Source organism: Streptomyces lavendofoliae, assembly GCF_014649735.1.
GTDB classification, from domain to species: Bacteria; Actinomycetota; Actinomycetes; order Streptomycetales; family Streptomycetaceae; genus Streptomyces; species Streptomyces lavendofoliae.
Genome location: NZ_BMTP01000003.1, coordinates 114,101 through 171,771, shown reverse-complemented (window position 1 = coordinate 171,771; position 57,671 = coordinate 114,101). Strand labels below are relative to the sequence as shown.

Genomic DNA, 57,671 nt, shown 5'->3' with positions numbered 1-57,671 from the left:
GGCATCGCGCTTGCCCAGGTTGATCAGTTGGACGCCCATGGTGTCACGGCCCGTCTCCCTGACTTCGTTGACTCGCGTACGAATCACGCCACCGGACAACGTGATGGCGAGGATCTCGTCCGTCTCCTCGACCACCAGCGCGCCGACGAGCGAGCCGCGGTCCTCCACGATCTTGGCAGCCTTGATGCCGAGGCCGCCACGACCCTGGACGCGATACTCGTCGACGGCCGTCCGCTTGGCGTATCCGCCGTCCGTCGCGGTGAAGACGAACGTACCGGGTCGGACCACGTTCATCGAGAGCAGCTCGTCCCCCTCGCGGAAGCTCATGCCCTTCACGCCCGAGGTGGCACGGCCCATCGGGCGCAGCGCCTCGTCCGTCGCGGTGAACCGGATCGACTGCGCCTTCCGGCTGATGAGCAGCAGGTCGTCCTCCGCCGACACCAGCTCCGCGCCGATCAGCTCGTCGTCGCTGCCGTCCTCCTTCTCACGGAGGTTGATGGCGATGACGCCGCCGGAGCGGGGCGAGTCGTAGTCCTTCAGGGACGTCTTCTTCACCAGGCCGGCCTTGGTGGCGAGCACCAGGTACGGCGCCGCGTCGTAGTCGCGGATCGCGAGGATCTCGGCGATCTGCTCGTCCGGCTGGAAGGCCAGCAGGTTGGCGACGTGCTGGCCGCGGGCGTCCCGCCCGGCGTCCGGCAGCTCGTACGCCTTGGCGCGGTAGACCCGGCCCTTGTTGGTGAAGAACAGCAGCCAGTGGTGCGTGGTGGAGACGAAGAAGTGGTCGACGATGTCGTCTTCCTTGAGCTTCGTCCCGCGCACGCCCTTGCCGCCGCGCTTCTGCGAGCGGTAGTCGTCCGTCTTCGTGCGCTTCACATAGCCGCCACGCGTGATGGTGACGACGATGTCCTCCTCGGCGATCAGGTCCTCCATGGACATGTCGCCGTCGAAGGGGATCAGCTTGGAGCGGCGGTCGTCGCCGAACTTCTCGACGAGCGCGGCGAGCTCCTCGCTGACGATCTGCCGCTGGCGGGACTCCGAGGCCAGGATCGCGTTGTACTCGCTGATCTTGGCCTGGAGCTCGTCGTGCTCGGCGACGATCTTCTGGCGCTCCAGGGCGGCCAGGCGGCGCAGCTGCATCTCGAGGATGGCGTTGGCCTGGATCTCGTCGATCTCCAGCAGACCCATCAGGCCCTCGCGCGCGACCTCGACGGTGTCGCTGCGCCGGATCAGCGCGATGACCTCGTCGATGGCGTCCAGCGCCTTGAGCAGACCGCGCAGGATGTGCGCCCGCTCCTCGGCCTTGCGCAGGCGGAACTTCGTACGCCGGACGATGACCTCGATCTGGTGCGTCACCCAGTGACGGATGAAGGCGTCCAGCGAGAGGGTGCGCGGCACGCCGTCGACGAGCGCCAGCATGTTGGCGCCGAAGTTCGTCTGGAGGTCGGTGTGCTTGTAGAGGTTGTTGAGGACGACCTTGGCGACCGCGTCCCGCTTGAGGACGATCACCAGGCGCTGGCCGGTGCGCGAGGACGTCTCGTCGCGGACGTCGGCGATGCCGCCGATCTTGCCGTCCTTGACGAGGTCCGCGATCTTCTGGGCCAGGTTGTCCGGGTTGACCTGGTACGGAAGCTCCGTGACCACCAGGCACTGGCGGTTCTGGATCTCCTCGACCTCGACGACCGCGCGCATCGTGATGGAGCCGCGGCCCGTGCGGTACGCCTCCTCGATGCCCTTGCGGCCGACGACGAGGGCGCCGGTCGGGAAGTCGGGGCCCTTGATGCGCTCGATCAGCGCGTCGAGGAGCTCCTCGTGGGTGGCCTCGGGGTGCTCCAGCGCCCACTGGGCGCCGGCCGCGACCTCGCGCAGGTTGTGCGGCGGGATGTTGGTCGCCATGCCGACCGCGATACCGGCCGAGCCGTTGACCAGGAGGTTCGGGAAGCGCGCCGGCAGGACCGTCGGCTCCTGGTTGCGGCCGTCGTAGTTGTCCGTGAAGTCGACGGTCTCCTCGTCGATGTCCCGGAGCATCTCCATGGACAGCGGCGCCATCTTGCACTCGGTGTACCGCATGGCGGCGGCCGGGTCGTTGCCCGGGGAACCGAAGTTGCCGTTGGAGTCCACCAGCGGCATGCGCATCGACCACGGCTGGGCCAGGCGGACCAGGGCGTCGTAGATGGAGGAGTCGCCGTGCGGGTGGTACGTGCCCATGACGTCGCCGACGACGCGGGCGCACTTGTAGAAGCCCTTCTCGGGCCGGTACCCGCCGTCGTACATCGCGTACAGCACCCGGCGGTGGACGGGCTTGAGGCCGTCCCGGACGTCCGGCAGCGCGCGCGACACGATGACGGACATCGCGTAGTCCAGGTAGGAGCGCTGCATCTCGGTCTCGAGCCCGACGGGCTCGACGCGGAGGCCCACACCGGGGACGGTGGGCTCCTCCTCGGGCGTCACGACGGCAGGGGTGCCGGGCGTACCGGGGATGTCGGGAGTGCCGGGGGTGTTCTCGTCGGCCATTGCTGGTCTTCAGTCCTTTCGTACGGTCAGCTGAGACCGACTCAGATGTCGAGGAAGCGGACGTCCTTGGCGTTGCGCTGGATGAACGAGCGCCGCGCCTCCACGTCCTCACCCATCAGCACGGAGAACAGGTCGTCGGCCTGGGCCGCGTCGTCCAGCGTGACCTGGCCGAGCACCCGGTGGTCCTGGTCCATGGTGGTGATGCGCAGTTCCTCGGCGTTCATCTCGCCCAGACCCTTGAAGCGCTGGATGGAGTCCTCGCGGATGCGCTTGCCGTTCTGCTTGCCGAGCTCGACGAGCGCGTCGCGCTCACGGTCCGAGTAGGCGTACTCGAAGTCGTCCCGGCCCCACTTGATCTTGTAGAGCGGCGGGCGGGACAGGTAGACGTGCCCGGCCTCGACCAGCGGACGCATGAAGCGGAAGAGGAAGGTCAGCAGCAGGGTGTTGATGTGCTGGCCGTCGACGTCGGCGTCCGCCATCAGGATGATCTTGTGATAGCGGAGCTTCTCGATGTCGAAGTCCTCGTGCACACCGGTGCCGAACGCGGAGATCAGCGCCTGGACCTCGGTGTTCTGGAGGATCTTGTCGATCCGCGCCTTCTCGACGTTCAGGATCTTGCCGCGGATGGGCAGGATGGCCTGGAACTCCGGGTTGCGGCCGGACTTGGCCGAGCCACCGGCGGAGTCACCCTCGACGATGAAGATCTCGCACTTGGACGGGTCGTTCGACTGGCAGTCGGACAGCTTGCCCGGCAGCGAGGCCGACTCCAGCAGGCCCTTGCGACGGGTGAGGTCGCGTGCCTTGCGGGCGGCGACGCGGGCCGTGGCGGCCTGGATCGACTTGCGGATGATGTCCGCGGCCTCGTTCGGGTTGCGGTCGAACCAGTCGGAGAGGTGCTCGTGCAGCACCTTCTGGACGAAGGTCTTGGCCTCGGTGTTGCCCAGCTTCGTCTTGGTCTGGCCCTCGAACTGCGGCTCGCCCAGCTTGACGGAGATGATCGCCGTCAGGCCCTCGCGGATGTCCTCGCCGGTGAGGTTGTCGTCCTTCTCGCGCAGCAGCTTCTTGTCGCGCGCGTACCGGTTGACGAGGCCCGTCAGCGCGGCACGGAAGCCCTCTTCGTGCGTACCGCCCTCATGGGTGTGGATCGTGTTCGCGAACGAGTACACGCCCTCGGTGTACTGCGAGTTCCACTGCATCGCGATCTCGACGGAGAGCAGGCGCTCCTTGTCCTCGGCCTCGACCGAGATGACCGTCGGGTGGATCAGCTCGCCCTTGCGCGAGTTCAGGTACTTGACGAAGTCGACGATGCCGCCCTCGTAGTGGTACGAGACCGTCCGCGCGGGCGCCTCCTCCACCGTCTCTGCGGCGTCGGGGTCGTCGGCGTTCATCGTCGCCTTGGCCGACTCGCGCTCGTCGGTCAGCGTGATCCGGAGGCCCTTGTTGAGGAAGGCCATCTCCTGGAAGCGGCGCGACAGCGTCTCGAAGGAGTACTCGGTCGTCTCGAAGACGTCCGGGTCGGCCCAGAACGTCACGGTCGTGCCGGAGTCCTCGACCGCCTCGTGCTTGGCGAGCGGGGCGGTGGGCACGCCCAGCTTGTAGTCCTGGGTCCAGCGGTAGCCGTCGCGCTTGATCTCGACCGACACCTTGGTGGACAGCGCGTTCACCACGGACACGCCCACGCCGTGCAGACCGCCGGAGACGGCGTAGCCGCCACCGCCGAACTTGCCGCCCGCGTGGAGGACGGTGAGCACGACCTCGACGGCCGGCTTCTTCTCGACGGGGTGCATGTCCACGGGGATACCGCGGCCGTTGTCCACGACCTTGACGCCGCCGTCCGCCAGGATGGTCACGTCGATGGTGTCCGCGTGCCCTGCCAGGGCCTCGTCGACGGAGTTGTCGACGACCTCTTGTACGAGGTGGTGGAGTCCACGCTCACCGGTCGAGCCGATGTACATGCCGGGACGCTTGCGCACCGCGTCCAGACCCTCGAGGACGGTGATCGCGCTGGCGTCGTACGACGAGGTGACCTCGCCGTTCTCCCCGGCGGCAGTGGACGGAATGTTCTCGTTGGGGTTGCCGGAATCGGCCACGAAGCGCCCTTTCTGGCACAGCACAAGCCGTCTCTCCGGGCATGCGGGAGCGGCTGCGTCGTTCGACATGTTCCGCGTGGGCGGGATTACCTACCAGTCTACCGGTAGCACTGACATTAATGGGGGCTTGCCGGTACCTGAGTCCGCATGTGCCGCCCTGAACCGGCGCCGACCGACTCCCCATATCCGGGAAGGGGCTCCAAGAGCCTCACGCCGCCACTCAGCGCTTCGGCCTGTCAACCTCCAGCAACGGTGACGACCACCTCATCCCGAGCTCCGCTCCGCCGGTCGCCGGGGATCCGCGCGAGCACCCCCGACGGCACCCCGGCCGGGCGCGGGCGTCGTCCTGGATCCGGGGCTTCGGCCCGGGGCTGCGGGCACCGGGCTCCCGGGCGCCGGGCTGCGGTGCCGGGGCGGTCGGTGCCAGGAACTGTTGTCCTCCGGTCGCCCTCAGGCGGACCGGTGCGGCGCCGGAGCGGAGTGCCGGGGGCCCGAGGCACCCGGTACGACGGGGCCGGGGTGGCCGGGTGGCCGGGTGGCCGGGTGGCCGGGTGGCCGGGTGGCCGGGTGGCCGGGGTGGCCGGTTTCGGGAAGCGGCGGGTGGGAATCCCCCCGCGCCCCCTGCCGGCTCCTCGGCCCGACAGGCACGCGCTCGGATCCGGGCTCCGGGCTCCGGGCTCCGGGACTCCGAAGCGGGGGACCCGGTCGCGGCGGAGGCGCCCGGCGCGGTGCGGCAGCGCGTCGACCGGGCCGTCCACCGGCCCGTCAGCCGTAGGTGTCGCCCGGCCCCGTGCTGCCCGGCGCCCGCAGGGGACCGCCGTAACCGCGCCGGGGCCCACCCGGTCCCAGCACCTTGATCACCCGCACCGTGCCGTGCCCGAGGTCCTCGTTCAGCCGGGCCACCAGCCTCGGCGCCAGCAGCCGCAGCTGCGTCGCCCACGCCGTGGAGTCGCACTGCACGGTCAGCACCCGCTCGTCCGGGTCCTCGTCGTACCGCAGCGGCACACAGTGCTTCGCCAGGTCCTCGCCCACGATCTGCGGCCACCGCCCCATCACCCCGCCGACCGCCGCCGGGGTCTCCCACCCCCGCTCGGTGATCAGCCGGTTGATCGCGGCGCCCAGCGGCAGCGGATCGCGCCCGTCGGCACGGGCACCGGACCGCAGCCCGCCACCCCGCCGCGCCTGCTTCTTCTGCTGGGCCGCCGCGCCCCGCGCCTTGGCCTGCTCCTTCGCCGCGCGCAGCGCGACCCGCGCCAGGTCGATTCCGGACGGCTCGGGCACCGACGGCTCCGGCAGGGGATCGATCGTCACAGCCGCTCCACCGACCCCTCCGCCACCTCGTACCGGGTACCGGCCAGCACGCCCGGGACGTCGTCGTCGACCGCGGCGGTCACCAGGACCTGCTCACCCGGCGCGACCAGCTCCGCCAGCCGCTCCCGGCGCCGCGCGTCCAGTTCCGCGAACACGTCGTCCAGCACGAGCACCGGCTCGTTGCCCTCGCCGCGCAGCAGGTCGTACGAGGCCAGCCGCAGCGCCAGCGCGTACGACCAGGACTCGCCGTGGCTGGCGTACCCCTTCGCGGGCAGTTCGCCCAGCTTCAGCACCAGCTCGTCGCGGTGAGGGCCGACCAGCGTGACACCCCGCTCGATCTCCTGCTTGCGCACCTCCGCCATGGCGGCGAGCAGCCCTTCGTAGAGGGCCTCCCGCCCGTGCGCCCCGGAGACGGCGCCCTTGTACTCGAGGGCGACCGGCCCACCGCTCGGTGCCAGCTGCTCGTACGCCTTGTCGGCCAGCGGTTGCAGCGTGGCGACCAGGTCGAGGCGCTGCGCCAGCAGCTCCGCGCCGGCCCGAGCGAGGTGCTGGTCCCAGACGTCCAGGGTGGACAGGTCCACGGATCGGCCGCCGTGACGCCGCGCCATGGCGGCCGACTTCAGCAGCGTGTTGCGCTGCCGGAGCACCCGCTCGTAGTCCGACCGCACCCCGGCCATCCGGGGCGAGCGCGCCGTGATCAGCTCGTCCAGGAAGCGCCGCCGCTCACCCGGGTCGCCCTTCACCAGCGCGAGGTCCTCCGGCGCGAAGAGCACCGTCCGGACGATTCCCAGCACGTCGCGCGGCCTGACCTGCGACGACCTGTTGATACGGGCCCGGTTCGCCCGGCCCGGGTTGAGCTCCAGCTCCACGAGCTGCGACCGCTCGCCCTGCCGGACGGCCGCCCGGATGACGGCCCGGTCGGCGCCCATGCGTACCAGGGGCGCGTCGGACGACACCCGGTGGCTGCCGAGCGTCGCCAGATAGCCGACCGCCTCGACCAGGTTGGTCTTCCCCTGCCCGTTGGCGCCCACGAAGACGCCGACGCCCGGACCGAGAGGGACCTCGACCCGGGCGTACGAGCGGAAGTCGGCCAGCGACAGATGCGTGACGTGCATGGTGTGCGCCGACCTTCCCCCGGCATGCCGTGCACCGCCGGGTGCACAGCCTGTGGATCTACTTCTTGGACTCGACCGCGTGGCCGCCGAACTGGTTGCGCAGCGCGGCGATCATCTTCATCTGCGGGGAGTCGTCCTGCCGGGACGCGAACCGCGCGAACAGCGACGCGGTGATCGCAGGCAGCGGGACCGCGTTGTCGATGGCGGCCTCCACGGTCCACCGGCCCTCGCCGGAGTCCTGGGCGAAGCCGCGCAGCCGGTCCAGGTGCTCGTCCTCGTCCAGCGCGTTGACCGCCAGGTCGAGCAGCCAGGAACGGATGACCGTGCCCTCCTGCCAGGAGCGGAAGACCTCGCGCACGTCGGTGACGGAGTCGACCTTCTCCAGCAGCTCCCAGCCCTCGGCGTACGCCTGCATCATGGCGTACTCGATGCCGTTGTGGACCATCTTGGCGAAGTGGCCCGCGCCGACCTTGCCCGCGTGGACGGAGCCGAAGTCACCCTCGGGCTTCAGCGCGTCGAAGATCGGCTGGACCTTCGCCACGTCCTCGGTGTCGCCGCCGTACATCAGCGCGTAACCGTTCTCCAGGCCCCACACACCGCCGGAGACGCCGCAGTCGACGAAGCCGATGCCCTTCTCGCGCAGCTCGGCGGCGTGCTTCTCGTCGTCCGTCCAGCGCGAGTTGCCGCCGTCGACGACGACGTCACCGGGGGAGAGCAGCTCGGACAGCTCGTCGATGGTGGACTGGGTCGCGGCACCGGCCGGGACCATGACCCACACGACGCGCGGGCCCTTGAGCTTGCCCACGAGCTCCTCGAGGCTGTGGACGTCGGCGAGGTCAGGGTTGCGGTCGTATCCGATGACGGTGTGACCCGCGCGGCGGATGCGCTCGCGCATGTTGCCGCCCATCTTGCCGAGACCGACGAGACCGAGCTCCATCAGAGAATCCTCAATCGTTGTGTGCGGAGAGTTCGTACCCGCGTCCGAGCCTACGCCCGGACGCGGGCGCACACCTGTGGGGTCGGGCGCTCATCAGGCGCATGATCAGCCACTCAGGCGCACCGTCCCCGACGGCGGTCTCAGCCGCTCAGTCGCACCGGCATGATCAGGTACTTGTAGGCCTCGTCCGCCTCCGCGTCCACGGCCGGGCGGCCGCTCAGCAGCGCCGGCTTGGTGGAGGTGGTGAAGGACAGCTGGGCGACCGGGGAGTCGATCGCGCTCAGGCCGTCCAGCAGGAACGTCGGGTTGAAGGCGATCGAGATGTCGTCACCCTCCAGCTGGGCGTCCACACGCTCCACAGCCTGTGCGTCGTCGCTGGAACCGGCCTCCAGGATGAGCACACCCTGCTCGAAGCTCAGCCGCACCGGCGTGTTCCGCTCGGCCACCAGCGCCACACGCTTCACGGCCTCGACGAACGGCGCCGTCTCGATCACCGCGATCGAGTTGAACTCGGTGGGGAAAAGTGTGCGGTACTTCGGGAGGTCGCCCTCGAGCAGCCGGGTGGTGGTGCGCCGGCCCGCTCCCTCGAAACCGATCAGGCCCTCGCCCTTGCCCGAGCCCGACAGCGCGAGCGTGACCGTGTCACCGCTCGTCAGCGCCTTGGCGGTGTCCAGCAGCGTCTTCGCGGGCACCAGGGCGACCGCCGAGGCGTCCGGGGACTCCGGCTTCCACAGGAACTCGCGGACCGCGAAGCGGTACCGGTCGGTGGACGCCAGCGTGACGGTGTCACCCTCGATCTCGATGCGCACGCCGGTCAGGACGGGCAGCGTGTCGTCGCGGCCGGCCGCGATGGCGACCTGGGCGGCGGCGGACGCGAAGACCTCACCGGGGACGGTGCCGGTCGCGGTCGGCATCTCCGGCAGGGCCGGGTACTCCTCCACAGGCATGGTGTGGAGGGTGAACCGGGAGGAGCCGCAGACGACGGTCGCCCGTACACCGTCTGTGGAAATCTCCACCGGACGATTGGGGAGGGCGCGGCAGATGTCGGCGAGCAGGCGGCCGGAGACGAGGACCGTGCCGTCCTCCTCCACCTCCGCCTCGACGGAGACCCGTGCGGAGACCTCGTAGTCGAAGCTGGAGAAGCTGAGCGCGCCGTCCTCGGCCTTCAGCAGAAGGCCCGCGAGTACGGGCGCCGGCGGACGGGCCGGGAGGCTGCGGGCCACCCAGGCCACCGCCTCCGCGAGTACATCGCGCTCCACCCGGATCTTCACCGGAACCGCCTCCTGCTGTTGCTGGCTCTTTCGTCGACTGCGGGGACCAGTCTGACGCACACCGCCGACAGTCGGTGCGGCTCGGGGTCAAGTCGCGACGGGAGGCCCCCGACGCTCCGGCGCCGAGTTGTGCACAGGCCCCGCTTCGAAGCGGATTTCCCGGTAACTCTGAGTGGGAGTAGTAGTAGGGCCTGTGGAAACGGTGGATAACCCCGTCCACCCAGGTCACGGCCACTTTTTTGTCCACCGCGCCTGTGGGCGGAGCCGGTGGACAACTACCGCGTTCTGTGGACGCGGGGAAGTTCTGCACACCCGATGCACAGCGCGGGCCCACTTCTCCCCAGCGCCGTCCCCAGTTTTACCCAGCTTCCCCACAGGCCAACCGACCACCTTGGTGTGACGGCTTTCACTCTGCGCGGTGAGCCCGGGCGTTTCGTTGCCGAACAGTGGACAGGGGTGTGGAGAAGCTGTGGACCATGGACCGGCTCCTGTGGGCCGCTGGTGGACAACTCCGGAGAGGCCCTGTGGACGACGCGCGCGTCCACAGCCTGTGGAGCGCGCTCAGCCACAAATCCACAAGCCGTTGACCTGCAATGATGTGATCCTCACACCCCGCCCTGTGGACACCGTCTGGACAACTTCGCAGTCCCCAGCCTGTGGATCACGAATCTCCGCCGAAGTTGTGGAGAACCGGGTGACCGACCGAACTATTCGAACAGGCCGGGTCGCGGCACAGGGTGTGGACAACCGGGAACCCCGCCTCGACCGGCTCCTCAGGGCGCCCCCGAGGCGCCCTGAGGCCCGGATCAGCCGCCCCGCGGGCCGCCCCCGGGTGATCGCCCAGCGATGTCCCCGGTCCGGAGAGCCCCGCCCTGGACGCCCCGCCTCACACCCCTGCTCCGGACGCCCCGGCCGGGTCGTCCCCGGCCGGGTCACCGTCGTCCCGCCTCGTCCCGCAGCGCCCCCGGGATGCGCCGAGCCCCCGGCCCGGGCGGCTGTCTCGGCCGCCCCGGTCGGGGGCTCAGGTGGTCCTCGGCTGCCTCAGCCGTTCTTGATGCGGTTGGTCAGCTCGGTCACCTGGTTGTAGATCGAGCGCCGCTCCGCCATCAGCGCCCGGATCTTCCGGTCGGCGTGCATCACCGTCGTATGGTCCCGACCGCCGAACTGGGCGCCGATCTTCGGCAGCGACAGGTCGGTCAGCTCGCGGCACAGGTACATCGCGATCTGGCGGGCCGTCACCAGCACCCGGCTTCGCGACGATCCGCAGAGGTCCTCGACCGTCAGGCCGAAGTAGTCGGCGGTGGCCGCCATGATGGCGCCGGCGGTGATCTCCGGGGCGGCGTCCTCGCCACCCGGGATCAGGTCCTTGAGCACGCCCTCGGTCAGCACCAGGTCGACCGGCTGCCGGTTGAGGCTCGCGAACGCCGTCACCCGGATCAGCGCGCCCTCCAGCTCGCGGATGTTCCGCGAGATGCGGGAGGCGATGAACTCCAGCACCTCCGGCGGGGCGTTGAGCTGCTCCTGGACCGCCTTCTTACGGAGGATCGCGATCCGCGTCTCCAGCTCCGGCGGCTGCACATCGGTGGTCAGGCCCCACTCGAAGCGGTTGCGGAGCCGGTCCTCCAGGGTCATCAGCTGCTTGGGCGGCCGGTCCGAGGACAGCACGATCTGCTTGTTGGCGTTGTGGAGCGTATTGAAGGTGTGGAAGAACTCCTCCTGCGTCGACTCCTTGCTCGCCAGGAACTGGATGTCGTCGACGAGCAGGATGTCCACATCGCGGTAGCGCTTGCGGAAGGTGTCGCCCTTGCCGTCACGGATCGAGTTGATGAACTCGTTGGTGAACTCCTCCGAGCTCACGTACCGCACGCGCGTGCCGGGGTAGAGGCTGCGCGCGTAGTGCCCGATCGCGTGGAGCAGGTGGGTCTTGCCGAGCCCGGACTCCCCGTAGATGAAGAGCGGGTTGTACGCCTTCGCCGGCGCCTCCGCGACCGCGACGGCCGCCGCGTGGGCGAACCGGTTGGACGAGCCGATGACGAAGGTGTCGAACAGGTACTTGGGATTCAGGCGCGCGTGCTGCTCGCCGGGACGGCCGCCCGCGCCCTGCGCCGCGGCGCCGCCCGACGGGCTCCCGCCGCCGGGACGCTGCTGGCCCGGGTTCTCGGGAAGCTCCCGCCGCTCACCGCGCTGCTGGTCGTACGGGGAGGGGTCGGGCGCCTGGGGGCCCCGGTAGTCGTGGTGCGGCTGCTGCGGCCGGGCCGTCGCGTAGGGGTCGCGCTCCTGGAAGCCGCCGAGCCGCGGCTGCTGCCAGGAGAGGTCCTCCTGGGTGCGCGGCCAGGAACCGGTCTCCGGGCGCTGCTGCTGGTACTCCGGGTAGGCCGGGCGGACGCTGGGCAGGCCGTCGTCGGGCATCGGCCGGTGTCCGTAACCGTTGTCGTACTTCTCGTACGGCTTGTCGTACCCCTCGCCCTGCTGGCGGTCGTCGTAGCGGGGCTGCTGCTGGTGCCTGCCGGGGGCCGGCGGGGCGGGCGGCGGGTCGCCCGCGGAGTCGTCCACGGTGATCGCGATCCGGATGGGCCGGCCGCACTCGCGGCTGAGCGTGTCGCTGATCAACGGGGCGAGCCTGCCCTCCAGGACCCGCTTGCCCCATTCATTGGGGACGGCGAGCAGCGCGGTGTCAGCCACCAGCGCCAGGGGCTGGCAGCGCTCGATCCACTGCTTGTCCTTCGGCTCGATGCCCTGCTGGCCTTCCCCCAGGAGCTGCTCGAGCACTCGTGGCCACACTGCGGCAAGATCAGCAGGTACGTCAGCCACAAGGCACGCTCTCTCACAGGTCCCACGAATGTGTGGTTCTCGGGACGGGATGGAAGGACAGGCAGGAAAGGACTCCGAGTCCGGCCACGGTAGTCGCGGCGGCTCACGTGGTTCAAGTTGTTGTCCACAGCCTGTGCATAGTGGACCACGGCTCGGCGCCGGTTTGACCGGATGGCGTAGCCGCGCGTACCGTAACCAGGTCGAGTTGTCGATGGCTGCTGCCGCCTGCCTCCGATGGGCAAAGATCACGATCCGTGATCGTGAAAGCGGTGCACTCGGGCGTATTGCGAGCTACTCGTGGGCGCACGGTGACAGCCAGGCGATGTCCCGCCACCACCCGAATCATTTCTGGAGCCCCCGAGTGAGCAAGCGCACCTTCCAGCCGAACAACCGTCGTCGCGCGAAGACCCACGGTTTCCGTCTGCGCATGCGTACCCGCGCCGGCCGCGCCATCCTGGCGAACCGCCGCAGCAAGGGTCGCGCCAACCTGTCCGCCTGATCGCTTTAACAGGTCATGACGTGCTGCCTACCGAGAATCGGCTGAGGCGGCGCGAGGACTTCGCGACCGCGGTACGCCGAGGACGCCGGGCCGGCCGCCCGCTCCTCGTCGTCCACCTCAACAGCGGTGCAACGGACCCGCACGCGTCAGGGGAGACCGCTCCCCCGACACGTGCGGGTTTCGTCGTCAGCAAGGCCGTCGGCGGTGCCGTCGTCCGTAACCAGGTGAAGCGCCGTCTTCGCCATCTGATGCGCGACCGGCTGCCCGCACTGCCCCCCGGTAGCCTGGTGGTAGTACGGGCGCTGCCCGGTGCGGGCGACGCCGACCATGCACAGCTGGCCCATGACCTGGACGCCGCCCTTCAGCGGTTGCTGGGAGGGGGCGCGCGATGAAGTACCCGCTGCTGGCTCTGATCAAGCTCTACCAGTGGACGATCAGCCCGCTGCTCGGACCCGTCTGCCGGTACTACCCGTCGTGTTCCCACTATGGATTCACGGCCATCGACCGGCACGGCGCGGTCAAGGGCACGGCCCTGACCGCCTGGCGCATCCTGCGGTGCAACCCGTGGTCGCCGGGCGGTGTGGACCATGTTCCCCCTCGTAAGCGCCCGCGCTGGCACGAAATGCTGCGCGAAGCGCTGCGCGGCGGCAAGGGCGGGCACTCCGCCGAGACGAGCCCGGCCGCAGAGACCCCGCCCCATGCTCAAGGAGCCTGATTAGTGGACACGATTGCCAGTCTGTTCAGCTTCATCACCACACCTGTCTCGTGGATCATCGTCCAGTTCCACAAGCTGTACGGGGCGATGTTCGGCCCCGACACGGGCTGGGCCTGGGGTCTGTCGATCGTGTCCCTGGTGGTGCTCATCCGGATCTGCCTGATCCCGCTCTTCGTGAAGCAGATCAAGTCGACCCGGAACATGCAGGCGCTCCAGCCGAAGATGAAGGCGATCCAGGAGCGCTACAAGAACGACAAGCAGCGTCAGTCCGAAGAGATGATGAAGCTGTACAAGGAGACGGGCACCAACCCGCTCTCCTCGTGCCTTCCCATCCTGGCGCAGTCCCCGTTCTTCTTCGCCCTGTACCACGTGCTGTCGAAGATCGCGTCGGGCGACACGATCGGCGTCCTCAACCAGGACCTGGTGAACAGCGCCCGTGAGGCCCATATCTTCGGGGCGCCGATCGCGGCCAAGTTCATGGACGACCCGGGCAAGGTCGAGGCGCTCAACGCCTCCCTGACGGACGTCCGCATCGTGACCGCGGTCATGATCGTCATGATGTCGCTGTCGCAGTTCTTCACCCAGCGCCAGCTGATGCAGAAGAACGTCGACCTGTCGGTGAAGACGCCGTACATGCAGCAGCAGAAGATGCTGATGTACATCTTCCCAATCATCTTCGCCGTGATGGGCATCAACTTCCCGGTCGGTGTCCTCGTCTACTGGCTGACCACCAACGTGTGGACCATGGGCCAGCAGATGTACGTGATCAACCAGAACCCGACCCCGGGCAGCAAGGCGCAGGACCACTACCTGCAGCGCCTGGTGAAGAGCGTCACCTCGCACGGTGAGGTCCGGGGCCGTCGCCGGCGCGGCGTCGTCCAGGCGATCGTGGCCAAGGGTCCGGACCGCAACGACAACGAGCGGAAGTTCGTCACCGCGCTCGCCAAGGCCGGCTTCACCCCGCAGGCCGACGGCACCGTGAAGAAGGTCGACCCCGCCACCGCCGAGGCGGAGAACGCGGCCGCGGCCAGGCGCCAGCAGCCCAAGCGCCAGCCCAAGGCGAAGCGCCAGGCCGGCGGTGTTCAGCAGACCCCGGCGAAGACCTCCCTGGAGAAGGCCGACGAGGCCCAGGAGGCCAAGACGAAGCAGCCGGCCAAGCCCGCCGGCGGTTCCACCCGCCAAGCCAAGTCCGGACAGCGCAAGGGCCAGCAGCGGCCCAAGCACCCGTCGTCCAAGAAGTAAGAAGGAGTCCATCCGTGACGGAAGGCACCACCTCCGCCGCCCAGGGTGGCGACACCCTGACCCGCCTGGAGCAGGAGGGCGAGATCGCGGCCGACTACCTCGAAGGTCTGCTCGACATCGCCGATCTCGACGGTGACATCGACATGGACGTCGAGGCGGACCGCGCCGCGGTCTCGATCATCAGCGACTCGGGCGGCCACGACCTCCAGAAGCTGGTGGGCCGTGACGGCGAGGTGCTGGAGGCGCTTCAGGAGCTGACGCGTCTCGCCGTGCACCGCGAGACCGGTGACCGAAGCCGGCTGATGCTGGACATCGCGGGCTTCAGGGCCCGGAAGCGCACCGAGCTCGCCGAGCTGGGCGCCCAGGCGGCCGACGAGGTGAAGAGCACCGGTGAGCCGGTGAGGATGAAGCCGATGACCCCGTTCGAGCGCAAGGTCGTGCACGACGCGGTGGCCGCCGCCGGTCTGCGCAGCGAGTCCGAGGGCGAGGAGCCGCAGCGCTTCGTCGTCGTACTCCCTGCCTGACCGCACTTCGGTGTGGGTCCCCCGCTCGGACGAAGCCGAGAGCTCGGGGGAGTCGGCCCCGTCTGTTCGCAGGCGGGGCCGATCTTTGTCAGCCTGATAGTCACTGATCACTGGGGCCAGCGCCCAGTGCGGTAAAGCGGTACGGAAGGACGGTTCCCGTGACGGAGGCAGAAGAGCTTCCCCATGCGCCTCAAGAAGCGCGGACGGTTTTCGGTGAGTTCTTCCCCGAGGCTGTCCGGTACGCGGAGCTCCTCGCGGACGCGGGCGTCAAGCGCGGCCTGATCGGTCCCCGCGAGGTGCCGCGGCTGTGGGAGCGGCACCTGCTGAACTGCGCGGTGCTCTCCGAGGTCGTGCCCGAGGGGGTCACCGTCTGCGACGTCGGCTCCGGCGCCGGTCTGCCCGGCATCCCGCTCGCGCTGGTCCGGCCCGACCTGAAGATCACGCTCCTTGAGCCGCTGCTGCGCCGTACGAACTTCCTCCAGGAGGTCGTGGAACTGCTCGGCCTGGATCATGTGACCGTGGTACGCGGCCGGGCCGAGGAAGTCCTCGGCAAGCTGCCTCCCGTACATGTGGTCACCGCGCGGGCCGTCGCACCGCTGGACCGCCTGGCCGGCTGGGGTGTCCCCCTGCTGCGGCCCTACGGGGAGATGCTGGCGCTGAAGGGCGACACCGCCGAGGAGGAGATCCAGGGCGCTCGTGCCGCGCTGAGCAAGCTGGGCGTCGTGGGGGCGTCCGTGCTTCATGTGGGCGAGGGCATCGTGGATCCCCTGTCGACCGTGGTGCGGGTGGAGGTCGGCGAGAGCCCCGGGGGCGTCCGGTTCGCCGCCAAGCGCGCCAAGGCCGCCAGGCCCTCGCGCCGACGCCGCTGACTCCTGGTTGATCCTCATACGTACGCATTTCGGAGTGTCGTGACGCCCTGACTCCGCGGTGAGTGCATCAATGTTTCACGTGAAACGTCGCTCACTGCTGCAGGGAATCATCAGCCGCGGTCGCGCGGCTGCCACGCCGCGCGACCGCAGGCCACTCGCGAGGGTTACGGAGATGTCCACAGAGGTGGAGTTCTCCACAGAACCACGGGCCTCGCTGGTTCACGACCCCGAAAGCATGGCAGGCTCTCCTCATCGCGAGCCTGAAGCCGAGGAGAGTGAATCCTTGCGGTCCGACGCCAACATCGCGGGACCGATGACCGAGCCGGTCCCCGGTCCCCGAACCGAATCGGCGGGGGAGGATGTTTCACGTGAAACACCGCCCCCGATGGACGACACCCCCATCGGCCGAGCCGCCCAGCTGGCGGTAGAGGCTCTGGGACGCGCAGGAGAGGGACTCCCCCGGCCTGAGCAGACCCGCATCATGGTGGTCGCCAACCAGAAGGGCGGGGTGGGCAAGACCACCACGACCGTCAACCTCGCCGCCTCGCTGGCCCTCCACGGCGCCCGCGTCCTGGTCATCGACCTCGATCCGCAGGGCAACGCCTCCACTGCCCTCGGCATCGATCACCACGCCGACGTTCCGTCGATCTACGACGTCCTGGTGGAGAGCAAGCCGCTCTCCGACGTGGTCCAGCCCGTCCCCGACGTGGAAGGACTCTTCTGCGCACCGGCCACCATCGATCTCGCCGGTGCGGAGATCGAGCTGGTGTCGCTGGTGGCGCGGGAGAGCCGGCTCCAGCGGGCGATCCAGGCGTACGAGCAGCCGCTGGACTACATCCTCATCGACTGCCCGCCCTCGCTGGGCCTGCTCACGGTCAACGCCATGGTGGCCGGTGCCGAGGTGCTCATCCCCATTCAGTGCGAGTACTACGCGCTGGAGGGACTCGGCCAGCTGCTGCGGAACGTCGACCTGGTCCGGGGGCACCTCAACCCGTCCCTGCACGTATCGACGATCCTCCTCACCATGTACGACGGCCGGACGCGGCTGGCCTCCCAGGTGGCGGAGGAAGTCCGCAGCCACTTCGGTGACGAGGTTCTGCGGACGAGCATTCCGCGGTCGGTCCGTATCTCCGAGGCCCCGAGCTATGGGCAGACGGTCCTCACCTACGATCCCGGCTCCAGCGGCTCGCTGTCGTATCTCGAAGCGGCGCGCGAGATCGCCCTGCGGGGCGTCGGTATCCACTACGACGCCCAGCACACCCCTACGGGTAGCCAGAACAACCAGCACAGCATGTCGGAGGGGAACCAGTGAGCGAGCGACGTAGGGGGCTGGGGCGAGGACTCAGCGCGCTGATCCCCGCCGCGCCGCAGGAGCGGCAGACGACGTCGGTGGGTGCGGGATCCACTTCCCCGGGGGCGATTCCGTCGCTTCCCGCGGAGCGCGGAGTGGCGGCTGCGAAGGTGGCGGCCCTCCCGAAGAGCCCTGAGCCCGTCGACAGTGAGCCCGTCGCGGAGCCGGAGATCGTCGCCCAGCCCGAGACGGAGGCCGTCGCCTACTTCGCCGAGCTCCCGCTGGACGCCATCACGCCGAACCCGCGCCAGCCGCGCGAGGTGTTCGACGAGGACGCCCTGGCCGAGCTGGTGACCTCCATCAAGGAGGTGGGGCTGCTCCAGCCGGTCGTCGTGCGGCAACTGGCGCCCGAGCGCTACGAGCTCATCATGGGCGAGCGTCGCTGGCGGGCCTGTCGTGAGGCCGGTCTGGAGCACATTCCGGCGATCGTTCGTGCCACGGAGGACGAGAAGCTCCTGCTGGACGCCTTGCTGGAGAACCTGCACCGGGCGCAGCTCAACCCGGTCGAGGAGGCCATGGCCTACGACCAGCTGCTCAAGGACTTCAACTGCACCCACGAGCAGCTGGCCGACCGCATCGGGCGGTCCCGTCCGCAGGTCTCGAACACGCTGCGCCTGCTGCGGTTGTCACCCACCGTCCAGCGCCGGGTCGCCGCCGGTGTGCTGTCGGCGGGGCACGCCAGGGCACTCCTCTCGGTCGAGGACCCCGAGGCCCAGGAGAGGCTGGCCTACCGGATCGTGGCCGAGGGCCTGTCGGTCCGGGCCGTCGAGGAGATCGTGACGCTGATGGGCTCCGAGCCCAGCAGCCCCTCGAAGGCGAAGGGTCCGCGTGCCGGCGCCCGCGTCTCGCCGGCGCTCTCGGAGCTGGCCACCCGGCTCTCCGATCGCTTCGAGACGCGGGTGAAGGTGGATCTCGGGCAGAAGAAGGGCAAGATCGTCGTCGAGTTCGCCTCAATGGAGGATCTGGAGCGCATTCTCGGCACCCTTGCTCCGGGGGAGGGCCGGGTCCTGGAAAAGGGACTGGCCGAGGAGGACCCCCAGGACGGCGACCAGGGCTGAGAGGGACGTCCCTCCCCGGTTGTCCGGAGATTCTCAGGGCGGGCCGTGTTCCGGAGTTCACCGGAACACGGCCCGCCCTTTGGCCTCTTCCCGTATGCGCGTCATCACCCGATCGATACGATGCGTTCTGGTATGCGCATCCGCCTGATCCACCTCGAAGGGAGAGCCAGGCATGCGAGAGGTGACCCGCAGCCAACTGTTGACCGCAGGACTGGGGCTCGGTGCGGTCGGCGGGTTCATCGGCAGCTTGCTCCGGGAACGGAGCGCGCTGACCGCCGCTCTCGGAGCGGCAGGCGAAGGAAGTGAGGAACAGCCTTCATGGGGCGTCGGCTCGTACCGCTCACGTTGGACAACCTTCCGGATCTCCCCCAACGGTGTCGCGCGTGCGTCTTCTGGGAGCTTGATCCGGTCAGCGGAGAGGCCGCGGTAAAGGCGGGCACTCCGGAGCTGGAGAAGGAAGCCTGGATCTCCGCCGTGCTGCTGGACTGGGGGTCCTGCGGCCGTGTGGTCTACGTGGACGACGTGCCAGTCGGGTACGTGCTCTACGCGCCGCCCGCCTATGTGCCGCGGTCGACCGCCTTCCCCACCAGTCCCGTGTCGCCCGACGCCGTCCAGCTGATGACGGCGTGGATCGCCCCCGGCTACCAGGGACAGGGACTGGGACGGGTGATGGTGCAGACGGTGGCGAAGGATCTGCTGCGGCGCGGCTTCAAAGCCATCGAGGCGTTCGGTGACGCCCGCTGGAAGGAGCCGGCCTGCGTCCTGCCGGCGGACCACCTGCTGGCCGTGGGCTTCAAGACGGTGCGTCCCCATCCCGCGTACCCGAGGCTTCGTCTGGAACTGCGGACGACCCTGTCGTGGAAGGAAGACGTCGAGATGGCCTTGGACCGCCTGCTCGGAGCCGTGCAGAAGGAGCCAGCGCTGCGGCCCTTGTAGAGGCGCCCTGGTGGCGGCGGGCGAATGCTCCTACGCCGAACGGCCCATCCCCCGGGGGATGGGCCGTTCGTGTTTCACGTGAAACAGCGGCGTCAGGCCTTGGCGGCCGGGTCCCCGATGTAGGGCTCCAGGTCACGAAGGATCGCGGCCTTCGGCTTGGCGCCGACGATCGTCTTGTCGACCTCACCGTTCTTGTAGACGTTCAGCGTCGGGATCGACATGACGCCGTACTTGGCGGCCGTGGCGGGGTTCTCGTCGATGTTGAGCTTGACGACGGTGATCTGGTCACCGTGCTCGGCGGCGATGGCCTCCAGCGACGGCGCGATCTGGCGGCAGGGGCCGCACCAGGCAGCCCAGAAGTCCACCAGCACGGGCTTGTCGCTCTTGAGGACGTCCTTCTCGAAGGAGTCGTCGGTCACGTTCTTCAGGTCGCCAGCCACGGCGGCCTCCTTCACTTCGCGGGGTGTGGGTGGGGATCGGTGGTCAGACCGTCGCGGTCTTCTCCGGCTCGGCGGCCTTCTCACCGTCGGCGAGGGCCGCCAGGAAGCGCTCGGCGTCCAGGGCGGCGGAGCAGCCGGTACCGGCGGCCGTGATCGCCTGGCGGTAGGTGTGGTCCACGACGTCACCGGCGCCGAAGACACCGGTCAGGTTGGTGCGCGTCGAGGGCGCGTTCACCTTGAGGTAGCCCTCGTCGTCCAGCTCCAGCTGGCCCTTGAACAGCTCCGTGCGCGGGTCGTGGCCCACGGCGATGAACAGACCCGTGACCGCCAGCTCGGAGGTCTCACCGGTCTTGGTGTTGCGCAGCGTCAGGCCGGACAGCTTCTGCTCGCCGTGGATCGCCGCGACCTCGCTGTCCCACGCGAACTTGATCTTCGGGTCGGCGAAGGCGCGCTCCTGCATGGCCTTGGAGGCGCGCAGGGTGTCCCGGCGGTGGACGATGGTCACGGACTTGGCGAACCGGGAGAGGAAGGTCGCCTCCTCCATGGCGGTGTCGCCGCCGCCCACCACGGCGATGTCCTGGTCCTTGAAGAAGAACCCGTCACAGGTGGCGCACCAGGAGACGCCGCGGCCCGACAGCGCGTCCTCGTTGGGCAGGCCCAGCTTGCGGTGCTGGGAGCCGGTCGTCACGATCACGGCCTTGGCCCGGTGCACCGTGCCCGCCGTGTCCGTCACGGTCTTGATGTCGCCGGTCAGGTCGACCGAGACGACATCGTCCGGGACGAGCTCGGCGCCGAAGCGCTCGGCCTGGGCCCGCATGTTGTCCATCAGGTCGGGGCCCATGATCCCGTCACGGAAGCCGGGGAAGTTCTCCACGTCAGTCGTGTTCATGAGCGCACCACCGGCGGTGACGGCACCTTCGAAGACCAGCGGCTTCAGCGAGGCTCGCGCGGTGTACAGCGCAGCCGTGTAGCCGGCGGGCCCGGAACCGATGATGATCACGTTACGGACGTCGCTCACGGGTTTCTTCCTCGTCTCTGCGGACTGCCTACTGCCTACGGGGGCCGGGTCTAGGACCTCTCACCCCACCCAACGGATCCTACGGGGCGAGCATTCCCGAGGTGTCCGAGCGGCACGGGAGCGGTGTCAGGGGCGAGGGTAGGCGTGGGTCAGGAGCACGTCGGCCTTGGCCGTCTTCCGGGTGGTGCAGGAGGCGTCGAGGACGTACGCCTGGACCTGGGAAGGGTCCGTGGCGTGCGGCAGAACCACCAGATAGGCGGCCTTGCCCTCGTAGGTGCCGGCCTGTGCGGCGAGAGCCCGCTCCTCGCGCCCCGTGCCCGCCTGGACGCAGGCCGGGACGGTGACAGCCTCCTGGGTGAACATCGTCGACGGTCGGTCGACGGAGGGAGGCTGCTTCTCGGTCCGGGCCGCCTTGGGGGGCTCGGGAGTGGCCAGCAGCGCGTCCACCCGGTCCTCCACGGCCGTGCCGGAGAACGTGCCGTCCTCGGGTGAGCTCACAGCGGTATCGGCGGTCTTCGAACCGGAGGAGTCGTCCCCGGACCGGACGACCTGGAAGAGCAGGACGCTGACCCCCATGGCCGCGGCACCGAAGACCGCGCCGAGGACGGCGGTACGCCGCCGGCGTCGTGCCGGTCGCTGCCGGCCCGGACCCGTGGCGGCTCGTGGGCGCCCGGCGGGGCGGTCCAGGTGCTCCGCCTCGGCGGGAACGGGGGCAGCCGTTGTTTCACGTGAAACATGCCGTGCCGCTTCGGCGGGTGCGGTGGCGTCCAGCAGTGCTTCGGCGGCCAGGGCCGCGTCGATGCGCCCCGCGACGTCGGCCGGCATCCGGGCGGGGCCGGGAAGCGTACCCAGCAGCCCCCGGATCTCCTCCAGGGAGGACCGGACATCGGCGCACAGCGCGCAGTTGTCGAGGTGCGCGCGGACGTCGGCGGTCCGGGACGGTGGCAGCAGCCCTTCCGTGAGGTCGGAGATCTCCGAGACGTCCGGGTGCTGAGTCGTGTCGGTCGTGGTCACGCGCGCCCACCTCCGCCCTTCACAGCAGCAGGATCACTCGGTCCTGCGTCCCTTGGTCCCGACGCCGGTGGGACGGATGTCCCCGGCGTCCGGTTCCTTGCCCGGTCCAGGCCATCGTTATCCACGGTGTCACCGCGCAGATGAGTGAGCAGAGGGAGAAGCCGGGCCCTCCCCCGCGCACAGCGGCTTTTCACCGTCCCCGTCGGTACGTCGAGGACACGCGCCGCCTCGGCGACCGGATAGCCCTGCATGTCCACCAGGACCAGAGCGGCGCGCTGATCCGCGGGCAGTTTCCCGAGCGCGGCGAACAGCTCGCGGTGCAGGTCCTGGCGCTCGGCCGGGGCCTCGGCGGACTCGTGCGGCTCCAGAAGCTGCTCCAGGCGCTCCGTGTCGTCGACGGGTGAGGTTCTGCGGGAGGCGGCCTTGCGGGCCCGGTCGAGGCACGCGTTCACGGTGATGCGGTGCAGCCAGGTCGTGACGGCCGACTGGCCGCGGAAGGTGTGGGCGGCCCGGAAGGCGGACACCAGAGCGTCCTGGACGGCGTCAGCGGCCTCCTCGCGGTCCCCCAGCGTGCGCAGGGCGACCGCCCAGAGCCGGTCCCGGTGCCGGCGTACGAGCTCGCCGAAGGCGTCCGGATCGCCGGCGACATGGCGCGCCAGGAGGTCGTGGTCACCGAGACCCTCGGTCGCCCCGCTCGTCATGCCGCCACCTCCCCTCCGCCCGTCGTCGAGCCCGCAGGCGTCAACCGAGCACCTTGATGCCGGAGATGCCGCCACGGTAGCCGCCCCGGCCGTCGTGCGGCAGCTCGGTGATGTGGACGAGCACGTAACGGGTGCGGACGGGTTTGTCCACGCTGGCCTTGAGGGTGTCGCCCACGGTCTCGAGTTCGGTCAGGCGGTGCGGGAAGTCATCCGGCGTGCTGGGGTCGGTCGCCCCTTCGTCGGCGGTGAGCACCTGTGCCTTCTGCCCGGCGCGGTACATGGACACATCGATGCCCCGGACGTTCTGCACGCTGCCGAGGTCGACGATGACCCCGCTGCCGTGCTTACGGTCGGGGAGGTTGCCGAAGTTGGGGAAGGAGAAGTACTGGGGGGTGATCCAGGCGGTGTCGGCGCTGTCGTCCACCGCGTTAGCCACCTCGTCCTCCTGTATTCCAGACCCTCCGGGCTTGAACTCACGGGCGTCGGAGATGCGCAGCGGCTGGGCGGGCCGCTGAGGCTTCTTCTGGTTCTGGCCGCCCGGAGTCGTCCGGGTACCGGTCTCGCCGGTCTTCTCGTTGCTCCCCTGGTCCAGCAGCTTGTCCGCCACCTGCCAGCTGCCCAGCCCCAGGGCCGCGATGAGGAGCGCCGACACGGCCCACTTGAGGGCCTTGCCGGTTCGGCTCTGCAGCGGGGGAGGCGGCATCGGCATGGCCGCGGTGGCCGCCGCACCGGCGCGTGTCTGAGGGCGGCCGTAGTTGCCCTGCTGGTACGTCGTGCGCTGGAAGTCCAGGGGCGTCGGGAACTCGGGCTCCGGCGGGCGGATGCGGGGCATGGCCGCGACGGCCTTGGCGAGCTCGTCGGGGGTGGTGCAGGGGGGTTCCTGCCGGGAGGCGGTCGCTCCGTCGTTGACCAGGGCGCGCATGGCGATCTCGGACAGTCCGCGGTGCACGCCGGCCCGTACCTGGTCCGGCGGGATCAGCCCGACGCCCTTGGGCAGCCCCGACAGGCCGTAGGCGTCGTTCTCGTACGGCCAGCGCTTGGTCAGCGCCGCGTACAGCAGGGCACCGATCGCCTCGGTGTCGGTGCGCTGGGGACGGTCGGCGCTGATGCCGCGCAGGGCGGCGTTCACGGCGAGTCCGCGGATCCGGTACTGGCCCGTGGAGCTCCGCAGGACGGCGCTCGGTGTGAGCCGCAGATGGGCGAGGCCCTCGCGGTGGGCGGCGGCCATGGCCTGGGAGACCTGGCTGACGAGTTGGTAGGCGTCGTGCGCTTCGAGCGGGCCGGCCGCGAGCAGAGCGGTGAGCTCCGTGGCGTCCGGCAGCCACTCGTGGACGACGTAGACGAGGTCGTTCTCCTCGACCGCGTCCAGGACCTGGACGAAACGGGGGTCGCCGAGGAGCGCGGACGAGCGTGCGGCGGCCAGCACCGACCGGGCCCTCGGGTGGTCGGCGGGGAGGATGTGGACCCCGACGGCCCGGCGCAGCTTCTCGTCGACGGCACGCCAACTGCTGAACCCGTCCAGACGGGTGACGCACTCCTCGAGTCGGTACCGTCTGGCGAGTTTGTGACCACTGTGGAGCTCGGGCGTGGTGATGACGGTCTGCTCGCTGTCCCGCCGTTCGCCGTCGCCGTCCTGGGCGGACCGTTCCGCCGTGTCCTGCGCTTCCGCCACCCCGTCGCTCGCGGCCTCGTCCGCCTTGGCGGTCAGCGGGTCGTTTCCGCTGTTGTCGGCCACGTCGACGGCAGCCGTGCTACGTTCCGCCACCGTCGTTCCTGCCTCCCCATCCGTTGCGCCACATCCAACAGCCATGCCAATTGTGCCCACAGTCCGGCGCCATGCACGACACGCGGTCGCCGGCGATGGTTGTGCCAGTCCTCGTTCTCTAGCGTCCGAGGCGTCCGCGCACCATGCCGACCATGGCGTTGAGCTCCGCGATCCGCATCTTGCGGGCCGCGACGTAGAACACGGCCATCAGTACGATCCCACCGCCCACGAGTGCCGCGAGCGACCCGAGGGCACCGTCACCCAGGGCCCTGAGGATCGCGAAGCCCGCGGCGCCGCCGAGGACCGCTCCGGGGACGGACGCCATGCACAGCCTGGCGTAGGTGCGTACGACGTGCGCGCCGTCCAGGTCGCCACCCAGCCGGTTGCGCAGGCGGCGCCACGCGACACCGACACCGACGGCGTACGCCAGGCCGTAGGAGGCGGCCATGCCGACGACGGCCCACTTGGCGGGCAGGAGGACGTAGCAGGCGGCCGACGCCGCCGCGTTCACGGCGGCCACGATCACGGTGTTGTAGAAGGGCGTCCGGGTGTCCTCGTAGGCGTAGAAGCCGCGCAGGACGACGTACTGCACCGAGTAGGGGATGAGGCCGAGGCCGAAGGCCATCAGGATGAAGCCCATGCTCCGGGCGGCCTCGGTGCCGCTGGAGGCGTACAGCAGCGTGCACATCGGGACGCCGAGGGCCAGGAAGGTGAAGGCGACGGGCACGATCGCGACGGCGGAGTTCCGCAGTCCCTGGGAGATGTCGTCGCGGACCGCGCCGGCGTCGTTGTCGTGGGCGGCGCGCGAGATGCGCGGCAGGAGCGCGGCCATGACCGAGACGGTGATGATGGCCTGCGGCATGCCCCAGATCAGCTGGGCGTTGGAGTACGCCAGGAAACCGGCGCCGTCCTGGCCGGAGGCCTTGCCCGCCGCCGTGGCCAGCTGCGTCACGACGACGACACCGGCCTGGTTGGCGAGGACGAACAGGACGGTCCACTTGGCGAGTCTGACCGTCTTGCCGAGGCCGTGACCCTTCCAGTCGAAGCGGGGGCGGAAGCGGAAACCGGCCTCGCGCAGGTACGGGATCATCGCCAGCGACTGGACCACCAGGCCGAGCAGCGTCCCGATGCCCAGCAGGCGGATGCCCTCGTCAGGGATGGTCGTGACGCCCATCCTGGTCTCGGCGGAGGACCCGTAGACCCAGATGAACATGACGAAGGTGAAGATGACGACGATGTTGTTGAGGACCGGGGTCCACATCATCGCGCCGAACCGGCCCCGGGCGTTGAGGATCTGACCCATCACCACGTGCACGCCCATGAAGAAGATGGTGGGCAGGCAGAAGCGGGCGAAGGTGACGGCCACGCCGTTCGCCGACGCGTCGCCGGCGATGGTGTCCGACATGGCCCGGATCAGCAGCGGGGCGCCGAACACGGCGACGGTGACGATCACACCCAGTGCGACCATCACCAGCGTCAGCAGGCGGTTGGCGTACGCCTCTCCGCCGTCCTCGTCGTCCTTCATCGAGCGGACGAGCTGGGGGACGAAGACCGAGTTGAGCCCGCCGCCGACGGTCAGGATGTAGATCATCGTCGGCAGGGTGGCCGCGATGGTGTAGGTGTCGCCCAGCAGCGCGGCGCCCAGGGCACCGGTGATCACCAGGCTGCGCACGAAGCCGGTGAGACGGGACACCAGCGTGCCGGCCGCCATCACGGCGCTCGACTTCAACAGGCCGGACGCGCGGCCGCCCGACTTCTTGGGCGCGGGCGCGGGCGCGGCAGCCGGTTCCGGCTCGGGCTCCCGGGGGGCCGGCGGCTGCCCGTGGGCCTGCTGGTCCCGGTACAGGTGCGCGAACGCGTCCTGCTCGGGCTGCTCCTCGGCGGCGTGCGTGACCAGGTCGTCGACGCCGGTGAACTGAACGGTCCGGGCGTCGTCGCCGTAAGGGAGGTGGCGGGAGGGTCCGTCGGGCTCGGGCGGCGGGGTCTGGGCCCAGACACGCGGGTCCGGGGCGTACTGCGGCGCCGCGGGCTGCTGGTAGAGCGGCCGCGGCTCCTCGTAGGTGCCCGGCGGGGGCGGAGGGTGCGCCGCTCTGTCGTAGAGCGCCTCGCCGACCGGGTCCTGCGCGGTCAGGTCATGGCTTCCGTACGGGTCCTGCTCGTAGGCGTGCTGGACGTACGGGTCCGGGGTGGGCGGCGGGCCCGGGGGCGGGACATGGCCGGCCGGGGGGAACGTCCCCCCGGCAGGCGCGCTGCCGCCGCCCGCGCCTTGACCGCGGTCACCGTCGTACGGCGCGTTCATGGTTTACCCCACCTCATCGTCCCCGGCCGACCGGCCACGACATCGCTCAACGGTCCACTTTCTCACCCTGGCCCGACGGGTCGGTGCTTTGCGCTCCGGTGTCCGGCACCGGGTCACTCGGCTGCTCGGGATCGTCGCTCGGCGCAGTCGTCCTCCCGGCCCCCGAGGTGGTCTCCGAGGCGTCCTCCGAGGCGCCCTCCGGGGTGGTCTCCGCGGCGCCCTCCGGGCCGGTCGCGGGCGGCGTCCCCGCCTCGCCCTCCGGGCCGGGCTCCTCACCCGGGTCGGCCTCGCGCGCGGCGGCGCGCTTGCGGTGGGTGTACATCCGGATGCCGGCGAGGGCCAGCAGCAGGAAGCCGCCGGCGATCACCAGCATCACGGTCGGGGTGATCTCGGAGACCTTCACGGTGAAGGTCATCGGCTTGCCGTACGGCTTGCCGTCCTCCGTGTAGAGCTGGGCCGTCATCGGGACCGGGCCGTTGGCGTTGGCGGACGCCGTGAACTTCACCGACTGGCTGTGGCCGCCGGCGATCTTGACCGGCAGCTCCGTCACCGCGTTGCCGCCGTTCAGCTTCAGGCGGGTCGGCTTGGTCGACGTCAGGCGCAGGACCAGGTGCTCGACGTCCTGCAACAGCTGGTTCTGCACCGTGACCGGGATGGTGGCGCTGCGTCCGGAGAGGGTGAGGTCTGACTTGTCGATCAGCTGGACCTCGGAGGTGAGGTCCAGCAGATGGACCTGCACGCTCTTCCGGTACGCCGCCGCCGGCTCGGCCCTGCCGCGCCAGGACGTCGACATCTCCCGGTTGATCGCGTTGCCGAACGGTGTGACGACCCGGGACGCCATGGTCAGAATGACCTTGAAGTTGTCCAGGCTGTCCTGGGTGATCTTCATGTCCTGGAAGGCCTGGACGGGCAGCTCCCGCTTGCGGAGCTTGGCCGGGTACTTCCTGGCGCCCGGAACCTTCGTCGTGGCCCGGTCGTCGGGTTTGGCCGCCGCCGCGGCGAGCAGGTCGCTGGGCTGCGTCCAGCGCTGGGCGGACAGGGCCCGCAGCGCGGTGGCCATCGACTGGGCCTGCGCGGCGGTCGGCATCCGTTGCGGGGCGACCACGATGCTGCGCAGCTTGCCCGGCTGCTGCTGGGTGACGGCCAGGGTGTGGGCGAGGAACCGCTGGACGGCGAGCGTGGAGTTCCCCGCCCGGGTCATGTCGCCCTCGAAGGCCGTGGACAGGGACGCGTCGGTGACGACTGCGGTGGTGCCGCCGCCGATGGGCCGTGCGGCGTTGGGCGTGTAGGGCAGCTCGTCGCGGATGCTGTCGCTGCGGGCGATCACCTTGTCGGCGCCGGCGGAGGTGGCGATGTCGACGATCGAGGGGTCGACCGCTCCGTCGACCGGCCAGGAGAAGTCCACGGACGGCTTCACATGGAGGATCGTCTCGACCGTGCTCTCGGCCACCTCGGTCGCCGGCTGGAGATGACTCAGCGAGCCGGAGACGTCCTTGCCCCGGTGGGCGAGGGACGCCAGGTCGGGGTCGGCGTAGGGCAGGGCCACCACCTTGTCCCCCTGCACCGCCTTGTCCAGACTGTTCAGCCACTGTTTGGCGATGGCCTGGTTCTTGCCGGGGACTCGCTCGTCACCGGCTTTGACCTGGTAGTTCCGGGTCATCGCGTCGACCGTGGCGAGCAGGTCCGGGTCGACGACCCAGGTGACGGGAAGCTCCGCGCCGAGCGCGACGAGCCGCTCCAGCCGGCCTCCCGGAGCGAGCTCCGCGGCCAGGGCGTCGTCCTCGAACACCGGCGTCTGCTGGTCGTCCGAACCGCTCTCGGCGGACAGGTGCGTCGAGGAGATCAACGGCCAGAGGTACGTGACCTGGGTCTTCTTCTCGGTGGCCTCGGGCTGCCAGGGCAGGAGGGTCCGCTCGATCCCCAGCACCTGGTCGTAGCGGGTGCTCCCGGTCCGGCCCGTGAGGGAGACCCCGAGCTGGTAGACACCCTCGTCGTCGAGACCGAGCTTGTCGACCGGTACGGCGATGCTGAAGTCCTTGCTGATGCCGGCGGCGAGCTGAGGGATCTTCACGCGGTACGGGCCGCCGAGCGCCGCGCCGTCGTCGCCCGGTCTGAAGCCGGTGCGCCTGGCCACCGCGTCGATCTCGCCCCGGTTGGCCATACGGGAGCCGAGCCGCAGGTCGACGTGTGCGGCGTTCACCGTCTCCTTGCCCTCGTTCGTCACCGTGCCACTGATCGTGAGGGTGTCCCCCTCGACCGGTGTGGTGGGCGTCAACGTGTCCAGGGACACATCGACGGTCCGGGACGGGGACGCCTTCTCGGCGGCGGACGCGGGAGCGGCGGGGACGTACAGCAGGGTCGCCAGGACCGGCGCACTCACGAGGGCGGAAGCCGCGCGTCGTAGCCACCGCCGGGCAGGAGAGCGACTCGTGCTCTGAAAGTCTGCCGCCTCGGCCACGCGCTCGCCCGTCCTCGTCGTCTGTTGCCGTTGGTGGTTCGTCGGTTCCTGCGTCCCCGCATGGTAACGAGGAGCGCCGGGGCTGAGTGCCGCGGACTGCTCCACATGATCGGCTACGCGAGGGCCGGGAGGAACCGGGAAGCAGGGGCTCGGGGCCGCGGAAAAGCGGGACGCCGCCCGGGGCCGGGGCACGTACCCTTTTCTGTTGTGCCGAACGCCAACGAAGACAACCCGACTGCACTGAGCCAGGCGCAACGCCGCGCGGTCAGTGAACTACTGCGCGTGTCCCCCGCAGCCGACGACCTCGCCCGTCGCTTCCAGGAGGCCGGCTTCCGCCTCGCCCTGGTCGGCGGATCGGTACGGGACGCGCTGCTCGGCAGGCTCGGCAACGACCTGGACTTCACCACCGACGCCCGGCCCGAGGACGTTCTGAAAATCGTCCGGCCGTGGGCCGACGCGGTGTGGGAGGTCGGGATCGCCTTCGGCACGGTGGGCGTGCAGAAGGCCGCCCGGGTCGGGGACACGGATCAGGTCTTCCAGATCGAGGTCACGACCTACCGTTCCGAGGCGTACGACAGGACCTCCCGCAAGCCGGAGGTGTCCTACGGCGACTCGATCGAGGAGGACCTGGTCCGGCGTGACTTCACGGTCAACGCGATGGCCGTCGCCCTGCCGGAGAAGGAGTTCATCGACCCCCACGGCGGGCTGGAGGACCTGGCCGGACGCGTCCTGCGGACGCCGGGGACGCCGGAGGAGTCCTTCTCCGACGACCCGCTGCGGATGATGCGCGCCGCGCGCTTCGCGGCGCAGCTGGACTTCGAGGTCGCTCCCGAGGTCGTGGACGCGATGCAGCGGATGGCCGAGCGCATCGAGATCGTCTCCGCCGAACGGGTGCGGGACGAGTTCAACAAGCTGATCCTCTCCGGCAACCCCCGCAAGGGCCTGGGCCTGCTCGTCGACAGCGGTCTCGCCCAGCGCGTGCTGCCCGAGCTTCCCGCGCTGCGGCTCGAAAGCGATGAGCACCACCGGCACAAGGACGTCTACGAGCACTCGCTGACCGTGCTGGAGCAGGCCATCGACCTGGAAGAGGACGGTCCCGACCTGGTGCTTCGGCTGGCAGCGCTCCTGCACGACATCGGCAAGCCGCGTACGCGCCGCTTCGAGTCCGACGGACGGGTCTCCTTCCACCACCACGAGGTGGTCGGCGCGAAGATGACCAAGAAGCGCATGGTCGCGCTCAAGTACTCCAACGAGATGGTCAAGGACGTCTCGCGCCTGGTGGAGCTGCACCTGCGTTTCCACGGATACGGCACCGGCGAATGGACCGACTCCGCCGTACGCCGCTATGTGCGCGACGCCGGTCCGTTGCTGAGCCGCCTGCACAAGCTGACCCGCTCGGACTGCACCACCCGGAACAAGCGCAAGGCGGCGGCCCTCTCCCGGGCGTACGACGGGCTGGAGGAGCGCATCGCGAAGCTGCAGGAGCAGGAGGAGCTGGACGCCATCCGGCCCGACCTGGACGGCAACGAGATCCAGGAGATCCTCGGCATCCGCCCGGGACCGGCGGTCGGCCAGGCGTACAAGTTCCTGTTGGAGCTGCGGCTGGAGAACGGCCCCATGGAGCGCGGGGACGCCGTCACCGCGCTCAAGGAATGGTGGGCCGGGCAGAGCTGAGCGTCGGGTGGCCGGACCGTGTTTCACGTGAAACACGGCCCCGCCACCCCGGGAGCGCCGAACGGGGGCTGGTGTTTCACGTGAAACACCAGCCCCCGTTCGCGTCAGAGCACGGCGTCCGCGCGCCTGCGAAGTCCGAGCGTGACGGCGACGCCGGCGTACAGCAGGGCGACCATGACGACCAGCGGGACCGATCGGCCGTCGGGGGGCAGCATGAGGGCGGAGATCCCGGCCGCGCCGACGAAGGCCGTGTTGTAGAGGACGTCGTACAGCGAGAAGACCCGCCCGCGGTACGCATCGTCCACCGCGAGCTGGACCACCGTGTCCGTGGCGATCTTGGAACCCTGGGTGACCAGCCCGAGCACGAAGGCGGCGACCAGCATGGGCGCGGGGGCGAAGAGCAAGCCCAGCGCGGGCGCCAGCACCGCCGCCGACGCGGCACACCCCACCATCCAGCCGATCCGCCCCAGGCGCTCGACCGCCCAGGGTGACAACACGGCCGCGGCGAAGAACCCCGCCCCCGAGGCGCCGACGGCCAGCCCCAGCAGGGCGAGCCCCGCCGACTCGGTCGACGACCACGCGTACCGGCAGAGCATCAGCACCATCACGGTCAGCGCGCCGTAGCAGAAGCGCATCACTGCCATCGCGGCGAGCACCCGGGCCGCCGCCCGCCGCCGGCCGAGATGACGCACCCCGCTGACCAGTCCCTTGGCCGTCGAGGCCAGTGCGGCCCCGAGCCGCGGCCGTACCCGGGCCGGGTCCGGTCCGAGCAGATCGCGGCCCATGCGCAGGGAGGCGAGGGCCGAGCACAGGTAGAGGCCGGCGCCCAGCAGCACCACCGCGGCGTCGGAACCGGGACCCGCCAGCCGCACGACGAAGGCCAGCCCGCCGCCCGCCGTCGCGGCGAGGGTGCCGGCGGTGGGCGAGAGGGAGTTGGCCATCACGAGCCGGCCGGGGTCCACGACCCGGGGCAGGGCCGCCGAGAGGCCGGCGAGGACGAACCGGTTGACGGCCGTGACGGCGAGCGCCGACGCGTAGAACAGCCAGTCCGGCACGGAGGACAGGATGAGGAACGCCGTGCCGGTCGCGAGCAGCGCGCGCAGCAGATTGCCGTGGAGGAAGACCTGGCGACGCGGCCACCGGTCCAGCAGGACACCCGCGAACGGGCCGACGAAGGAGTACGGGAGCAGCAGGACCGCCATGGCGGTGGCGATCGCGGCGGGGGAGGTCTGCTTCTCGGGGGAGAAGACGACGTACGTGGCGAGCGCGACCTGGTAGACGCCGTCGGCGCACTGGGAGAGCAGTCGTACGGCCAGCAGGCGGCGGAAGTTCGTCAGGCGCACGAGTACGCGCAGATCACGTACGACAGGCATGGCAGCAAGGGTCACATACGCCGAAGGTCCCCGGGCAGATGCCACGGGGACCTTCGGCGGTGGGGCGGAGCTTTAACGCTCGACCTCGCCCTTGATGAACTTCTCGACGTTCGTACGGGCCTCGTCGTCGAAGAACTGGACCGGCGGGGACTTCATGAAGTACGAGGAGGCGGAGAGGATCGGGCCGCCGATGCCGCGGTCCTTGGCGATCTTCGCGGCGCGCAGGGCGTCGATGATGACACCCGCCGAGTTCGGGGAGTCCCAGACCTCGAGCTTGTACTCCAGGTTCAGCGGGACGTCACCGAAGGCACGGCCCTCGAGGCGGACGTACGCCCACTTGCGGTCGTCCAGCCAGGCCACGTAGTCCGAGGGACCGATGTGGACGTTGTTCTCGCCGAGGTCCCGGTCGGGGATCTGCGAGGTGACCGCCTGCGTCTTGGAGATCTTCTTGGACTCCAGGCGCTCACGCTCGAGCATGTTCTTGAAGTCCATGTTGCCGCCGACGTTCAGCTGCATCGTGCGGTCCAGGACGACGCCCCGGTCCTCGAACAGCTTCGCCATGACGCGGTGCGTGATGGTGGCGCCGACCTGCGACTTGATGTCGTCACCGACGATCGGGACACCGGCCTCGGTGAACTTGTCCGCCCACTCCTTGGTGCCGGCGATGAAGACCGGGAGGGCGTTGACGAAGGCGACCTTGGCGTCGATGGCGCACTGGGCGTAGAACTTCGCGGCGTCCTCGGAGCCGACCGGCAGGTAGCAGACGAGGACGTCGACCTGCTTGTCCTTGAGGACCTGGACGACGTCGACCGGGGCCTCGGGGGACTCCTCGATGGTCTGGCGGTAGTACTTGCCCAGGCCGTCCAGGGTGTGGCCGCGCTGGACGGTCACGCCCGTCGACGGCACGTCGCAGATCTTGATGGTGTTGTTCTCGCTGGCGCCGATGGCGTCCGCGAGGTCAAGACCCACCTTCTTCGCGTCCACGTCGAAGGCGGCCACGAACTCGACGTCCCGGACGTGGTACTCGCCGAACTGCACGTGCATCAGACCCGGCACCTTGGCCGCCGGGTCGGCGTCCTTGTAGTACTCGACGCCCTGCACGAGCGAGGCGGCGCAGTTGCCCACGCCGACGATGGCTACGCGAACCGAACCCATTCCGGTTGCTCCCTGTGTTGATCTTCGAAACCCTGCAGGTCGCAGGGTCTCACTTGGCGGTGTCGTCGGACGGATCCGGCCGGGTACTGCCCCCGTGCCGGGGCAGGCCGCCCGTCTCTCCAGATGTGTCGTCCTGCTGAGCGTCGGCGGAGCCCTCGGGGGCCTGGCCGGCCTTCGGGGTCCCGGGACCGGACCGTCGCTGGTCCCGCCCCGCCCGCTCGCTCTCGATGAGCTCGTTCAGCCAGCGCACTTCGCGCTCCACGGACTCCATGCCGTGCCGCTGAAGCTCGAGCGTGTAGTCGTCCAGGCGCTCCCGCGTACGGGCGAGGGAGGCGCGCATCTTCTCCAGGCGCTCCTCCAGGCGGCTGCGCCGGCCTTCCAGCACCCGCATCCGCACCTCGCGTTCCGTCTGGCCGAAGAAGGCGAACCGGGCGGCGAAGTGCTCGTCCTCCCAGGAGTCCGGCCCCGTGTGGGACAGAAGCTCCTCGAAGTGCTCCTTACCTTCGGCCGTCAGCCGGTAGACGATCTTGGCGCGGCGCCCCGCGAGGGAGGCGGCGAGGGCGTCTTCGGGGGCGCTGCCCGGTTCCTCGATCAACCAGCCGTTTGCGACCAGCGTCTTGAGGCAGGGGTAAAGGGTCCCGTAACTGAAGGCCCGGAAGATCCCCAGCGACGTGTTGAGCCGCTTGCGCAGCTCGTACCCGTGCATCGGGGCTTCGCGGAGCAGGCCGAGGACGGCGAACTCGAGGATGCCGGACCGTCTGCTCATCCGCTGCCCTCCTCCGCCTTCGCCGACTCGTACGCCGTGGCTCTTATGCCGTGCTGATGTATCGACTCGATACATCCTGACGATAGAACGGCCCGGCACCTCCGACAAGGGCGGTTAGGGTGAGCGGCGTCACATAGTCAATTCGCAGTAATCGACTTGCCTGATTTGGGATGAACTTCGGTCCTCAGGGGTTTTTGACCGTGCGTAGTCTGTGCGGCATGCACACCAGTGGGAACCAAGCGACGCCGGTAGGCGTCCTCGTTCTGAGTGCATCGCGGATGAGCCCCAGCCAGGGCTGGTCCGTAACCATTTCGGGGGGACCGGAACCCAGCTGCCGCTTCCAGGCGTACTCGCCTGCCCGAGGAGTAGTCGTTCGATGAGCGAGCACCGTCGCAAACCGCCGCAGCCGCAGGGTGGCGGACGTGCCGCGGCCAGGCGAGCCGCCCAGCAGCCCTCCGGCCGCAGGGCGGCCCAGGCGCGGGGAGCCAGTACAGGATCTCCTGCCGACCCGTACGGCGGCGGCGAGGAGCGCGCGTACGGCAGTCGCGCGGAGGCCCGCCGGGCCGCCCAGCGCGGCGGGCGCCGACGGGGTACCGAGAGTGCCGTCGCAGCCGCCGGGGGGCGGGGCGCACGCGGAGGTGTACCGGGCAAGAAGCGGCTGGTCGACTACCCGCGCCACGACAAGTACGGATGGCGTCGCTGGGTGCCGTCCTGGAAGCTCGTCACCGGGTTGTCCCTGGGGTTCATGGTCGCGTCCCTGGGCGCGGCCACGGTGGTGTACTCCATGGTCGAGGTGCCGCAGGCCGTCAAGATCGCCACGGCGCAGAACAACGTGTACCTCTACGCCGACGGCACGCAGATGGCCGCCACCGGTGGTGAGATCAACCGGCAGATCCTCGACTTCAAGCAGATCCCCAAGGACATGCAGAACGCGGTCGTCTCGGCCGAGAACAAGACGTTCTGGGACGACAAGGGCGTCGACCCGAAGGGCATCGGCCGGGCCTTCTACAACATGGCCATGGGTGAGCAGACCCAGGGTGGCTCCACCATCACCCAGCAGTACGTGAAGAACGCGATGCTGGACGACCAGAGCCAGACCATCAGCCGCAAGGCCAAGGAACTCTTCATCTCCCTCAAGGCCGGTATGGAGGGGGACAAGGAGGAGGTCATGGCGGGCTACCTGAACACCTCCTACTACGGGCGCGGCGCCTACGGCATCCAGGCCGCGGCGCGGACGTACTACGAGAAGGACGCCAAGGAGCTCAACGCCAGCCAGTGCGCCTTCCTGGCCGCGCTGCTGAAGGGTGCCACGTACTACGACCCGGCCGGTTCCGTGGACATCGACCCGCGGGCCACGCCGGAGGCCAACACGACGGCGGCCACCAAGCGGTGGAAGTGGATCCTCGACGAGATGGTCAAGGACCGCCGCCTGGACGCCGCGGAGCGGGCCAAGTACACCGAGTTCCCGATGCCGCAGCCGCCGAAGAAGGAAGCGCGGCTCAGTGGCCAGGTGGGCTACATGGTGGACCTGGCCAAGGCGTTCGTCATCAACAACAACGACGTCGGCATCACGGCGAAGAAGCTCGCCCAGGGCGGCTACGAGATCCGCACGACCTTCGAGAAGCCGAAGGTCGAGGCGTTGAAGCGGGCCGTCGAGAAGGTCGAGAAGGCCAACATCGACCCCGAGAAGCGTCCCGACACCGACAGCCACGTCCAGTTCGGCGGCGCCTCGGTCAACCCGAGGACCGGCGCGATCGTCGCCATCTACGGCGGCTCCGACGCGACCAAGCACTTCACCAACAACGCCGACCAGACCGGTGCCCAGGTGGGCTCGACGTTCAAGCCCTTCGTGCTGGCCGCCGCCATGGAGTACGGCGTCCGCGATCCCGCCGGCGAGGCGGTGCAGGGCCCGGACCAGCGGCGGACGGTCGACCCGGACAAGACGTATTACAACGGCCAGAACAAGCTCAAGATCAAGAAATACGACGGCAGCGTCTGGCACAACGAGGACGGCGAGGAGTGGCTCCAGGTCAACGACGGCGACCAGAGCTACGGTGACATCAACCTCCGTGAGGCGATGATCCACTCGGCGAACTCGCCCTTCGTCCAGCTGGGCATGGACGTCGGCATCGAGGAGGTCAGGCAGACGGCCATCAAGGCCGGCCTCCGCAAGGAGAGCCTGGTCGCGGCGAACGTGCCGTCGTTCTCGATCGGTATCTCCGACCCCAGCGCCATCCGCATGGCGGGCGCCTACGCCACCTTCGCGGCCAACGGCAAGCAGCGTGACCCGTTCTCCGTGACGGAGGTGAGGAAGCGCGGCGAGACGATCTTCAAGCACGAGGCCAAGACGGAGCAGGCCTTCTCGTCCGCCATCGCCAGCAACGTCACCGACGTGCTGAAGGACGTCGTCGAGGACCCCGAGGGCACCGGTAACAACGCGGCCATCCCGGGCCGTGAGGTCGCCGGCAAGACCGGTACCACCGACGGCAACAAGTCCGCCTGGTTCGTCGGTTACACGCCGCAGCTGGCGACGGCCATCGACATGTACCGGATGGACGACAACGCGGCGAACAAGAACCGCAAGTTCCTGAAGATGTTCGGCACGGGCGGGCAGCAGAAGATCCACGGTTCGTCCTTCCCGTCCGAGATCTGGCAGAAGTACATGTCGGCGGCGCTCAAGGGCCAGGAGGTCGAGCGCTTCCCCGAGCCGGAGCCGCTGGAGGCCGACACGGTGTACGGCGGCGGCGCCAAGAGCCCCGAGCCCACGCCGTCGGACTCGCCCTCGCCGACGCCGTCCCAGACGCCGTCGCAGAGCCCTTCGCCCACCCCGTCGAAGTCGGAGAGCTCCAAGCCCGCCGAGCCCTCGTGCGGTCCCTTCGACTGGGACTGCAACAACGAGGACGGCGGCCAGAACGGCGGACAGGACGGCGGACAGGTCGAGGGCCAGGACGGCGGTGGCGGCACCGACACCGGCGGTACGGACGAGGGCGGCACCACGACCGGCGGGGTCAGTCCCAGCCCGTCGGTGACCACCGGCGGCGCGACCAACGGCAATGGGAACGGCGGCGGCAACGGCGGCTGGTTCGGCGGGACGGAGGGCTAGGGCCCCGGGGTTCCCCGCCGCCGCCGAGGGCCGCGGAGCGAGGGCCGCCGCACCGGGTACGCACAGCGCGCGCGTACGCCGGACGCGGCGGCCCTCGCCGTTGTCCGGGCCCGGCGTCGCGCGGCGGCCGGGACGTCGGAGGGCGGTTGTCCACAGGCCGCGCCCGTCCACAGCCGGGTACGGCAGGATGTCCCCATGCCGAGCCCACACAAGACGACGAGCGCCTCCCCGGACCGGCCCGTCGTGTCCCCGACCCGGCGGGACGAGGTCGCAGCCGCCGGCAGCGAGCTGATCGGCGGCCCCGTCGGCCGCTGGGCCCGGCTCGGCGGCGGCGCGGTCACGCCCGTCCGGGTGGTCGCCCTGGTCACGATCGGGATGTTCGCGCTCGGCATGGTGCAGAAGCTGCCCTGCTACAACTGGGCGTGGTTCCGCGGCACCAGCTCGCAGTACACCCACGCCTGCTACTCCGACATCCCGCACCTGTTCATCGGGCGGGGCTTCGCCGACGGGCTGATCCCGTACTTCGACCGCCTCGGCGGTGACATGGAGTACCTCGAGTACCCGGTGCTGACCGGCTTGTTCATGCAGGTCGCGTCATGGCTGACACTGCCCTTCGACGGGGACCTGCAGTACCGCGAGCAGATGTACTGGATGGTCAACGCGGGCATGCTGATGGCCTGCGCCGCCGTCCTCGCCGTCTGTGTCGCCCGCACCCACCGCGACCGCCCCTGGGACGCCCTGCTGGTCGCCCTGGCGCCCGCCTTCGCGCTCACCGCCACCATCAACTGGGACCTGCTTGCCCTGGCGCTCACCGCCGCCGCCATGCTGCTGTGGTCCCGCGGGCGGCCACTGGCCTTCGGGGTCCTCCTGGGCCTCGCCACCGCCGCCAAGTTCTACCCGTTCCTGCTCCTGGGGCCGCTGCTGCTGCTGTGCTGGCGGGCCTGGAAATGGCGGGAGTTCGGGGCCGCCGTGCTGGGCACGGCCGCCTCCTGGCTCGCGGTGAACGTGCCGGTGATGCTGCTGGCGCCCGAGGGCTGGAAGAAGTTCTACACCTTCAGCCAGGACCGGGGCATCGACTTCGGGTCCTTCTGGCTGGTCATCACCCAGCGCACGGGCGCGAACATCACGCCGGAGGCGGTCAACACGTACGCCAGCGTGCTGATGGCGCTGGCCTGCCTCGGGATCGCCGCCCTGACGCTGACGGCGCCGCGCCGGCCCCGGTTCGCCCAGCTGGCCTTCCTGGTGATCGCGGCGTTCATCCTCACCAACAAGGTCTACTCGCCGCAGTACGTGCTGTGGCTGATCCCGCTCGCCGCGCTGGCCCGCCCGCGCTGGCGCGACTTCCTGGTCTGGCAGGCCTGCGAGGTCATGTACTTCACCGGCATCTGGATGTACCTCGCCTACACGACGAGCGGCAACAAGCAGGGGCTGCCGACGGAGGGCTACCAGTTCGCGATCCTCCTGCACCTGGCCGGGACGCTGTTCCTGTGCGCCATGGTGGTGCGGGACATCCTGATGCCCGAACGGGACGGGGTCCGGCGCGACGGGACGGACGACCCGTCCGGGGGCGTCCTGGACCGCTCCGAGGACGTCTTCGTCCTGGGCCGGGCCGCGCACCCGCCGCAGCACGCCGCACACGCGGTCCAGGGCCCGCGGGTGGAGTGGGGCGCCGTACGGGAGTGAAGGGCGCGGGCCGGGCCCCCGGCCGTCCGGCGGAGGGCGGCCGGATGAGCCCGGGGGCGGGACGCCCGGCCGGCCCCGTGCTCCGCGGCGCCCGGTGACCCGTGGCGCCGGTGTCCGGTGGCGCCCGGTGACCCGTGGCGCCCGGCGGTCCTACCGCTCGACCAGGCGGTCGAACTGCGTCGTGGTGTGCCGAAGGTGGGCGACCAGCTCGTCGCCGACCTTCGGCTCCTGGGCGTCGGACGGCACGAACAGGATCGACACCTGCATGTGCGGCGGTTCGGCGAACCAGCGCTGCTTGCCCGCCCACACGAACGGCGACAGATTGCGGTTCACGGTCGCCAGGCCGGCCCGCGCCACGCCCTTGGCGCGCGGCATCACGCCGTGCATGGCCTTCGGCGCCTCCAGGCCCACCCCGTGCGACGTGCCGCCGGCGACGACGACCAGCCAGCCGTCGGACGCCGCCTTCTGCTGGCGGTAGCCGAAACGGTCGCCCTTGGCGACGCGGGTGACGTCCAGGACCGCGCCGCGGTACTCCGTCGCCTCGTGGTCGCCGAGCCACAGCCGCGTACCGATGCGCGCCCGGAACCGGGTCTGCGGGAACTGCTGCTGGAGCCGTGCCTGCTCGTCGGCCTTGAGGTGACTGACGAACATGGTGTGCAGCGGCAGCCGGGCCGCACGCAGCCGGTCCATCCAGCCGATGACCTCCTCGACGGCGTCGGTGCCGTCGGTGCGGTCCAGCGGCAGGTGCAGGGCGAAGCCCTCCAGGCGCACGTCCTCGATGGCCGCGTGCAGCAGGCCGAGCTCGTGCTCGCCGATGCCGTGCCGCTTCATCGAGCTCATGCACTCGATGACGACCCGGGCGCCGACGAGGGCGTGGACGCCGTCCACGGACGACACCGAGCGGATCACCCGGTCCGGCAGCGGAACCGGTTCCTCACCGCGCCGGAACGGGGTGAGGACCAGCAGGTCACCGCCGAACCAGTCCTTGATGCGGGCCGCCTCGTAGGTGGTGCCGACCGCCAGCATGTCGGCCCCGAAGCGGGACGTCTCCTCGGACAGGCGCTCGTGGCCGAAGCCGTAACCGTTGCCCTTGCACACCGGGACGATGCCCGGGAACTGGTCGATCACGGTCTTCTGGTGCGCCCGCCAGCGAGCGGTGTCGACGTAGAGGGAGAGCGCCATGGCCGGCCCGGAACCTTTCTGTGGCTGCGGTGTGTCAGAGGTGTGTACGAGACTACGGAACGTCAGCGGCGGGACATGTACATGTCCAGAGCCTTGTGCAGCAGCTTGTTCAGCGGGAAGTCCCACTCGCCGATGTACTCGACGGCCTCGCCGCCGGTGCCCACCTTGAACTGGATCAGGCCGAAGAGGTGGTCGGTCTCGTCCAGCGAGTCGCTGATGCCGCGCAGGTCGTAGACGGTCGCGCCCATCGCGTAGGCGTCGCGCAGCATGCGCCACTGCATGGCGTTCGAGGGCCGGACCTCGCGGCCGATGTTGTCGGAGGCGCCGTACGAGTACCAGACGTGGCCGCCGACGACGAGCATGGTGGCCGCCGACAGGTTCACGCCGTTGTGGCGCGCGAAGTACAGCCGCATGCGGTTGGGGTCCTCGTTGTTGAGGACGGTCCACATGCGCTGGAAGTACGACAGCGGGCGGGGCCGGAACCGGTCGCGCACGGCCGTGATCTCGTACAGCCGCTGCCACTCGGCGAGGTCCTCGTAACCGCCCTGGACGACCTCGACGCCGGCCTTCTCGGCCTTCTTGATGTTGCGCCGCCACAGCTGGTTGAAGCCCTTGAGGACGTCGTCGAGCGACCGGTTGGCCAGCGGCACCTGGAAGACGTAACGCGGCTGTACGTCGCCGAAGCCGGCGCCGCCGTCCTCACCCTGCTGCCAGCCCATCTTGCGCAGCCGGTCGGACACCTCGAAGGCGCGCGGCTCGATGTGCGAGGCCTCGACGTCGCGCAGGCGCTTGACGTCCGGATCCTGGATGCCCGACTTGATCGCGGCCGCGTCCCAGCGGCGGATCACGACCGGCGGGCCCATCTTCACCGAGAAGGCGCCCTGGTTCTTCAGGTGCGCCAGCATCGGCTGGAGCCATTCGTCCAGGTTGGGCGCGTACCAGTTGATCACCGGGCCCTCCGGCAGGTACGCGAGGTAGCGCTTGATCTTCGGAAGCTGGCGGTAGAGCACCAGGCCGGCGCCGACCAGCGTGCCGTCCTTGTCGAACCAGCCCAGGTTCTCCGACCGCCACTCGGTCTTCACATCAGCCCATGCGGGGACCTGGCAGTGACTCGCCGCAGGCAGGCTCTGGATGTACGCCAGATGCTGCTCTCGGCTGATGGTCCTCAGGGTCAGGCTCATGCGGGGCGCTCCTCGGCAGGTGTGTCCCCATGGGTACAGGGGCTCCGGCTCTCGCGCCGAAGCCTACTGGCACCGGGGAGCGCCCCGACTGGCCGTACGCCAGGAGGGCCTAACCGAGCACGCCGCCGAAGAGGCCGCCGTGGGCCATTCCGAGCCCCAGACCGATCGCCGAGGCCCCCATACCGATGATCAGCAGGGTGCGTTCGCGTGTCGTCTCGGAGATGTACTGGCCGTAGGCGCCGGTGACGATGCCGATCAGCCCGGCCCACGAACTGATCAGGTGGAGGCTGTGGAACTGGGCCGTGACGAAGGCGACGGCTCCCAGCACCAGAGTCACCGCCATCAGCGTGTCCTGGAGCGGATGGGGCTTGCCGTCCGTGGCGAAGAGGGACGAGGTGGGGTGACGGTGGAATGCCTGGGCCATGAGGTACCTCCTGGCTGTGCCGGAAGGCGGCGCATCGTAGCGCCGCACGCACCCGATGTGTACAGATTGCGTCCCCTGGCCACCGGATTTCAACCGGAAGCCGGTGTGCGGGTACTCTGTACGGTCTGCACCGGTGTCTGCCCATGCCCTGATCCGGATCCCCCGTTCGCGAGGGTGATTGTCAGTGGCGGCGGATACCGTTGCTCACGCATCACGACCCTCCTGCCACGGAACGACCGTGGCCGCTGAGTCCAAAGGAGGTGGGTTCCACATGCGTCACTACGAGGTGATGGTCATCCTCGACCCCGATCTCGAGGAGCGCGCTGTCTCCCCGCTGATCGAGAACTTCCTCTCCGTCGTCCGTGAGGGCAACGGAAAGGTCGAGAAGGTCGACACCTGGGGCCGTCGTCGTCTCGCTTACGAGATCAAGAAGAAGCCCGAGGGCATCTACTCGGTCATCGACCTGCAGGCCGAGCCTGCGGTCGTCAAGGAGCTCGACCGCCAGATGAACCTGAACGAGTCGGTCCTCCGGACCAAGGTCCTCCGTCCCGAGACCCACTGAGCCCTCTCGCTCAGAGGTATTTCGGGTTCGAGTAGCAGCAGCAAGCAGCCAGAAGCAATCCCGCCGAGAGGTTCCCCATGGCAGGCGAGACCGTCATCACGGTCGTCGGCAATCTTGTCGACGACCCCGAGCTGCGCTTCACCCCGTCCGGTGCGGCGGTCGCGAAGTTCCGCGTCGCGTCCACTCCCCGCACCTTCGACCGTCAGACCAATGAGTGGAAGGACGGCGAGAGCCTGTTCCTGACCTGCTCGGTCTGGCGCCAGGCGGCGGAGAACGTCGCCGAGTCTCTTCAGCGAGGCATGCGCGTCGTCGTGCAGGGCCGGCTGAAGCAGCGGTCGTACGAGGACCGCGAGGGCGTCAAGCGCACGGTCTTCGAGCTGGACGTCGAGGAAGTCGGCCCCAGCCTCAAGAACGCCACGGCCAAGGTCACCAAGACCACGGGCCGGAGCGGTCAGGGCGGCCAGGGCGGTTACGGCGGCGGCCAGCAGGGCGGCGGCAACTGGGGCGGTGCCCCGGGTGGTGGCCAGCAGGGTGGCGGCGCTCCCGCCGACGACCCGTGGGCGACCAGCGCGCCGGCCGGTGGCCAGCAGCAGGGCGGCGGAGGCAGCTGGGGCGGAAGCTCCGGCGGTTCCGGCGGCGGCTACTCGGACGAGCCCCCCTTCTAGGCCCCTCCAGGGCTTCAGGGTTCAGGCTCGTACCCCACTTCTTGATCACACAGGAGATACACCATGGCGAAGCCGCCTGTGCGCAAGCCGAAGAAGAAGGTCTGCGCATTCTGCAAGGACAAGACCGCGTACGTGGACTACAAGGACACGAACATGCTGCGGAAGTTCATTTCCGACCGCGGCAAGATCCGTGCCCGCCGCGTTACCGGCAACTGCACGCAGCACCAGCGTGACGTCGCCACGGCCGTGAAGAACAGCCGTGAGATGGCGCTGCTGCCCTACACGTCCACCGCGCGATAAGAGAGGGTGACCGAAACATGAAGATCATCCTCAAGCACGAGGTCTCCGGCCTCGGCACCGCCGGCGACGTCGTCGACGTCAAGGACGGCTACGCTCGCAACTACCTGGTCCCGCGCGGTTTCGCGATCCGCTGGACCAAGGGTGGCGAGAAGGACGTGGCGCAGATCCGCCGCGCCCGCAAGATCCACGAGATCGCGACCATCGAGCAGGCCAACGAGATCAAGGCTCAGCTCGAGGGCACGAAGGTGCGCCTGGCCGTTCGCTCCGGCGACGCCGGCCGTCTCTTCGGTTCCGTGACCCCGGCCGACATCGCTGCGGCGATCAAGTCCGCGGGTGGCCCCGAGGTCGACAAGCGCCGTGTCGAGCTCGGCTCGTCGATCAAGACCCTCGGTTCGCACCAGGTCTCCGTGCGTCTGCACGCCGAGGTCGTCGCGAAGCTGGGCGTCGAGATCGTCGCCGCCTGAGCATTGGGCTCAGCGCTCCGCCTGCGGTCGCCCGGCGATCGGCAAGCACACTGAAGGGCCGCACCTCCGGGTGCGGCCCTTCTGCTGTGCCCGGGAACGGTTCCCGGGTGCCGCGTGTTCGTCCTGTTTCACGTGAAACAGGACGACCGGCGTCAGCGGGTGGCGCCCGTCACCACCCACCGGCCGGAGCGCATCCGCAGCCACAGGGTCACCATCCGGACCGCCATCATCAGACCCATGGCCCACCAGAGCGTGGTCAGCCCGCCACCGAACACCGGCACCAGCAGGGCGACCGGAGCGAAGACGACGAGCGTCACCACCATGGCCCCGGCCAGGTAAGGGCCGTCTCCCGCCCCCATCAGCACACCGTCCAGGACGAAGACGACACCGGCGATCGGCTGGGTGATCGCCACGACCAGCAGGGCGGGCAGGAGCGTGTCCTGTACGGTCCCGTCGCCCGTGAACAGCGGGACGAAGAGAGGACGGGCGAGGACGATCAGCGCGCCCAGGAGCAGCCCGGAGGCGATGCCCCACTCCACCATGCGGCGGCAGGCCCGCCGCGCCCCCTCGGCGTCTCCGGCGCCCAGGTAGCGGCCGATGATGGCCTGCCCCGCGATGGCGATGGCGTCAAGGGCGAAGGCCATCAGGCTCCACAGGGACAGGATGATCTGGTGGGCGGCGACATCGGCGTCACCGAGCCGGGCGGCCACACCGGTGGCGATCATCAGGACCGCGCGCAGCGAGAGCGTACGGACCAGCAGCGGGACGCCTGCCTGAGCGCTGGCCCGGATACCCGCGGCGTCGGGACGCAGTGACGCGCCATGGCGCCTGGCCCCTCGTACGACCACGAACAGATAGGCCGCCGCCATACCGGCCTGGGCGATGACCGTGCCCCACGCGGAGCCGGCGATGCCGAGGCCGGCACCGTACACCAGCACGACGTTCAGGACCGCGTTGGCCGCGAATCCGGCGATGGCGACGTACAGGGGGGTCTTGGTGTCCTGGAGGCCGCGGAGGACGCCGGTGGCGGCGAGGACGATCAGCATGGCGGGTATGCCGAGGCTGGAGACGCGGAGGTAGGTGGTGGCGTAGGGGGCGGCGGTGTCGGAGGCGCCGAAGAGGTCGACCAGCCAGGGGGCCGTCGGGAGGGCGACGGCGATGACGGCCAGACCCAGGAGAAGTGCCAGCCAGATGCCGTCCATGCCCTGGCGGATGGCCGAGGGCAGATCACCGGCACCCACCCGGCGGGAGACGGCCGCGGTGGTGGCGTAGGCGAGGAAGACGAAGACGCTCACGCCGGTGGCCAGGAGGGCGGCCGCGATACCGAGACCGGCGAGCTGGGGGGTGCCGAGGTGGCCGACGATGGCGCTGTCGACCATGACGAAGAGCGGCTCGGCGACGAGCGCTCCGAAGGCCGGGACGGCGAGCGCGAGGATCTCGCGGTCATGCCGGCGCCGGTCGCTCTTGGGTCGCGCGGGTGCCTGGGACATGCAGGCAATCTAATCTTCCACAGGTAAGACATGCAAGGGTCATTGGGTCCTTACGGATCACCAAGTTGACGCTCGTGGTGTGCGCCGTTTGTTCTGATCTTGGTCCAGCGGGAAAAGTTTTTCTCCCCCACAGCCGGTGGACGGAAAAGCAGCAGGTCAGAGGCGTTGTCTCGGTGTGGCTATGAGTTTGTCCACACGGCTGTCCCCCGCTCCGTGCACAGGTTCTGCGGGGTTCTCCACAGCATCTGGGTCTTCACCCACAGGCCCTGTGGATAACCAGATTGGCTGACGGTGCCCGCGGGCCTACCGTGGTCCGGCGCTCGACGCGCCAGAAGCGGAGTTGAGCCACTCGCTTTGTCAGTGTCGTGCCGTAGAAAGAGTGGCACGGCGAGGGTCCGCTGAGCGGACGGGAGGAGGTGGGCCGGTGAGCATTCCCGAGCCCTTGGACGACCCCTGGGCCGACACCGGTCCCAGTGACCGTCTGCCCGTCACCCGCCAGCGCGGCAGTGACAGCAGAAGCCGCGGCGCGGGCCGCGACGATCAGCACGAGCGGGGCAGCGACACCGGCCCGTGGGACAGCGGTGCGGGCGGCTTCGAGCGGGTACCCCCGCAGGACCTGGACGCCGAGCAGTCCGTCCTCGGCGGCATGCTGCTCTCCAAGGACGCGATCGCGGACGTCGTGGAGATCATCAAGGGTCACGACTTCTACAAGCCGGCCCACGAGACGATCTACACCGCGATCCTCGACCTCTACGCCAAGGGCGAGCCGGCCGACCCCATCACGGTGGGCGCCGAGCTGACCAAGCGCGGGGAGATCAACCGGGTGGGCGGCGCCTCCTACCTGCACACCCTCGTCCAGTCGGTGCCGACCGCGGCGAACGCCTCGTACTACGCCGAGATCGTCCACGAGCGGGCGGTCCTCCGGCGGCTCGTCCAGGCCGGCACCAAGATCACACAGATGGGATACGCGGCCGACGGCGACGTCGACGAGATCGTCAACTCGGCCCAGGCGGAGATCTACGCGGTCACCGAGCAGCGCACGAGCGAGGACTACCTCCCGCTCGGCGACATCATGGAGGGCGCTCTCGACGAGATCGAGGCGATCGGCTCGCGCAGCGGCGAGATGACCGGCGTACCGACGGGCTTCACGGACTTCGACTCCCTGACGAACGGCCTGCACCCCGGCCAGATGATCGTCATCGCCGCCCGTCCCGCCATGGGCAAGTCGACGCTGGCGCTGGACTTCGCGCGTGCGGCATCGATCAAGAACAACCTGCCGAGCGTCATCTTCTCCCTGGAGATGGGGCGCAACGAGATCGCCATGCGCCTTCTGTCGGCGGAGGCCCGCGTGGCACTGCACCACATGCGGTCGGGCACGATGACGGACGAGGACTGGACCCGGCTGGCCCGCCGCATGCCGGACGTGTCACAGGCCCCGCTCTACATCGACGACTCCCCGAACCTGTCGATGATGGAGATCCGGGCCAAGTGCCGCCGGCTCAAGCAGCGCAACAACCTCAAGCTCGTCGTCATCGACTACCTCCAACTGATGCAGTCCGGCGGCTCCAAGCGAGCCGAGAGCCGACAGCAGGAGGTGTCGGACATGTCGCGAAACCTGAAGCTGCTGGCCAAGGAGCTGGAGCTCCCGGTCATCGCCCTGTCGCAGCTGAACCGTGGCCCCGAGCAGCGGACCGACAAGAAGCCGATGGTCTCGGACCTCCGTGAGTCAGGCTCCATCGAGCAGGACGCCGACATGGTCATCCTGCTGCACCGCGAGGACGCGTACGAGAAGGAGTCGCCCCGTGCGGGCGAGGCGGACCTGATCGTGGCGAAGCACCGTAACGGCCCGACGGCGACCATCACGGTCGCCTTCCAGGGCCACTACTCGCGCTTCGTCGACATGGCGCAGACCTGATCCCTGCGGAGTTTTGACCTTCATGTTGGTCGAAGGCCGACAATCGCGGCCATGGACGAGACGACCGAAGCGCGGTTGACCATCGGTGCCTTCGCGCGCCGGGTGGGGCTGGCGCCGAGTGCCCTGCGGTTCTACGACGACTGCGGTGTGCTGCGGCCCGCCCACATCGATGACGCGACCGGCTACCGCTTCTACGAGCCGGGTCAGGAAGTCCGGGCCGGACTGGTGCGGCGCTTGCGGGAAGCGGGTCTGCCGCTGGTGGACGTCGTGGCGGTGCTCGACGGCGGCCCCGATGAGGCCCGCGCGGTGCTGGAGAACCACGCCCTCCGGAGCCGCGATATGGCCGCGGCGGCCCAGGCGGCTGTCGACAGCGTGCTGCGGGATCTGCACGGCGCGGCCGGGGGTGCGGCGAGCGGACCGGAGACGGGGCGGACGCGGGCCCGGGTCGGGGGAGCGGAGTTCGCCGGCGCGGTACGGCAGGTGGCCCCGGCCGTGGCCGGCGGGGCACGGGGGGAGTTCCCCGAGCTCGGCTGCGTACTGCTCGAACTCGACGGTCATGAGGTGCGGCTGGTGGCCACGGACCGCTTCCGCCTCGCGGTCCGGGTGCTGAGTGCCGCAGCTGCCGAGGGACGGTCCCGTCAGGTGCTCGTGGACGTCACGGAGATGCGGGACCTCGCGTCCTGGGCTCTGCGCGAGGCCGAGATCACCCTTGAGAGCGACGACCGGGGCATCCGGGTCCTCGGCGGCGGCGGGACGCGCGCTCTGGCGGTCACCGACGGGACCTTCCCGGAGTACCGATGGGTCCTGGACGCGCTACCCCCGGTCGCGCACCGGGTGATCACCGGCCGGACGGATCTCCTCGATGCGGTGGCCGCCCATTGCGGGAAGCCGGCCATCGCCCTGCGCGCGGAGGAGCAGCGGCTGGTGCTCTCCGGCAGCGGAGCGGGGAGCACCGTCCTGCGCGCCGTCTGCCCGGGGCCGCCGCTGGACATCGCGTTCGACCCGGAGGTGCTCCTCGGAGCGCTCGAGGCGGCGGTGGGGCCGGACGTCCTGCTGGAGAGTTCCTCGCCGACGCAGCCGGTCATGGTGCGCTCCGCGGACCAGGGCAGCTTCACCACTCTGGTCATGCCGGTCGGCCGGGTGTGAGGGGGACGCCCTGGAGGCCGCCGGCCACATCGTGCGGCTGTCGGAGGGCGGCGGCGGCCGAACGCGGTCGACGGTGCCGGTCCCTGGCGGATACACCTGGGGCATGACCTCATCTTTCGAAGACCTTCTTCCCGGTACCGCGCGTGCCCTGCTGCACCGGGTGGCCACCGCGCAGGCCGAAGGGCGGGTGCCCTCGCTCGTCGGCGCGGTCGCCAGGGACGGCAGGGTGCTGTGGGAGGGCGGGCGCAGTTGCGTCGACGGGCACGTCCCGGACGCCGACACGCAGTACCGGATCGGATCCATCACCAAGCCGTTCACCGCCGTCCTGGTGATGCGGTTGCGGGACGAGGGCCTGCTGGACCTGAACGACCCACTGGAGAAGCACCTGCCCGGGACGGGGGTCGGCGAGGTGACGGTCGCCCAGCTGCTCGGGCACAGTGCGGGGCTGGCCGCCGAATCCCCGGCGCCGTGGTGGGAGCGGACTCCGGGGTCGCTGCGCCCGGAACTGGCCGATGTGCTCGGTGAGAAGCCGGCGCTGCATCCGGCGGGCCGTCTCCACCACTACTCCAACACCGGCTACACACTGCTGGGTTCGCTGATCGAGGCGGTACGCGGGGTGAGCTGGGAGCAGGCGCTGCAGGCCGAGATCCTCGATCCTCTCGGACTGACACGTACGACCACCCGGCCCGTCGCCCCGCATGCCGGGGGCTGGGCGGTGCATCCGTGGGCCGATGTGATGTTGCCGGAACCGGCCGAGGACCTGGGACTGATGGCGTCGGCGGGCCAGCTGTGGTCGACCGCCTCGGACCTGTGCCGGTTCGCCGTCTTCCTGACCGAGGGCGACGAGCGGGTACTGCGTGCCGAGACGCTGCGGGAGATGCGCACCCCGGCCGTACCCCCGGAGGCCGGTGACTGGGACAGCGGTTACGGGCTCGGGTTGCAGTTGGTACGGCGGGGTGGACGGACCCTGGTGGGCCACTCCGGCTCCCTGCCGGGGTTCCTCGCCGGGCTGTGGGTGAGCGTGGAGGACGGGGTCGCCGCGGTCGTCCTGGCCAATGCCACGTCCGGGCCGGCACCCGGCGTGATCGCCACCGACCTCGTACGGATCGTCGCCGACGCGGAGCCGCGTATCCCCGAGCCCTGGCGCCCGCTGCCCGGCATCGATCCGGCCCTCCTGGAGCTGACCGGTCCCTGGTACTGGGGCACGTACGCCTACGGCCTGCGGGTTCTCGGGGGCGGGGGTGTGGAGTTGTGCCCGTTGCGAGGGCAGGGGCGCGCCTCCCGCTTCCGTGCGGAGGCGGACGGGACCTGGACGGGGCTGGACGGCTACTACACCGGAGAGACCCTGCGGGTGGTGCGGCGCGGGGACGGCTCGGTGAGCCACCTCGACCTCGGGTCGTTCGCTTTCACGCGCGAGCCGTACCAGCCGGGTGACGCGGTGCCGGGTGGTGTCGACCCGGCGGGTTGGCGCGGGCTCTGACCCAGGACGGATGTTTCACGTGAAACGGTCGGCGGGGGTCTCGCCGACCGTGTGGGTCATGGCCGTCACAGGACCATCTTGAAACCCACGTGGGAGGCCTCGAAGCCGAGCCGCTCGTAGAAGCGGTGCGCGTCGGTACGCGTGGCGTCGGAGGTCAGTTGGACCAACTGGCAGTGCTCGCGCCTCGACTGGGCGACTGCCCACTCGATGAGCTGCGTGCCGAGGCCACTGCCCCGCTCGTCGGCGTGGACGCGGACCCCCTCGATGACCGACCGGGTCGCGCCGCGCCGTGACAGTCCGGGGACGATGGTGAGCTGAAGCGTCCCGACGACCCGCTCCGCCCGTAGGGCGACGACCAGGTGCTGGTGAGGGTCGGCCGCCAGTCGACGGAAAGCGGCCGTGTACGGAGTGAGGTCGTCGGGCGACTCGCGCTGTGCCCCGAGGGGGTCGTCGGCAAGCATGGCCACGATCGCGGGAATGTCGGCGAGGGCCGCGGGCCTGATCTCAAGATCGCTCATAGACCGCAGGCTATGTCCAGGGCGCCCGCCGGGGAAGGTCAGCCCACCGGTACGTGCAGTTCCTCGACCGCCCTCACGAGCGGGGCGAGCTCCGGGTTCTTCGCGGCCTCGTCGAGGGCTTCCCGAAGGGCGGCGTCATTGGTGGGCCGGGCCTCGGTGAGCAGGGCGAGGCCGGCTTCCGTGACATCGGTGTAGATGCCGCGTCGGTCGGTGTCGCAGAGGTAGCGCGTGAGCAGGCCGCGGTCCTCGAGGCGGGTGACGAGCCGGGTGGTGGCGCTCTGGCTCAGGACGACCGCGTCGGCCACCTGCTTCATCTGGAGGTGGCCGCCGGGCCCGCTGTGCTGTCGGCTGAGGACGTCCAGCAGGGAGAACTCGCGCACGCTCAGGCCGTGCCCGGCCTCCAGTGCGCGCTCGATGTGGGCCTCGATCCTGCCGTGAAGCAGAGAGAGAGCGCACCAGCCCTGCGAGAGGGCGGTGAGTGCCGGATCTGTGGCGGTCATGGGATCTCTCCTCGGTCCCGGAGCGGCTTGCCACCAGGATAGACGACGCGCGCAATAGCCCGCGCTTGCAATTAACCAGCGTCTGCAACTATTGTCGACGCCTGTAAGGCGCAGACGCAATCTTCTGGAAGGTGCATTCCATGCCCCTCGCGCTTCTGGCCCTCGCCATCGGGGCCTTCGGTATCGGGACGACCGAATTCGTGATCATGGGCCTGCTGCCCGAGGTGGCCGCGGACTTCCAGGTGTCCATCCCCACCGCCGGTCTGCTCGTCACCGGCTATGGCCTCGGTGTGGTCCTCGGCGCCCCGCTGATGACCGCCCTCGGTACGCGGATCTCCCGCAAGCGGATGCTCATGCTGCTGATGGTGCTGTTCATCGCGGGCAACGTGCTCTCCGCCGCCGCGCCGGCCTTCGGGGTCATGCTCGCGGGCCGCGTAGTGGCCTCGTTCGCCCATGGCGCCTTCTTCGGCATCGGCTCGGTCGTCGCCGCCGACCTGGTCGCCCCCGAGAAGAAGGCCGGAGCGATCGCGATGATGTTCACCGGCCTGACCGTCGCCAATGTCGTCGGCGTGCCGCTCGGCACCTTTATCGGTCAGAGCGCCGGCTGGCGTACCACGTTCTTCCTGGTCGCCGCGCTCGGTGTGCTGGGCCTGCTCGGCGTCGCCAAGCTCGTACCCGAGCAGCCCAGGCCCGAGGGGGTGCGACTGCGACACGAGATCGCGGCCTTCCGCAACGTGCAGGTCCTGCTCGCCATGGCGATGACGATTCTCGGCTTCGGGGGAGTGTTCGCCGCGATCACCTACATCACCCCGATGATGACCGACGTCGCGGGCTACTCCGCCGGCTCCGTCACCTGGCTGCTGGTCCTCTTCGGCCTCGGCATGGTCGGCGGCAACCTGATCGGCGGCGCGTTCGCCGACCGCGCGCTGATGCCGTTGCTGTACGTGTCGCTGACCGCGCTCGCCCTGGTCCTGGCCCTGTTCACCTTCACCGCTCACGACAAGGCCGCCGCAGCCGTGACTCTCACCCTGATCGGCGCCCTGGGCTTCGCGACCGTGCCGCCCCTGCAGAAGCGCGTCCTGGACCAGGCGTCCGGCGCCCCCACCCTTGCCTCCGCCGTGAACATCGGCGCCTTCAACCTGGGCAACTCACTGGCGTCCTGGCTCGGCGGCCTCGTCATCGCCGCCGGACTGGGCTTCACGGCGCCCAACTGGGTCGGTGCCGCGCTCGCCGCGTCCGCGCTGGTCCTCGCCGTCCTCTCCAGCGCTCTGGAGCGCCGGGACGCCGGGCGCCGAAGCCGCGTCGTCGCCGGGGCCGCGTCCGAGAAGGCCGTGGTTCCGGTGTCCCAGGGCTGACGCACCCGCCGACCCCGCACCCCAGTACCGCCTACGTACCGCTCGCACACCAAGGAGAACCCGTATGAGCACCACCGCCACCGCCACCGCCGTCGCCCCGCTGACCATCCAGGACGCCGAGGCCCTCGTGGAAACGGCCCGCCGTGCCGCCGAGACGGCCGGTGTGGCCGTCGCCATCACCGTCCTGGACGCGGGCGGTCACCTGCTGGCCTTCCGCCGGGACGACCGCGCCGTACTGATCGCCGGAGAGACAAGCACGCGGAAGGCGTACACCGCCCTCCAGCTCAACGCCCCGACCGCGGATCTGGTCGACGCCGTACAGCCGGGCGGCCTCTTCCACACGCTGCCCACCGCTCTCGACCGCCCCCTCCTCTTCATCGCCGGTGGCGTCCCCGTCCACCGCGACGGCCGCCTGGTCGGCGCGATCGGTGTGGGCGGCGGCGCCCCGGAGCAGGACCACGGCTTCGCCACCGCCGCGGCGGAAGCCTTGGCGGCATAGGGCCCGGCACGTCACCGCGCCCGGCGATCGTTGGCGCCCGTCTCCTCCGCCCGGACCGCTCCGGGCGGAGGAGACGGGCGCTGTTTCACGTGAAACATGAGGTCGGGCGCCGATCACCGGGGGGTGAACCACAAGGGCATTCTCGACGCGCGTCGGCGAAGTGAAGATCGCGAACCGACTCTGTGCAGAGTTGGGGGTGGAACTGGACGAGCGTGTTGCATACGGTGATTCCATGTCCGACGCGGAGATCTTCGCGACGGTCCCGGTAGCGGTGGCGATCAACGCGGACCATCATCTGTCCGGGCCTGCCACACACGCCGATACGGGAGGCGATCTCCGCGAAGTCCACGAACCGGCACGACACCGCCGTTGGTTCGAGGACAGGGCGGTAACGCAGCCTAACGAAAACTGGGGACGAAATCCGGGCTTTCCGCTCTCCCTCCGACGAGTCGGCCACTCCTGCCATGCTGCGACCACGGCAAACGCGGTCGATGCCACGGCCAGTGGCACCCCTTCCGATTCCCGGTGAGACCGAGGGTTACTGTGGGCGGCGGCGGGCACCGAATACGAGCCGAAAACGGCGAATTGAGGCACCTTCCGGGCCGGCGGAAGTGCACAGACCGACCGAGAGATGTTCGAGGCGAGGCACTCTATGGACGCTCCGACCACCATGTCGGCCGACAACGGCACTTCCAGTGACAGCGGCGGAGGGGGTGGCTGGTTCACCCCGCGCAAGCCGGTCACCCAAGGGCCCACCGAACCCGCGCCGTCCCCTGCCGCAGAGGCGGCGGACCACGAGGCGGGTGGCCGGGAGGCCGCGGACGGAAGCCAGGAGCGCATAGCCGGGCAGCGCCGGCCGCTGACCTCCATACGCATGGTCGGCGCCAACGGGCCGGCGCGTACGGCCGGGCCACGGACGGCCTCCGCGCACCCGGTGGCCGCCCCGGCGACTCCCGAGCCGGCCGCCGTCCCATGGCCCGACGGCTCGGGCCGCCCGGTCCATGAGCGGCCCGCCGACCGGCCCGCCACCCCGGCGCCCCAGGGCGCCCCCGCCGACGCCCCCGACGGCCCCGGGCAGCAGCCCGCCCCGTACGACATGCCCGTCGGCCACGGTGAGCGGCTCCGACACCCGGACGGCGCCCCCCACCCGGCCGTCCCGGACGGCCGGGAGCCCGCCCCCCGGCCCCGGACGCCCGCGCCCGACCCGGACGCGGCCCCGCACCGCGAGCCCCCCGCCACGCCCAGCCCCGCGACCGCCGGCGCCACGCCGCGCCCCGCGACCGCCGACGCCACGGCCACCGAATCCGGATCGCCCGACGCGGTACGGGTCCGGCGGACGCTCCGCGAGGTCGAACCCGTGGCGGACAAGGTCACCTCGTACTTCTACGCTCTGCTCTTCACCCGCAACCCCGAGTTGCGCGCCCTGTTCCCCGCGGCGATGGAGGCACAGCGCGACCGGCTCCTCAAGGCACTGCTCACCGCGGCCGAGCACATGGACGACGCCGGGGTGCTCACCGAGTACCTTCAGCACCTCGGGCGCGGCCACCGCAAGTACGGCACCGACGCCTCCCACTACCCGGCCGTCGGCGAGGCTCTCATCGGGGCGCTCAGCCGGTACGCGACGACGACCTGGGACGAGGAGACGGAGGCCGCCTGGGTCCGGACGTACACCACGATCTCCCAGATCATGATCGACGCGGCTGCCGAGAACGAGCGGCACGCCCCGGCCTGGTGGCACGGCGAGGTGGTGTCGCACGACCTGAGAACACCCGACATCGCGGTCATCACGGTCCGCCCCGACCAGCCCTATCCCTTCCTGGCCGGGCAGTACACGAGCCTGGAGACGCCCTGGTGGCCGCGGATCTGGCGGCACTACTCCTTCGCCTCCGCGCCCCGCTCCGACGGTCTGCTGTCCTTCCATGTCAAGGCCGTCCCGGCCGGCTGGGTGTCCAACGCCCTGGTCCACCACGCCCGGCCCGGCGACGTGCTGCGCCTGGGGCCGCCCGCCGGCTCGATGACCGTCGACCACACCACCGACAACGGACTCCTCTGCGTGGGCGGCGGCACCGGTATCGCGCCCATCAAGGCGCTGGTGGAGGACGTCGCCGAGCACGGGGCCCGGCGCCCGGTCGAGGTCTTCTACGGTGCCCGGACCGATCAGGACCTGTACGACATCGACACCATGCTGCGGCTCCAGCAGGCCCACCCCTGGCTGGAGGTGCGCGCGATGATCGACGGCAGGACGCAGCTGCCGGACGTGGTGCGCGAGTTCGGGCCGTGGAACGAGTACGACGCCTACCTCTCGGGCCCGGCCGGCATGATCCGCAGCGGGGTCGACGCGCTGCGCGGTGCCGGCGTGCCCTACGAGCGGATCCGCCACGACTCGCTGGAGGAGCTCGTGGCGACGGCCGACTAGGGGGCGCCCGGCGGGCCCGGGAGCACGGGGCCCCGGCCTGGGGGGTGTCTTTCGGATCTCGCCGGGCTCGCGTGCCCCGGCACGCGCGTCCGCGGCGTTGTCGTCGGTCGCCCATGCTCCGCGGTGGCTCCCTCCTCCGCCTCGCGTCCGCACGCACCGGACCCCGCTCCCTGATCCGGCCTGGTCCAAAAGACACGCCCTAGCCCAGGTCGGGGGCGTGCATCGCCCGTACGCCCTCGATGTTCCCGTCCAGGTAGTGCCGCAGCGACAGCGGTACGAGGTTGACCGCGGCGATACCGACCCGGCTGAAGGGGACCCGCACGATCTCGTATTCGCCGAGCGGCTCCTCCACCTCCGGTCCGTGCCGCTGCGAGAGGTCCATGGACTCCAGCCGGCAGACGAAGAAGTGCTGCACCTTCACGCCCGAGACGCCACCGTCCACGATGTGCTCGACGGTGTCGACGAAGCACGGCACCACGTCCATGATCTTGGCGCCCAGTTCCTCGTGCACCTCGCGGTGGAGCGCGTCGACCACCGTGGCGTCATCCGGCTCGACCCCACCACCCGGTGTGAGCCAGTAGGGATCCATGCCGGGCTTCGTACGCTTGATCAGGACGAGGTCGTCGCCGTCGAGCAGGATGGCGCGTGCGGTGCGCTTGACCACTGGACGTTCGGTCATGGCTTGAAAATGGCCCGTGGCGCACCTTCTGAAACCCCGGGGGCGCACCACCCACGGGTGGTCACCAGTCCGTCGCGGCGCGCAGCAGCGCTTCGTGGGCCCGCGCGATGTGCGGCAGGGACAGCGTGCCGGTGCGCACGACCACGAAATAGGTCCGCAGCGGCGGTACCGGTGGGTCGAGCAGGGCCACCAGCCGGCCCTCGGCCAGGGCGTCCTCGCACAGGTAGCGGGGCAGTACGGCGAGCCCGGCGCCCGAGGCGGCCGACTCCAGGACGGCGCGCAGGTCCGGTGCGACGACGGTGGCCGCGGCGGCCGGCTTCGACTCGAAGACGGCCGCCCAGTACCGCGCCACGAACGGCAGCGACTCGTGCACCTCGACCACCGGCAGCTGCTCCAGCACCACGGCGCCCCGGCGCAGCAGGACGCCGGGGGCCAGCCGGGCGGCCCAGCGCGGGGAGGCGACCAGGACGTGCTCCTCGTCGCAGAGCGGTGTCGCGGTGAGCAGTCCGCCGCGGGGGCGGGCGGTGGCGATGGCCAGGTCGTGGTGGCCGGCGGCGAGCCCGTCGAGGACCTCCTCGGCGGCGGAGACCAGCGAGGTGCGCACCGCGAGGCCCTGGGAGACCAGTGAGGTGAGGGCGGGCAGGGCGCGTACGGAGGTGAACTCGGGCGGGCCGGCCAGGTGGAGGGTGCGCACCCCGGACTCGTCGTCGAGACCGGCCTCGGCGATCTCGACGAGCGCGTCCAGATGGGGTGCCGCGCGGTGGGCGAGCTCGTCGCCGATGGTCGTCGGGGTGACACCGCGGGCCTGCCGCAGGAAGAGCGGGCTGCCCAACTGGCGCTCCAGCGTCCGGATCTGGCTGGTCACGGCTGGTTGTGAGAGGCCCAGAAGGGCGGCGGCGCGGGTGAAGGAACCGGCCCGGTGCACCGTGACGAACGTGCGCAGCAGCGCCAGATCCATGCGCCTCCCCCCTCCCGCCCCCCGACCACGTCCGGCTAGCGGTGTCTCAGGGCCGACCGTCCAACTATAAATAAGTCGATAGGTCCCTGTCGCTACCGTGATTGGACACTGACACAGAGTCAACTAGCCTTGAGCACGCGGTCATCCGCCGAAAAGCGCGGACGGTCCGAGCCATGAGGGGGGAGGCTCGGACCGTCCGTTCGTCGTACGCGTCGTGCTCAGCGCACCTCGTCGAGCGCGCGCAGTACGTCCGCCACCAGATCCTCGGCGTCCTCCGCTCCGACCGAGAAGCGGACGAAGCCCTCGGGTACCGCGTCCCCGCCCCACCGGCCGCGCCGTTCGGCGGTGGAGCGCACCCCGCCGAAGCTGGTCGCGTCGTCCACCAGCCGCAGCGCCTCCAGGAAGCGCTCCGCCCGCGCCCGGTCGGGCAGGACGAAGGAGACGACCGACCCGAAGCGCCGCATCTGCCCGGCCGCCACCTTGTGCGAAGGGCCGCCGGGCAACCCCGGATACCGCAGCCCCGACACGTCGTCGCGGGCCGCCAGCGCCTCGGCGAGGGCCAGCGCGGTGGCGCACTGCCGGTCGACGCGCAGCTGGAGCGTGGCCAGCGACCGATGGGCGAGCCAGGCCTCCATCGGGCCCGGGATCGCCCCGGCGATCTTGCGCCAGCGCCGGACGGACCCGGCCAGCGACGCGTCGCGGCAGGCCACGTGCCCGAGCAGGATGTCCCCGTGCCCGGTCAGCCCCTTGGTGCCGCTGGCCACCGAGAAGTCGGCGCCCAGCTCCAGCGGCCGCTGCCCCAGGGGCGTCGCGAGCGTGTTGTCGACCGCCACCAGGGCGCCTTCCTCGCGGGCGGCGGCCACCAGGCGCCGGACGTCGCAGACGTCGAGGCCCGGGTTGGACGGCGTCTCGATCCACAGCAGCCGCGCCCCGCCCAGCACCGACAGCTGTGCGTCGCCACCGGTCGGCGCGGTGCGCACCTCGATCCCGTACGCCGCCAGCTGCTCGCGGACCAGCGCGAGCGCCTGGTAGCCGTCGGCCGGCAGGACGACCGCGTCGCCCGTCTTGAGCTGCGAGAACAGGACGGAGGAGATGGCGGCCATCCCGGACGCGAAGACGACCGTCTCGACATCCGTCCGGCCCGGCACCTCCAGCTCGCCGATGGCCCGCTCCAGGTGCGTCCAGGTCGGGTTCTCGTCCCGCCCGTAGGTGTACGGGCCGGTCGGCTCACCGGGCAGGTGGTAGTGG

49 protein-coding genes (2 of these 49 running past the window's edge) are annotated in these 57,671 nt (G+C 70.1%); 23 read left to right on the top strand and 26 right to left on the bottom strand.

All coding sequences use genetic code 11. The annotated features are described in order from the left end of the window. From gyrA to dnaA, 7 genes are all read right to left on the bottom strand, one after another. A protein-coding gene (gene gyrA / locus IE109_RS06405; RefSeq protein WP_189549769.1) for a DNA gyrase subunit A crosses the window boundary here: on the bottom strand, window positions 1–2,511 show its 5' portion. 201 nt of this gene lie to the left of the window's left edge; 2,511 of the gene's 2,712 nt are visible here — the first part of the coding sequence; its start codon is at window positions 2,509–2,511; its stop codon lies off the left edge, out of view. Between the two features lie 41 nt (window positions 2,512–2,552). Beyond that, a complete protein-coding gene (gyrB, locus tag IE109_RS06400; RefSeq protein ID WP_229890630.1) occupies window positions 2,553–4,625 on the bottom strand; it encodes a DNA topoisomerase (ATP-hydrolyzing) subunit B in 2,073 nt (690 codons plus the stop codon). A 741-nt stretch (window positions 4,626–5,366) separates the two neighbouring features. Beyond that, window positions 5,367–5,912, bottom strand: coding sequence for a DciA family protein (locus IE109_RS06395; RefSeq protein ID WP_189549767.1), 546 nt, complete (start codon window positions 5,910–5,912; stop codon window positions 5,367–5,369). Continuing rightward, window positions 5,909–7,027, bottom strand: a complete 1,119-nt coding sequence (gene recF, locus IE109_RS06390; protein ID WP_189549766.1) for a DNA replication/repair protein RecF — start codon at window positions 7,025–7,027, stop codon at window positions 5,909–5,911. Before recF ends, IE109_RS06395 begins: the two co-directional genes overlap by 4 nt. Window positions 7,028–7,085: 58 nt before the next feature. After that, window positions 7,086–7,964 carry a phosphogluconate dehydrogenase (NAD(+)-dependent, decarboxylating) gene (gene gnd, locus IE109_RS06385; protein WP_189549765.1) on the bottom strand — a complete coding sequence of 293 codons (879 nt, stop codon included), beginning with the start codon at window positions 7,962–7,964 and terminating at the stop codon, window positions 7,086–7,088. A 140-nt stretch (window positions 7,965–8,104) separates the two neighbouring features. Continuing rightward, the gene (dnaN, locus tag IE109_RS06380; RefSeq protein ID WP_189549764.1) at window positions 8,105–9,235 is read right to left on the bottom strand and encodes a DNA polymerase III subunit beta; all 1,131 of its coding nucleotides are present in this window, start codon (window positions 9,233–9,235) and stop codon (window positions 8,105–8,107) included. Between the two features lie 1,041 nt (window positions 9,236–10,276). Next, window positions 10,277–12,046 carry a chromosomal replication initiator protein DnaA gene (dnaA, locus tag IE109_RS06375; protein WP_189549763.1) on the bottom strand — a complete coding sequence of 590 codons (1,770 nt, stop codon included), beginning with the start codon at window positions 12,044–12,046 and terminating at the stop codon, window positions 10,277–10,279. A 361-nt stretch (window positions 12,047–12,407) separates the two neighbouring features. Between dnaA and rpmH the strand changes: the two genes are divergently transcribed. The 9 genes from rpmH (at window position 12,408) to IE109_RS06330 (ending at window position 19,240) form a co-directional block, all read left to right on the top strand. Continuing rightward, window positions 12,408–12,545, top strand: coding sequence for a 50S ribosomal protein L34 (gene rpmH, locus IE109_RS06370; protein ID WP_018846094.1), 138 nt, complete (start codon window positions 12,408–12,410; stop codon window positions 12,543–12,545). 20 nt (window positions 12,546–12,565) lie between these two features. Beyond that, window positions 12,566–12,937 (top strand): ribonuclease P protein component, encoded by a 372-nt coding sequence (gene rnpA / locus IE109_RS06365; protein ID WP_189549762.1) that lies wholly within the window; start codon window positions 12,566–12,568, stop codon window positions 12,935–12,937. Beyond that, a complete protein-coding gene (gene yidD / locus IE109_RS06360; RefSeq protein WP_189549761.1) occupies window positions 12,934–13,260 on the top strand; it encodes a membrane protein insertion efficiency factor YidD in 327 nt (108 codons plus the stop codon). The genes rnpA and yidD overlap by 4 nt, the downstream gene beginning before the upstream one ends. A 3-nt stretch (window positions 13,261–13,263) precedes the next feature. Continuing rightward, on the top strand, window positions 13,264–14,502 hold the full coding sequence (gene yidC, locus IE109_RS06355; protein WP_189549760.1) for a membrane protein insertase YidC: 1,239 nt from the start codon (window positions 13,264–13,266) through the stop codon (window positions 14,500–14,502). 14 nt (window positions 14,503–14,516) lie between these two features. Continuing rightward, the gene (locus IE109_RS06350; protein ID WP_189549759.1) at window positions 14,517–15,026 is read left to right on the top strand and encodes a Jag family protein; all 510 of its coding nucleotides are present in this window, start codon (window positions 14,517–14,519) and stop codon (window positions 15,024–15,026) included. Between the two features lie 158 nt (window positions 15,027–15,184). Then, a complete protein-coding gene (gene rsmG / locus IE109_RS06345) occupies window positions 15,185–15,895 on the top strand; it encodes a 16S rRNA (guanine(527)-N(7))-methyltransferase RsmG (protein ID WP_189549758.1) in 711 nt (236 codons plus the stop codon). 235 nt (window positions 15,896–16,130) lie between these two features. Beyond that, window positions 16,131–17,207: a ParA family protein gene (locus IE109_RS06340; RefSeq protein WP_189549757.1), complete on the top strand. Its 1,077-nt coding sequence runs from the start codon at window positions 16,131–16,133 to the stop codon at window positions 17,205–17,207. Then, window positions 17,204–18,304, top strand: coding sequence for a ParB/RepB/Spo0J family partition protein (locus IE109_RS06335; RefSeq protein WP_189549756.1), 1,101 nt, complete (start codon window positions 17,204–17,206; stop codon window positions 18,302–18,304). The genes IE109_RS06340 and IE109_RS06335 overlap by 4 nt, the downstream gene beginning before the upstream one ends. 318 nt (window positions 18,305–18,622) lie before the next feature. Then, entirely contained in the window at window positions 18,623–19,240 is a 618-nt protein-coding gene (locus IE109_RS06330) for a GNAT family N-acetyltransferase (RefSeq protein WP_189549755.1), read from the top strand. 92 nt (window positions 19,241–19,332) lie between these two features. Here IE109_RS06330 and trxA read toward each other — a convergent pair whose 3' ends face one another. From trxA to IE109_RS06295, 7 genes are all read right to left on the bottom strand, one after another. Beyond that, complete coding sequence (gene trxA / locus IE109_RS06325) at window positions 19,333–19,680, bottom strand: thioredoxin (protein WP_189549754.1); 348 nt, start codon at window positions 19,678–19,680, stop codon at window positions 19,333–19,335. A 43-nt stretch (window positions 19,681–19,723) separates the two neighbouring features. Beyond that, window positions 19,724–20,698, bottom strand: a complete 975-nt coding sequence (trxB, locus tag IE109_RS06320; protein WP_189549753.1) for a thioredoxin-disulfide reductase — start codon at window positions 20,696–20,698, stop codon at window positions 19,724–19,726. Window positions 20,699–20,824: 126 nt separating this feature from the next. Further along, window positions 20,825–21,712 (bottom strand): RsmA family anti-sigma factor, encoded by an 888-nt coding sequence (locus IE109_RS06315; protein ID WP_189549752.1) that lies wholly within the window; start codon window positions 21,710–21,712, stop codon window positions 20,825–20,827. Next, the gene (sigM, locus tag IE109_RS06310) at window positions 21,709–22,413 is read right to left on the bottom strand and encodes an RNA polymerase sigma factor SigM (RefSeq protein ID WP_189549751.1); all 705 of its coding nucleotides are present in this window, start codon (window positions 22,411–22,413) and stop codon (window positions 21,709–21,711) included. Before sigM ends, IE109_RS06315 begins: the two co-directional genes overlap by 4 nt. Before the next feature lie 40 nt (window positions 22,414–22,453). Beyond that, a complete protein-coding gene (locus tag IE109_RS06305; protein ID WP_189549750.1) occupies window positions 22,454–24,178 on the bottom strand; it encodes a protein kinase family protein in 1,725 nt (574 codons plus the stop codon). A gap of 118 nt (window positions 24,179–24,296) precedes the next feature. Next, on the bottom strand, window positions 24,297–26,477 hold the full coding sequence (gene murJ / locus IE109_RS06300) for a murein biosynthesis integral membrane protein MurJ (protein WP_189549749.1): 2,181 nt from the start codon (window positions 26,475–26,477) through the stop codon (window positions 24,297–24,299). A 46-nt stretch (window positions 26,478–26,523) separates the two neighbouring features. Further along, a complete protein-coding gene (locus tag IE109_RS06295; RefSeq protein WP_189549748.1) occupies window positions 26,524–28,935 on the bottom strand; it encodes a DUF6049 family protein in 2,412 nt (803 codons plus the stop codon). A 207-nt stretch (window positions 28,936–29,142) separates the two neighbouring features. On the opposite strand from IE109_RS06295, the gene IE109_RS06290 reads away from it, so the two are divergent. Next, window positions 29,143–30,609, top strand: a complete 1,467-nt coding sequence (locus IE109_RS06290; RefSeq protein WP_189549747.1) for a CCA tRNA nucleotidyltransferase — start codon at window positions 29,143–29,145, stop codon at window positions 30,607–30,609. A gap of 104 nt (window positions 30,610–30,713) precedes the next feature. On the opposite strand, the gene IE109_RS06285 is transcribed toward IE109_RS06290, so the two are convergent. The 3 genes from IE109_RS06285 to IE109_RS06275 all read right to left on the bottom strand — a co-directional run bounded on the left by IE109_RS06285 (window position 30,714) and on the right by IE109_RS06275 (window position 33,903). Next, the gene (locus IE109_RS06285) at window positions 30,714–31,982 is read right to left on the bottom strand and encodes an MFS transporter (RefSeq protein ID WP_189549746.1); all 1,269 of its coding nucleotides are present in this window, start codon (window positions 31,980–31,982) and stop codon (window positions 30,714–30,716) included. A 72-nt stretch (window positions 31,983–32,054) separates the two neighbouring features. Continuing rightward, window positions 32,055–33,137 (bottom strand): inositol-3-phosphate synthase, encoded by a 1,083-nt coding sequence (locus tag IE109_RS06280; RefSeq protein ID WP_189549745.1) that lies wholly within the window; start codon window positions 33,135–33,137, stop codon window positions 32,055–32,057. 49 nt (window positions 33,138–33,186) lie between these two features. Then, complete coding sequence (locus tag IE109_RS06275) at window positions 33,187–33,903, bottom strand: PadR family transcriptional regulator (protein ID WP_189549744.1); 717 nt, start codon at window positions 33,901–33,903, stop codon at window positions 33,187–33,189. A gap of 376 nt (window positions 33,904–34,279) precedes the next feature. On the opposite strand from IE109_RS06275, the gene IE109_RS06270 reads away from it, so the two are divergent. After that, a complete protein-coding gene (locus IE109_RS06270; protein ID WP_189549743.1) occupies window positions 34,280–37,006 on the top strand; it encodes a transglycosylase domain-containing protein in 2,727 nt (908 codons plus the stop codon). Between the two features lie 195 nt (window positions 37,007–37,201). Beyond that, window positions 37,202–38,689, top strand: coding sequence for a glycosyltransferase family 87 protein (locus tag IE109_RS06265; RefSeq protein ID WP_189549742.1), 1,488 nt, complete (start codon window positions 37,202–37,204; stop codon window positions 38,687–38,689). A 150-nt stretch (window positions 38,690–38,839) separates the two neighbouring features. Here IE109_RS06265 and IE109_RS06260 read toward each other — a convergent pair whose 3' ends face one another. The 3 genes from IE109_RS06260 to IE109_RS06250 form a co-directional block, all read right to left on the bottom strand. Beyond that, window positions 38,840–39,871 (bottom strand): alanine racemase, encoded by a 1,032-nt coding sequence (locus IE109_RS06260; protein WP_189549741.1) that lies wholly within the window; start codon window positions 39,869–39,871, stop codon window positions 38,840–38,842. A gap of 62 nt (window positions 39,872–39,933) precedes the next feature. Then, entirely contained in the window at window positions 39,934–41,052 is a 1,119-nt protein-coding gene (locus IE109_RS06255; RefSeq protein WP_189549740.1) for a lipid II:glycine glycyltransferase FemX, read from the bottom strand. A gap of 109 nt (window positions 41,053–41,161) precedes the next feature. Further along, window positions 41,162–41,476, bottom strand: a complete 315-nt coding sequence (locus tag IE109_RS06250) for a hypothetical protein (RefSeq protein WP_189549739.1) — start codon at window positions 41,474–41,476, stop codon at window positions 41,162–41,164. 271 nt (window positions 41,477–41,747) lie between these two features. Here IE109_RS06250 and rpsF point away from each other — a divergent pair, with 271 nt between their 5' ends. The 4 genes from rpsF (at window position 41,748) to rplI (ending at window position 43,467) form a co-directional block, all read left to right on the top strand. Next, complete coding sequence (gene rpsF / locus IE109_RS06245) at window positions 41,748–42,038, top strand: 30S ribosomal protein S6 (protein ID WP_004950685.1); 291 nt, start codon at window positions 41,748–41,750, stop codon at window positions 42,036–42,038. A gap of 77 nt (window positions 42,039–42,115) precedes the next feature. Then, window positions 42,116–42,703 (top strand): single-stranded DNA-binding protein, encoded by a 588-nt coding sequence (locus tag IE109_RS06240; protein WP_189549738.1) that lies wholly within the window; start codon window positions 42,116–42,118, stop codon window positions 42,701–42,703. A 63-nt stretch (window positions 42,704–42,766) separates the two neighbouring features. Further along, the gene (gene rpsR, locus IE109_RS06235) at window positions 42,767–43,003 is read left to right on the top strand and encodes a 30S ribosomal protein S18 (protein ID WP_005315025.1); all 237 of its coding nucleotides are present in this window, start codon (window positions 42,767–42,769) and stop codon (window positions 43,001–43,003) included. 17 nt (window positions 43,004–43,020) lie between these two features. Continuing rightward, window positions 43,021–43,467: a 50S ribosomal protein L9 gene (gene rplI / locus IE109_RS06230; protein ID WP_064069759.1), complete on the top strand. Its 447-nt coding sequence runs from the start codon at window positions 43,021–43,023 to the stop codon at window positions 43,465–43,467. 152 nt (window positions 43,468–43,619) lie between these two features. Here rplI and IE109_RS06225 read toward each other — a convergent pair whose 3' ends face one another. Beyond that, entirely contained in the window at window positions 43,620–44,957 is a 1,338-nt protein-coding gene (locus IE109_RS06225; RefSeq protein ID WP_189549737.1) for an MATE family efflux transporter, read from the bottom strand. A 424-nt stretch (window positions 44,958–45,381) separates the two neighbouring features. Between IE109_RS06225 and dnaB the strand changes: the two genes are divergently transcribed. The 3 genes from dnaB (at window position 45,382) to IE109_RS06210 (ending at window position 49,498) form a co-directional block, all read left to right on the top strand. Then, complete coding sequence (gene dnaB / locus IE109_RS06220) at window positions 45,382–46,872, top strand: replicative DNA helicase (RefSeq protein WP_189549736.1); 1,491 nt, start codon at window positions 45,382–45,384, stop codon at window positions 46,870–46,872. Window positions 46,873–46,923: 51 nt separating this feature from the next. After that, a complete protein-coding gene (locus IE109_RS06215; protein WP_189549735.1) occupies window positions 46,924–48,018 on the top strand; it encodes a DNA polymerase III subunit beta family protein in 1,095 nt (364 codons plus the stop codon). 103 nt (window positions 48,019–48,121) lie between these two features. Further along, entirely contained in the window at window positions 48,122–49,498 is a 1,377-nt protein-coding gene (locus IE109_RS06210) for a serine hydrolase domain-containing protein (RefSeq protein ID WP_189549734.1), read from the top strand. 65 nt (window positions 49,499–49,563) lie between these two features. Here IE109_RS06210 and IE109_RS06205 read toward each other — a convergent pair whose 3' ends face one another. Both IE109_RS06205 and IE109_RS06200 read right to left on the bottom strand, forming a co-directional pair. After that, entirely contained in the window at window positions 49,564–50,016 is a 453-nt protein-coding gene (locus IE109_RS06205; RefSeq protein ID WP_189549733.1) for a GNAT family N-acetyltransferase, read from the bottom strand. A gap of 38 nt (window positions 50,017–50,054) precedes the next feature. Next, window positions 50,055–50,516, bottom strand: a complete 462-nt coding sequence (locus IE109_RS06200; protein WP_189549732.1) for a MarR family winged helix-turn-helix transcriptional regulator — start codon at window positions 50,514–50,516, stop codon at window positions 50,055–50,057. A 140-nt stretch (window positions 50,517–50,656) separates the two neighbouring features. Between IE109_RS06200 and IE109_RS06195 the strand changes: the two genes are divergently transcribed. The 4 genes from IE109_RS06195 (at window position 50,657) to IE109_RS06180 (ending at window position 54,786) form a co-directional block, all read left to right on the top strand. Further along, complete coding sequence (locus IE109_RS06195; RefSeq protein ID WP_189549731.1) at window positions 50,657–51,871, top strand: MFS transporter; 1,215 nt, start codon at window positions 50,657–50,659, stop codon at window positions 51,869–51,871. A gap of 64 nt (window positions 51,872–51,935) precedes the next feature. Beyond that, window positions 51,936–52,370, top strand: a complete 435-nt coding sequence (locus IE109_RS06190) for a GlcG/HbpS family heme-binding protein (RefSeq protein WP_189549730.1) — start codon at window positions 51,936–51,938, stop codon at window positions 52,368–52,370. A 232-nt stretch (window positions 52,371–52,602) separates the two neighbouring features. Then, on the top strand, window positions 52,603–52,899 hold the full coding sequence (locus tag IE109_RS33995) for a hypothetical protein (RefSeq protein ID WP_189549729.1): 297 nt from the start codon (window positions 52,603–52,605) through the stop codon (window positions 52,897–52,899). Between the two features lie 123 nt (window positions 52,900–53,022). Then, a complete protein-coding gene (locus tag IE109_RS06180) occupies window positions 53,023–54,786 on the top strand; it encodes a globin domain-containing protein (RefSeq protein ID WP_189549728.1) in 1,764 nt (587 codons plus the stop codon). Window positions 54,787–54,985: 199 nt separating this feature from the next. On the opposite strand, the gene IE109_RS06175 is transcribed toward IE109_RS06180, so the two are convergent. The 3 genes from IE109_RS06175 to IE109_RS06165 all read right to left on the bottom strand — a co-directional run. Continuing rightward, window positions 54,986–55,465: an NUDIX domain-containing protein gene (locus IE109_RS06175; RefSeq protein ID WP_189549727.1), complete on the bottom strand. Its 480-nt coding sequence runs from the start codon at window positions 55,463–55,465 to the stop codon at window positions 54,986–54,988. A gap of 61 nt (window positions 55,466–55,526) precedes the next feature. Continuing rightward, entirely contained in the window at window positions 55,527–56,423 is an 897-nt protein-coding gene (locus tag IE109_RS06170; protein WP_189549726.1) for a LysR family transcriptional regulator, read from the bottom strand. 218 nt (window positions 56,424–56,641) lie between these two features. After that, window positions 56,642–57,671 carry the 3' portion of a cystathionine gamma-lyase gene (locus IE109_RS06165; RefSeq protein ID WP_189549725.1) on the bottom strand. The gene runs 92 nt beyond the window's last position, so only the last 1,030 of its 1,122 coding nucleotides appear in the window; its start codon lies beyond the right edge, outside the window; its stop codon occupies window positions 56,642–56,644.

Excerpts from the sequence above, each read along its gene's own strand:
- rpsR (WP_005315025.1), top strand. The coding sequence starts at position 42,767 with ATGGCGAAGCCGCCTGTGCGCAAGCCGAAGAAGAAGGTCTGCGCATTC.
- gnd (WP_189549765.1), bottom strand. The coding sequence starts at position 7,964 with ATGGAGCTCGGTCTCGTCGGTCTCGGCAAGATGGGCGGCAACATGCGC.
- IE109_RS06275 (WP_189549744.1), bottom strand. The coding sequence starts at position 33,903 with ATGAGCAGACGGTCCGGCATCCTCGAGTTCGCCGTCCTCGGCCTGCTC.
- IE109_RS06205 (WP_189549733.1), bottom strand. The coding sequence starts at position 50,016 with ATGAGCGATCTTGAGATCAGGCCCGCGGCCCTCGCCGACATTCCCGCG.
- IE109_RS06250 (WP_189549739.1), bottom strand. The coding sequence starts at position 41,476 with ATGGCCCAGGCATTCCACCGTCACCCCACCTCGTCCCTCTTCGCCACG.
- murJ (WP_189549749.1), bottom strand. The coding sequence starts at position 26,477 with ATGAACGCGCCGTACGACGGTGACCGCGGTCAAGGCGCGGGCGGCGGC.
- IE109_RS06200 (WP_189549732.1), bottom strand. The coding sequence starts at position 50,516 with ATGACCGCCACAGATCCGGCACTCACCGCCCTCTCGCAGGGCTGGTGC.
- rplI (WP_064069759.1), top strand. The coding sequence starts at position 43,021 with ATGAAGATCATCCTCAAGCACGAGGTCTCCGGCCTCGGCACCGCCGGC.
- IE109_RS06210 (WP_189549734.1), top strand. The coding sequence starts at position 48,122 with ATGACCTCATCTTTCGAAGACCTTCTTCCCGGTACCGCGCGTGCCCTG.
- IE109_RS06255 (WP_189549740.1), bottom strand. The coding sequence starts at position 41,052 with ATGAGCCTGACCCTGAGGACCATCAGCCGAGAGCAGCATCTGGCGTAC.
- rpsF (WP_004950685.1), top strand. The coding sequence starts at position 41,748 with ATGCGTCACTACGAGGTGATGGTCATCCTCGACCCCGATCTCGAGGAG.
- IE109_RS06170 (WP_189549726.1), bottom strand. The coding sequence starts at position 56,423 with ATGGATCTGGCGCTGCTGCGCACGTTCGTCACGGTGCACCGGGCCGGT.
- IE109_RS06340 (WP_189549757.1), top strand. The coding sequence starts at position 16,131 with ATGGCAGGCTCTCCTCATCGCGAGCCTGAAGCCGAGGAGAGTGAATCC.
- IE109_RS06215 (WP_189549735.1), top strand. The coding sequence starts at position 46,924 with ATGGACGAGACGACCGAAGCGCGGTTGACCATCGGTGCCTTCGCGCGC.
- IE109_RS06260 (WP_189549741.1), bottom strand. The coding sequence starts at position 39,871 with ATGGCGCTCTCCCTCTACGTCGACACCGCTCGCTGGCGGGCGCACCAG.
- IE109_RS06285 (WP_189549746.1), bottom strand. The coding sequence starts at position 31,982 with ATGCCTGTCGTACGTGATCTGCGCGTACTCGTGCGCCTGACGAACTTC.
- IE109_RS06225 (WP_189549737.1), bottom strand. The coding sequence starts at position 44,957 with ATGTCCCAGGCACCCGCGCGACCCAAGAGCGACCGGCGCCGGCATGAC.
- IE109_RS06280 (WP_189549745.1), bottom strand. The coding sequence starts at position 33,137 with ATGGGTTCGGTTCGCGTAGCCATCGTCGGCGTGGGCAACTGCGCCGCC.
- IE109_RS06240 (WP_189549738.1), top strand. The coding sequence starts at position 42,116 with ATGGCAGGCGAGACCGTCATCACGGTCGTCGGCAATCTTGTCGACGAC.
- IE109_RS06265 (WP_189549742.1), top strand. The coding sequence starts at position 37,202 with ATGCCGAGCCCACACAAGACGACGAGCGCCTCCCCGGACCGGCCCGTC.
- IE109_RS33995 (WP_189549729.1), top strand. The coding sequence starts at position 52,603 with ATGTCCGACGCGGAGATCTTCGCGACGGTCCCGGTAGCGGTGGCGATC.
- recF (WP_189549766.1), bottom strand. The coding sequence starts at position 7,027 with ATGCACGTCACGCATCTGTCGCTGGCCGACTTCCGCTCGTACGCCCGG.
- IE109_RS06175 (WP_189549727.1), bottom strand. The coding sequence starts at position 55,465 with ATGACCGAACGTCCAGTGGTCAAGCGCACCGCACGCGCCATCCTGCTC.
- sigM (WP_189549751.1), bottom strand. The coding sequence starts at position 22,413 with ATGACGAGCGGGGCGACCGAGGGTCTCGGTGACCACGACCTCCTGGCG.
- IE109_RS06180 (WP_189549728.1), top strand. The coding sequence starts at position 53,023 with ATGGACGCTCCGACCACCATGTCGGCCGACAACGGCACTTCCAGTGAC.
- IE109_RS06190 (WP_189549730.1), top strand. The coding sequence starts at position 51,936 with ATGAGCACCACCGCCACCGCCACCGCCGTCGCCCCGCTGACCATCCAG.
- yidD (WP_189549761.1), top strand. The coding sequence starts at position 12,934 with ATGAAGTACCCGCTGCTGGCTCTGATCAAGCTCTACCAGTGGACGATC.
- IE109_RS06330 (WP_189549755.1), top strand. The coding sequence starts at position 18,623 with ATGGGGCGTCGGCTCGTACCGCTCACGTTGGACAACCTTCCGGATCTC.
- IE109_RS06195 (WP_189549731.1), top strand. The coding sequence starts at position 50,657 with ATGCCCCTCGCGCTTCTGGCCCTCGCCATCGGGGCCTTCGGTATCGGG.
- IE109_RS06270 (WP_189549743.1), top strand. The coding sequence starts at position 34,280 with ATGAGCGAGCACCGTCGCAAACCGCCGCAGCCGCAGGGTGGCGGACGT.